This is a genomic window from Akkermansia sp. UNK.MGS-1 (genome assembly GCF_000980515.1).
Taxonomy (GTDB): Bacteria; Verrucomicrobiota; Verrucomicrobiia; order Verrucomicrobiales; family Akkermansiaceae; genus Akkermansia; species Akkermansia muciniphila.
The window spans coordinates 53,361-111,031 of sequence record NZ_LBCB01000002.1; the positions used below are offsets into that span (position 1 = coordinate 53,361).

The window sequence follows — 57,671 nt, forward strand, 5'->3', positions numbered from 1 at the left end:
TTGAAGGCCCTGCTGGATGCCGGAAGACGTGAAGAGGCCTGGGAAGGATGTCTCCAGTATGTCCTGGATAATACCGCCGCCGTGCGTTCCTGGCTGGGTTCCGACGCTTTTCCTGGCGTTGAATTCATCCTGCGGGATCATTATTTTAATTCCGGGAGCAGGAATACCGGGAAGATTTTGCAGCGCGCGCTGAACATCCACGGAGCCGGGCTTGTGGTGGACGGAATTGTTGGCCCCAAGACCCGGCAGGAACTACAGGACCAGCTGGCCGCCACGGGTGAAGCGGTGTTTTTGGTTGGGTTACAGGAGAAGCGTCAGGCGTTTTACCGTTTGTGCAAGCAGTTTCCAACCTTCGGGAAGGGCTGGCTGAACCGCTGCGACGACGCCTTCAGCGTTGCCCGTTCCTTAATTTAAGTTTGATGATAACATTTAATTATGGCTAAATTCTCCAACGTCACAATAACACGTGCGGGACGGTCTCATTTCGCTGCCGCCATGTCTGCTGGTTCCAGCATTGAATTTTCACACATTGAAATAGGTAATGGGCAGCCTCCGGCCGCGCCGGAAGATCTGACTTCATTGGTTGGGCCTCTTTCCCGGGTGAGTATTTCAAAAACTGACCATGTGGATGGCGTAGTAACGGTTCGTGGGACATTTGTCGCATCTGGCGTCACAGGAAATTTTTACTTGCGTGAAATTGGAGTTTTCGTCAAACCGTTTCAGAATGGCGGAGAGCCCGTGCTGTTTGCCTATGCCAATGCTGGTGAATTGGCTGATTATTTCCCGGATGCCGGAAGCAATACCGTTATGGAAGAGGTGTTGACCGTCTCTATTGTCATCGGCAATGCACCGGTCATATTTCAGGCTTTTGATCCTAATGCCCGTGCTACATTACAAGATATGGCGGATCTAGAAGATAAGCTTGATATTGAAACGATAAGAATAAATATCGAAGGATTGGGTAAAGAGACGGAGAATATTTCCAAGGCCATTGAAGAAGCAAAGGCAGGATTTGTCTCTAAAACAGGGGATAAGATGACCGGGAATTTGGAAGCTCCGAATTTCATCGGTCATTTAAATGGTTCAGCAGACCAGTTTTGCGGGTGGAGGTTTTTCACGGGGCTTGAAGAATTGAATAACTATGCAAAGAGCGACTTGCATGAATCATCCATGACTATTCCCAGTATCATTGAAAAGATGCCGGAACTGTCCCGTTTGATTCATGTGATGTCTCATGGGAATCAGAATTTACCTGCCGAAACTGGAATTCTGGAAATTCAGAAATTAAGGGGAACCCTTGTTCAGGCCATGTTTACCAGCTACGATGGCAGAATGTGGCGCGGCGGTATGTATTCGGGTACATGGACAGGTTGGGGCGGAACTGATGGGGTACCGACAGGCAGCCTTTCTTATTACGCTGGTCCTGTTGCTCCTGTTGGATGGATATTCTGTCAAGGTCAGGCAGTAAGTAGAGTAATTTATGGAGTACTTTTTTCGGTCATTGGTACTTCCTGTGGAGATGGAGACGGAAGCACCACATTCAATTTGCCGGATTGCCGCGGTTGTTTTATTCGTGGTCTTGATGACGGCGCGGGAATTGATTCAGGAAGACTTCTTGGTTCTCTTCAACAACAGGGGCTGCCGAACATTAAAGGTACGACGGGATCATACACTTTTGAAGCAGGAGCCCTTTCGGGCGGATACCAAGGCGCATTTAGGACTGGAAACGGAGCAAATGGCGTATGGAGTTGTCGGAAAGACAATGGATATGCTGTCCCGCTCTCTTTTGATGCTTCCAAATCTAATTCCATTTACGGCGCGGCTGATGAAGTACGGCCCACAAATATTGCCTTTCCAGTAATGATTAAATATTAGCTCCTATCGGGGCAAGAGGATTTATTTTCCAGTAGCGTTCTGCATCTTGTTTCGTGACAGCCGCGCGGTAATGTTTGAAGAGAACATCAGAGTTCTTCGTGTGTCCGAGATTTTCCTTCAGTTTGTGGACATCAGGATCTATCGCAAGAGAGTATGAGGCGAAAGAATGTCTTGCTGCATCATGGCGGTTTTGTAACCCGGCAGCCTTACGAACAATGGCAGATTTACGTTTCCAGTTTGTGGGTATGAGTTTGCCTGCCCGTTTGGCTGCTGGAATCGTAGAAAGGTAATCCTTCAAATTACCGTGTAGTTCAATGTTCCGAACTTGGTTTGTCTTTGCGATTGATGGTGGTACAGAAATGAAACCTTTATCGAGGTGGATGAGGTCCCAGGTCATCTTTTCCAGTTCTTCGGGACGGATTCCTGAGAAAAGCAAGAGGGAAAACGGAAGAAGTGTATCTCGGCAGTCCAATTTGAAAAGAGCGGGGACTGTTCCATCATCCGCAACCATAGGATGTGATGGATTTGCCGTTTTATACGATTTACAGCAGCACAAGAGGCGTTTTACTTCGTCTATGGTAAAGATATCCACTCCATCACTTTTAACTACTTTACGGCGCTCTATCAGATCAAATGGAGAACGTTTGAGCATTTCTTGTTTGACGGCCCAGGTAAATGCCGGGGCGATGACGGATAACGCGGAGTTGAAATAAGTTGCGCTTGGGAAGTTTTTTGAAAACCATTCTCGCAGTTCCGGAGCCTGAATATCGGCAATGTTCTTTTCTCCAAAATAGCTATCGAATTTTGTGGAATAGAACCGCCAGTTGGCAAGATGCTTGGCTGTCCAATGGCGCACTTCCGATACTGCTTCCTTGTACTTTGTGAGTAAATCCTTGGTGGGAATACCTATCATTCGGGCCTTACGTTGCTCTATCGCCAGACTGGCAGCTTCCACGAGGGAAATCTCTGAACCATTGTCTTTAATCAGTTCAAGGGCTTGAAAGGCATCCTTGAACTGGTCTGGATTCAGCGAAACAATAGCTCTGGCAGCATTAAGCAGTGAGGTATTCAACTTATGTTCCGCCAATAATTCCAGGGCCTGTTGGGCGTCTTTGACTTGTCCTGGTCCAAGTATGGTACCTAAAGTCAGTTCTCCATTGGCAAACTTTTCTCTGAGCAGGGCTTGTTCTTCTTCAGCCTCAGCTCTTGTTTTGTAGTACAAGTCGGTTTTTTTTCCTGATGCTGCAAATCTGGCCGGTATTCTGATCCTGTAGAGAATTTTGCCCCCACGCTGCATCTTGAAGATGGTAAATCTGAGAGGTTTGCTCATATGATTTTGTACCCTTTATACCCTTTAAGGGGGCAAATTCAATCAGTATGACACCATTTATTCACCTTAGTGAACGATATTCACATTAGTGCAGGATATCGGCAAAACGGAATTTTTAATGTAGGAAATTGATTGATATTCAATATTTAGCCGATAAAAAAGCCGCCCGGAGGCGGCTTGGAAATTGGTCGAGCTGACAGGATTCGAACCTGCGACCTCTTCGTCCCGAACGAAGCGCGCTACCAGCCTGCGCTACAGCTCGTTGTTTGTGGTGCGGCGAAGTCTAAGGTTGAAAGATGGGTTTGTCCAGTTTTTTTTATTCGCCACGGCACTTAGTTGTGATACGGTGCCGGGGTTATGATGGATATGCTGGTGCGGCTGTATGATTTGCCCGATATTGAAGAAGACCTGAGGAGGCTGGAGAGGGAAGGTTTTTTGATTCGCCGTCCGGGTGCTTACGAACGTCATTTGGTAGCTGACTGGGTTGGCCGGAATTTTTCTCCCAAGTGGGTAAGTGAGGCGAAAGTCGCGTTTGGCCGCCAGCCCATTTCCTGTTATATTGCCACACGGGAGAAGAAGATTCTTGGTTTTGCCTGTTACGATGTAACGGCTCGCGGTTTTTTGGGCCCCATGGGGGTGGCGGAAGAGGTGCGCAGAAGCGGATTGGGCACCGTGCTATTGATTTCCGCCCTGAAAGGTTTGCGGGAGCTGGGGTATGCATACGGTGTCATCGGCGGGGTTGGTCCGGCTGATTTTTATGCCCGGGCTGTGGGCGCGATGCCTATTGAAGGGAGCTCTCCCGGCATCTACATGGATATTCTGCCGGAACCATAATTCCGCCTGTTGTGGAATTCATTTCCATTTCTGATGGTTTCTTTTCCGGACTGTCCGGAGAATGTAGCCGGAAGTAGTTATTTTTTATATCCTACCGGATGACAGAGCATGGGTGTTTGGAGAGAGGTTAGTTTCAGGGCCTTTGCCAGGGCATCCTTGTTCATGCTGGCGCGCGGATAGGTAGCCAGTCCCGTCCCGGAGCAGAACAGGGAGATGTTCTGGGAGACAATGCCGGCGTCCATGGCAGCCCAGGGTTCCGCCGTATCCGTTACAAGAATGAGACATATGGGGGCATCCGCCGGGCGCACGTCCCCATCGTTTACGGGAATCATGGCGTGGGCCTTGTGGTCATAGAGGTAGGAGGCGTTTTTAGTGCATATATAAATTTTAACGTCCTGGCGGTTCATGGCGGACGGGGCTGTACGTTTGCCGGATTCCTGACGGTTGATGCCATTGGCCGCCCAGAGCAGGTCTGATAAATCTTTTTGGGATAGCGCTTTTTCAGAAAAGCTCCGAATGGATTGACGGTCGGACAGGGCTTTCATGATCGGAGCCCCCCGTTCCAGGTCCGGCTGGTCCAGTTTGACGGTATCCGCGGCGTGAAGGAAGGCTGTTCCGGACAGCCCCGCTGCGAGCAGGTAAAGGAGGTTTTTTTTCATGGTTTTGCGGCAGGAGTGGTTGATAGATGCAGGTATTCCTGCATTTTCCCATTAGCCGGAATTTAACATGGGACGGAAGTGCTACAAGGTTTTTGTGCGCTCGTTTTCTGCCGCCGTCCAGAGGGGCTCCTCAGGTTCCGTAAAAAATCGGGAGGAGTTTTTCAAGAAAAGCCTTGAGTTCTTGTGTGAAACTGATATTGAAAGCAACCGATTTTTCGCCCGGCGGGGGAAGGCGCCCCGATTGCCCGCCGGTCAATAAGGGGCCATGAGAAAGATCGTTAATACTAACTCATCAACCATTTAAATGAGCACAACTGAACTGGCGGAACTTATTGACAGCAAGTTCCGCGAATTGCGTGAAGGTTCCATTGTTACCGGAACCATCCAAGAAATCCGTCCCCAAGTCGTTTTGGTGGACATCGGCTACAAGTCCGAAGGCGCTATTTCCATTTCCGAGTTTGAAGACGAGGAAATCGAAGTGGGGGACCAAATTGAAGTCCTTTTGGAACGCCTCGAAAACGACGAAGGCATCGTCGTCCTTTCCAAGGAAAAGGCCGCCCATAAGCAGAACTGGGATAAGATCGTGGGCGTGTACCGCGATGGCGGCCTGGTTAAGGGTAAAGTGAAGAGCGTCGTCAAGGGCGGTCTTATGGTCAATGTTGGCGTGGAAGCTTTCCTGCCCGGTTCCCAGGTGGATATTATTCCTCCTCGCGACCTGAACGAGTATGTTGGAAAGGTTTACGAATTCAAGATCGTCAAGGTAAATGACGACCGTAAAAATATCGTCCTTTCCCGCCGTGAGGTGATTGAAGCCGAACGCGCCGACCAGCGCCAGCGCTTCCTTGAAACCGTCAAGGAAGGCGACAAGGTGGAAGGTATCGTGAAGAATATCACGGACTTCGGCGCTTTTGTCGACCTCCGCGGCATGGACGGCCTGCTCCATATCACGGATATGAGCTGGGGCCGCGTGAACCATCCGAGCGAAATGCTCCATATCGGTCAGTCCCTGGAAGTCGTGATTCTGGAAGTGGATCGCGAAAAGGAACGCGTTTCCCTGGGCCTGAAGCAGATGACAGACAACCCCTGGGCGGATATCGAACGCAAATACCCGATCAATTCCCATGTCAAGGGCCGCGTGACCAAGCTCCTGCCTTACGGCGCCTTTGTGGAATTGGAAAAGGGCGTGGAAGGCCTGGTGCACGTTTCCGAATTGTCCTGGGTCAAGAGAATCACCCGTCCGAGCGATGTATTGAAGCTGGACCAGGAAATCGAAGCCGTGGTTCTTTCCATTTCTGTGAAGGAACAGAAGATTTCCCTCGGTGTCCGCCAGTTGGAAGACAATCCCTGGGCGGATATCGAATCCCGTTTCCCGATTGGTACCGTCATCAAGGGCCAGGTTCGCAACCTTACTCCCTACGGCGCTTTTGTGGGACTGGAAGAAGGCATCGACGGCATGATCCACGTGTCCGATATGAGCTGGACCCGCAAGATCAATCATCCCTCCGAAGTTCTCAAGAAGGGCGACGAAGTGGAAGCCATCGTTTTGGAAATCAAGAAGGAGGATCAGCGCGTCTCCCTTGGTATCAAGCAGCTTGAGTCCGATCCGTGGGAATCCATCAATGACCGCTTCAAGGTGGGCGATATGGTGACTGGCCAGGTGGCCAAGATTGCCAGCTTCGGCGCCTTTGTGAATCTGGACGGCGATATTGATGGCCTGATTCATATCTCCCAGTTGAGCGAAGACCATGTGGAACGCGTGAAGGATGTGATCAAGGTGGGTGATGAAATCACTGCCCGCGTGATCAAAGTGGACAGCATCGAACGCCGTATCGGCCTTTCCATCAAGGCCGTCAATTACGACACCGAACAGCTCCGCCGCGAAACCGCTTCCTTTGAAGCCCTCCGCCCGAGCAGCGATATGGTGGGTCTGGAACACGCCTTCAATCTGGCTACCCGTGAAAACGAAGAGTGGAGCCCTTCTGAAGAGAAGTAAGCCCGTTTTTGTATTACGCTGATTAATTTAACCGCCGCGAATGGTCATATTCGCGGCGGTTTTTTTCTCATTCCAAAGAAGTCTGGAAAAAATCTTGAGTTAGTTTCCACTAAAGTATTAACTTTCATTTTATACCATGTTGGAGCTGACCAAGAGCAATGAGGATTATCTGGAAGCTATCGGGTTGCTGTCTGAAAAGAACGGGACGGCCCAGGTGAGGGATATTGCAGAGATGCTTAAGGTAAAGATGCCTTCCGTTACATCTGCCGTCAAGCAACTGGCGGATATGGGACTGGTGGAGTATACGCAGTATGCTCCCGTCAAGCTGACTCCCCAAGGCCGCAGAATTGCCGGGAAAATTATTGTCAGCCACGGTATTCTGTTTGATTTCCTGCGGGAGGAATTGGCTCTCCCGGAAGAACGCGCCAATGAAGTGGCTTGCCAGATAGAACACATCATGACTTTTGAGGAGATTGAAAAACTCAGGTCCTGCCGGATCCGCCCTTTTGAGGGTGGAGAGGAAAATTCCGCCAAGTAGCATGGCTCCGGGCTCTCTTATGGGAAGCCGGGGATATGGAGGGCCGAACCACATTCCGGAAAGAGGGGGAAGGGCAGAAAACGGTGATGTAAGGTAAGGGAATGAGATAAGATTTTTGTCTGCTGTTTTTCCCATGGGGCATTGAAATGGGGAAGAGGATTTGGTTTCGGAAGTATTCATTTCCTGTTAGATGTTCTTCCTGCGGAAGAGGAGCGGTTTTGTTCAGCGTGCGGAGTTTTATTATTCTTGGAAATGGCCCGGTGCAAGTCGGAGTAAAAGAGGATGACTGGGAGAAACGGCATTTTGCCCTTTTCCGTCCAGGTAATTCGTGATAGGTTCCCGCGCATGGATCCCCATATCGCTGCAGATCTCTCGGCGCTCGACACGGCTGTCCTGCATAGCCGTCTTTCCGAGCTCGGGAGCTATCTTTGACCTGGACGGCATTCAACAACGAGTAGCCGAATTGGATGAACGCATGAGCGCCCCGGATTTCTGGGATGACCAGAATGCCGCACGGGCGCTGATGGCGGAGGTGAATCCCCTGAAACACAGGATGGAGGCATTTTCCGCACTGAAGTCCCGTCTGGAGGATATTGACGCTGCTATTGAGCTGGCTCAGGAGGCGGATGACGATGACCTGGGCCGGGAGGCTGTGGAAGAGTTTGCCAGGTGGCAGAAGTCTCTGGCGGATTTTGAATTGCTGACCCTGCTGAACGGACCGCAGGACCAGGCTTCCTGTTATGTAACCATCCACGCCGGGGCCGGCGGCACGGAAGCCTGTGACTGGGCATCCATGTTATTGCGCATGTATATCCGCTGGTGTGAGCGCCGGGGATTTTCCGTGACGTATTTGGAGAGTACGGACGGGGATGACGCCGGCATTCGTTCCGTGACATTGAAGGTGGATGGAGAGTATGCCTACGGATATTTGAAGAATGAACGCGGCATCCACCGGTTGGTGCGCATTTCTCCCTTTGATTCCGCCGGGAAGAGACATACTTCTTTCGCTTCCCTGGACGCGACGCCGGAAGTTTCTGATTCCATCAATATTGAAATCCTGGACAAGGATTTGAAGGTGGATACCTACCGTTCCGGCGGCAAGGGCGGCCAGAACGTGAACAAGGTGGAAACCGCCGTGCGTATCACGCATATTCCTTCCGGTGTGATCGTGGCCTGCCAGAATGAGCGCAGCCAGCTTCGTAACAAGGAAGAGGCTATGAATATGCTGCGTGCCAAGCTATACCAGATTGAGGAAGACAAAAAGCAGGCGGAAGCCGACCGCCAGTACAGTGAGAAGGGAGACATCGGGTGGGGCAACCAGATCCGTTCCTATGTTTTCCAGCCTTATCAAATGGTGAAAGATTTGCGCACAGGCGTAGAGTCCGGCAATATTCAGGACGTGATGGACGGCAACCTGGATCCGTTCATTGAGGCCATGCTGCGCGGCCATAAGCGTGAACGCTGATGTTTTTTTCTTATGGCCGCCAAGCTGACGATTGACGTTTTGTCCCTGTTCCCGGATATGGTGGAAGCCCCTCTGGGCGGCAGCATTCTGGGAAAGGCCCGTGACAGGGGATTGTTGGAGATACGCTGCCATAATATCCGTGACTGGACGACGGACAAGCACCGCAAAACGGACGATTACCTTTGCGGAGGGGGGCAGGGCATGCTGCTGAAGCCGGAACCTATCTTTGCCGCCGTAGAGGAACTTCGCCGGCGGGAAACCCGCGTTGTGCTGATGACTCCTCAGGGCCGTACGTTCAACCAGTCATTGGCCGCGGAATTGGCTGCCTCCGGAGGCCATCTCATTATCCTCTGCGGTCATTACGAGGGGGTGGACCATCGTGTAGTAGAAGAGCTGGTGGATATGGAATTGTCCATCGGGGACTATATTCTCACGAACGGGGCCATTGCCTCTGTGGTGGTAATTGACGCCGTAGCGCGCCTGATTCCCGGCGTGCTGGGGGATGAGCGTTCTTCCGTGGAGGAATCTTTTTCCAACGGTTTGCTGGAGGCTCCCGCCTATACTAAGCCGAACGTGTTCCGGGGCCTGGCTGTTCCGGAGATTTTGCTGGGCGGCAATCACCCCGCCATTGAAAAATGGAAGCACGGGAAGTCTCTGGAGCGTACGCGCCTGAACCGTCCGGATTTGTGGAGGAAGTGGCTGGAATCGCATCCGGGGGATGCCACAGAGTGATATATTTGGCTATTGCGCCAAATTTCTCTTGCCAAGTTCGGAACCTTCCGTTATAAGATCCCGCCTGCCACTGAAAGGGTGGTGTAAAGTATTTTTCTGAACCTTTTACAAACACAAGATCATGTCCAAACATTCCAGCCTCAAAGCAACCGGTACCGTAGGCGGCAAGCGTTCCGTCCTGAAGCGTTTTGAACGTGTCAAGCTTCTGAAGGAACGCGGCGAATGGAAGAAGGGCCAAAGCCCTCTCGGCCTGCCGAAGACCAAGCATGAAGCTTAAGCTTGTCTTTATCCTCTCCGGAGAGTTTCCCGGCGGAGTTTGCACGGCAAGTCATTTTCCTAATACAGGAAGCCTCTCGGATGTCTATGAACCGAGAGGCTTTTTTCTTCCGGCAAAAGAAAGCCTCCTCTTTTTGAGGATGTGAATTGCCGTAATATAAACAATACAAAATCATCCGCTGAGATAGCGGACATTATACCAATATGAGTGAAGAACAACATGGCTCCGAAGAAAACGGAGGTATCCGCATTAATAAATTCCTGGCTTCCTGCGGCATTGACTCCCGCCGGGTGGCCGACAGGCTGATTGGGGAAGGACGTGTGGAAGTGAACGGGAAGGTTATCGATACGCCTGGGATGAGGGTGACGGAGAAGGATTTCGTGAAGGTGGACGGCCGCCATATGACCCCTATGGAAGAGGTTGTGGTGCTGTTGAACAAGCCCCGCGGGTATGTGTGCAGCCGCGAAGCGCAGGGAGCCATAGGTACTGTTTACGACCTGCTGCCGCCGCGCCTGCGCCATCTGAATTATGTGGGACGGCTGGATGCCGATTCCGAAGGTCTTCTGATTATGACGAATAAGGGGGAATTGACCCAGGTTCTTTCCCATCCTACCGGCGGCATAGAAAAGGAGTACTGGGTGACGGTAGATCAGAATTTTGATAATTCCGTACTGATGCAGTTTTTGCGCGGAGTACGCATTCCGGAGGGAAATGCCAAGGCCAAATATGTTTGCCGCGCTTCCGCGCGCCGTGCCTGCATTGTTTTGGAACAGGGGTTGAAGCGTCAGGTGCGTCAAATGTTCCAGTGCCTGGGCCTTCGTGTCCGCAAGTTGGTGCGCGTGCGCATCGGCTCCCTGTGGGGAGGGGACTTGGAACCCGGGGGCTGGAAATTCCTGGATGATGCGGACGTGGCTCTGTCACTGAAAAATCCTCCCCGCCAGCGTAAATACCTGGGTGCTTCCCAGCTTGTCGCCGGGGGGGGCGCCAAGGGTGAGCAGGGCGGAAGAGGCGTTGATTCCGATGAGGATTATGTGTTTAATCCGGAAGATTTTGAAGCTGGCGATTCTTATGAACCTACTCCGGAAATGAAGACTCGTTTTGTGGAGACGGAGGATGAACGTGAAGTCAAGGAAGATGGATATTTCCGGGGAGATTCCGGCTTCCGTTCCCGTGACCGCCGCGGAGATTTTCATCGTCGTGGAGATGGCTTCCGCGGCCGCTGCGGGGATGGGGCCCTGCGCCGCGAGGCCGGTTTCAAAGAAGAGCGACGTAAAGGAGGGTTCCAACGCCGTGAAGGCGGCTTTGGAAGAGACCGCCGCGAAGGAGGTTTCCAGCATCAGGAGGGAGGTTTCAGGGAAAACCGTCGTGAAGGAGGATTCCAACGCCGTGAAGGCGGTTTTGGGAGAGACCGCCGCGAAGGAGGTTTTCAGCATCAGGAGAGAGGTTTCAGGGAAAACCGTCGTGAAGGAGGGTTCCAACGCCGTGAAGGCGGTTTTGGGAGAGACCGCCGCGAAGGAGGTTTCCAGCATCAGGAGAGAGGTTTCAGGGAAAACCGTCGTGAAGGAGGGTTCCAACGCCGTGAAGGCGGTTTTGAGAGAGACCGCCGCGGAGGAGGTTTTCAGAGGCGTGAAGGCGGGTTTCGTAAGCCGGGCTTTGGAGGCAGGTCCTCCAGCAGTTTTTCCCGCGGAAACAGGGGCCATTAATGAATGACTTGTTCCGGTATGAAGAAACATTGCAGATGGTGGCTTTTTGCCGGATTGTGGGGACTGTCCCTCGTTCAGCATCCACTTCTTGCTTCTCAGAATATTTCCTCTCCGGAGCCTGCCGGGGAGGGAAATTTTGAGGCTTACTTGTCCGGTCTCCGCGAAAGAGCTCTGAATGGGGATCCAGCTGCCGCCCGGGAGCTGGCTGTGCATTATGACGTGGAGGGTAATGCTGCGGAAACGTCCAAATGGATGTCCGAGTATGTTTCCTTGGCAGAGAAAAGGGCCAATAACGGAGATGTGGATTCCATGCTGGATTTGGGCAAGCTGTTTTATACAGGCAGCCGCCTGTACCCAAAGAACCTGGAAAGGGCCCGGTACTGGTTTACCCGGGCTGCTGACAGCGGTAATGCCGCGGCACAGTACCAGGTGGCTGTAATGGCTTCCCAGGGAGCAGGAGGACCGAAGGATGAAGCAACGGTAGCCCTTTATTATAAAAAATCTCTCCAGACGTGGAAGAAAGAGGCGGATGACGGTGATTCCAAGGCGGCGTTATGGGCTGCCCTTGTTTATGAACGAAAGCTGGTTCCGGACAGTTCTCCGGAAAAGTCAGTCCCATATCTTCTTCAAGCAGCGGAAAGCGGCAACCTGACAGCACAAGGCCTTCTGGCATTTAAGTACCGGGATGGGCTGGGAGTGCCGCAGGATGCGGCCAAGGCCGTAGAATGGTTTGAGAAAGCGGCCTCCCGTAAAGATTTGGGAGCCGTGATGGAACTGGGCATAATGTTCCGGGACGGCAAGTATTTGCCCCCTGACCGGGAAAAGGCCTTCCATTGGTTTGAAAAAGGGGCGGAATGGAAGGATCCGTACAGCATGGCTGCCCTGGCGGATATGCTGCTGGAGGGAACTCCTTCCGCAGAACAGGCGGCCCGGGCCCTGGCTCTGTATCGTGAGGCTGCCGCCGCCGGTTATTTCCCTGCGGCACTAAAGGCCGCGGAGTTGCTCCAGAACGGGAAGGGCGGGGAACTGGATGCGGATGAGGCCTACAGGCTGCTGCGGCGTGTGGCGGATGCTACAGGGGATCCCAAGGCCATGTACATGCTGGCCCAGGTATATTATACACGGGGTGATGAGGCTCAGGGAGATTCCCTGATGAAAGCATCCGCCCAAGCTGCCTATTTGCCGGCCATGAACCGCATGGCGCGTCTCCATCTTCTGCCGGACAGTTCACTGCCCTGGAATCCGGTTTTATCCTATTATTATTGGAACCAGGCTGGAGAAATGGGGGATGAAAAGGCGGCTTCCGCCGCTTTTTGGCTGTTGTGGGGCGGCTCAGGCATCTTTTTGCTGGCAATATTTATTATTGTCTGGCGTTTTCAGCGTTTTGCCGCCAGAAGGCTTGCGGAACAGCAGAAACAGGAACGGGAGGCCTCTGATGACGCATGAAGCGTATTATGAGGTATCCGGCATGAAAAAAATCTGTTAAAAATACTGTAGTACTCCATGATGAACATGTTAGCTATTTTTGGACTGGGAACACCGGAGATTATCGCCATTCTGGTGATTGTTTTCCTTTTGTTCGGCGCAAAGAAACTTCCGGAATTTGCCCGCGGACTGGGCAAGAGCCTGGGAGAATTCAAGAAGGCCAAATCTGAATTTGAAGAAGAACTGCTGAAGACCGAGAAGGAGACCATGAGTGATGCTTCCGCCTCCAAAACGGAGGTCCGGCCTTCTTCCGAGCTTTCCCAGCCCATTGACGTGGAGGTGGAGAAGACAGCGGACTCCAAACCGGAGGACAAGTAATTTTTTGTAATTGAACGGCATTATGAACAGGGCGGGAATTTCCTGTCCTGTTCATTTTAGCTGAAAGGCTTCATTAAGATTAGGCGGGACTCTTTTTGCCGGCCGCTTTTTTCAGGAGGCGGGTTGCAATCAGAACGGAATGTTTTCAGAATAACCTGCAGGTTTTATTTTTGGCAGTGATACCGGAGGGCTCTCCTGGATGCGGGTATTCCGGCGTGCATTCGTGATGGAGCATGTGCCTTGCGAAGGGGAAGTTTTTGACGGATGCATTTTTACGGAAACCGCAACCCGGGCGGGAAAGAAGTGCAATTTCATGTTCACAGGAATACTGTACAGAAGGAGGAATGGTGCAGTTTATTGGTTTTTCTCTTTTTATGGCCTGGAAAAAAGAAAAGGCATGGATTTTGCGGCTGATGTTTCCCGTCTTTCAAAGGGTATATTGAATGAAAGGCTTCAGGTATTGATCTCTTGCGTTGCCCGCTGGCTTGTTGTACACATGTATTAATGAAAATTCATTTTTGCGGTGCAGCGGGAACGACGACGGGCTCCCAGCATTTGCTGGAGGTGAACGGGTGCCGGATTCTTCTGGATTGCGGCATGTATCAGGGGCGGCGTGAGGAGGCATGGCATATCAATAAGGATTTCCCCTATTTTTCCCCGGCGGAGGTGGATGCGGTAGTTCTGTCCCACGCTCATATTGATCATTCCGGCAATCTTCCCAATTTAGTGAAACAGGGGTTTCAGGGAAATATTTACAGTACATTTGCAACCAGAGATCTTTGCCAGCTCATGCTGGCGGACGCCGCCCGCATTCAGGAGCACGACTGCGCATTCATCAATAAGATGAACAAGCGCCGCGGTATTCATCAGCCGGATGTTTATCCTACTTATTCCGAACAGGATGCGGAGCGGTGCATGCGCCAGTTCGTGAATATCGGGTATGACCGGCCCATTCCCGTTGTTCCGGGGGTGACACTCACGTTCTATGATGCGGGCCATATTCTGGGCGCTGCGCAAGTGTGCCTGGATATTGAGGACAGGGAAGACGGGCGGAAGAAGCGTTTCCTGTTTTCCGGGGATGTGGGGCGGGGAGATAACGAATTACTGCGCGATCCCGTCCCTGTTCCGGATGTGGATATTTTGCTGATGGAGAGCACTTACGGCGGCCGTTTCCATGAGGCCCCCTCCCGTGATGACGAGACGTTCTGCCGGGCTATCAAGGAGGCTCTGGAATTAGGAGGCCGCGTTTATATTCCGGCTTTTGCGGTGGAACGCACCCAGCAGCTGCTTTATCTGCTGAACAGGGCCTACCATGAAGGCACTCTGCCCTTGTTGCCCGTATATGTGGACAGTCCCATGGCAGTGGGTGCGACGGAAATTTTCCGCATTCATCCGGAGTGTTTCAATAAGGAGGTTTATGATTTCCTGTTCCGGGAGAAGGATCCGTTTTGTTTTGAACAGCTGCGTTTGATCCGTTCCGTGGGCGAGTCCCAGGCTTTGAATAAAATGAACGGGCAGGCTATTATTATTTCCGCCTCAGGAATGTGTGAAGCAGGGCGCATTCTTCACCACCTGGCGAATAACATCGGCGATCCGAAAAATACGGTTCTTTTTGTAGGCTATTGTGCGGAACATACACTTGGCCGCAAGATTATGGATGGGTGGAAAGAGGTTCCCATCCTGGGTAAACAATATCCTGTCCGGGCCAGAATACGGGAGATGGATTCCTTTTCCGGCCATGCGGACCATGGAGAACTGCTGGAGTATTTTGACAGGACCGGGGGGCCCAAGAGGAATATCATTCTGGTGCATGGGGAGGAGAAGGCTACCCAGGCTCTAGCGGGGGCGCTCCGGGAGCGTCAGGCCAATCCCGTTTCCATCGCGCAGTTGGGAAGCGCCATGGTGCTTTAATGTTCCGGAATATAGAATTTCTGCAGTATCTGCACGCATTCCGGGCTTTCGTTCTCAGGTTTTGTGTTCAACGGCGGATACATCGGCAGCCTTCCAATCAAGTCATGACGTCGGGATGGCTGCGCTGGCCGCTTGACCCGGTGTGTTTACGGGGCTAGCGTGCGGATATGTCTTCATTATTTATTGAATATCCCAAATGCACGACCTGCCAGAAAGCAAAGAAGTGGCTTGATGAGCAGGGAATTTCTTATGAGGATCGCCATATTGTGGAACAGAATCCCACGGCAGAGGAACTGCGGAGCTGGATTGAAGGGAGCGGATTGCCGGCCAAGAAGTTTTTTAATACCAGTGGATTGCTTTACAAGAGCATGAAGTTGAAAGATCAGCTTGCCGACATGAGCCTGGATGAGCAGATAGCCCTGCTGGCTTCCAACGGCATGCTGGTTAAACGCCCCATTTTTATTACCAATGGAAAGATATGCGTCGGCTTCAAGGCTGACGAGTGGAAGGCCGCCCATCGTTCCTAATTCCCGCCATGCCCCAAATTACCCGCACCAAGCTGGGCGCTGCCAATTTCGGTCCCTGGGAGAACATTGTCAGGGTACTGATTCTGGTATGGTTCATGCTGTACACGTTGAATGCCATTCCGGATATTCATCCTCTGGTAGGCCGTATCGCGGCCAAGGTAAATTACTGGATCAGCTATTTCTTCATGTTTGAGTATATCCTGCGGGTGCTGTGCGCCAAACCGCGGAAGGCTTATATTTTCAGCGGCATGGGTATTCTGGATTTTATTGTCTGCGTGCCGTTCCTGGGCATGTTTTTCGGGACAGACTGGCAGATTCTTTATTCCCTGCGGATTGTCCGCATACTGGCTATTTTCAAGTTGGCCCGGTTTAATGAAACCGCCGCCAGTTTTAAAAAGGCTTTTTACCTGATCCGGGATGAGTTTTTTCTGTTTTTCTCCGTGATCCTGTTCATGCTGTACGTCACTTCCCTGGGAATTTATATTGCAGAGCACGATGCCCAGCCCGAGAAATTCCGTTCCTTTTTTGACGCGCTCTGGTTTGCCGTGGAAACGTTGAGTACGGTCGGGTACGGAGACCTAGTGCCTATTACGCCCATGGGGCGTATTTTTACCGGGGTGATTATGTTTATTGCCGTGTCCATCATTGCTATTTCCACAGGGCTGATCACGTCTGCTTTTTCCCGCGTATGGCAGCAGGAGAATGTTTTTGCGCACCGTCATAAGCGGGACGCAGACAAGGTGGCGGCGGAGGCCGGGGAGGAGGAAGTACCCAAGTAGGCTTGACCCGCTTCCCGTGGATTTTTGACACCGGTTTCAAAAAGAACGGCCGCCTTTCCCAAAGAAAGGCGGCCGTTGCGTAAGAGGGACAAGGCTGTATCTTAGCTGTTGTACATTTCCGTGTAGTACTGATCCGCCATGCGGTCGGAGTCGAATTCGGGATAGATGTCTGTCATCGCATTGAAAACGATGTCCATCCACTTGTCGTTGTGATCGTAGTAGAGGGGAAGAATCTTGTCGTCCAGAATGTTGTAGAAGTTATCGCGGTCGGAGCGGTCGCGGGCTTCCGGGGAGAGATGGGCGGGCGCTTCCGGAATGACGAAGCAGTTTTCTCCGTCCTTGGCGAATTCACAGATCCAGCCGTCATTGGTGGAGACGGAGATGGAGCCGTTCATGGCGGCGGACATGCCGGAGGTGCCGGATGCTTCCCGGGTTACCACGGGGTTGTTGAGCCATACGTCGGAGCCGTTTTTCAGGTAGCGGCTCAGGCCCAGTTCATAGCCGGTGAGCACGGCGGAACGGGGATATTTGGCCGTCAAGTCATTCAGGCGGTTGAAGATTTCAATAGCGCCATGATCCATCGGGTAGGGTTTGCCGGCCCAGATGAACTGCACCGGATAGTTGGTGCGCTGGAGCATGCGTTCGAACATCGTGGGATTGCCGGTGACCAGGTCCGGACGCTTGTAGGCCGCGAAACGGCGCGCCCATACGATGGTGAGGCAGTTCGGGTCAAAGACGCGGCCCGTTTGTTCACCCACCATGCGGAAGAGAGCTTTTTTCAAAGCCCGCTTGCGGCGGATGAACGCTTCCTTGTTGCGGGCCTGGAAAGCTTCCGCCAGTTCCGGATCCTGCCAGTATTTCTGATTCTGGGCATTCGTAATATGGATGATGGGGCATATACCCTCATAGTCCTTCCACATCTGGCGGGATACTTCTCCATGGAGTTTGGAAACGCCGTTGGCGATGTGGGAGAGGCGCAGGGCGGCCAGCGTGTAGTTGAACGTATTGTCCGTCATGCCTACGGCGGCGCGCACCTGTTCCATGGAGAGCCCGTCGAAGAAGGAGAACGTATTCATGGTGTTTACGTCCATCTTTTCGTTGCCGGCTTCTTCCGGGGTATGGGTAGTGAAAACGAAACGCTTGCGCACTTCTTCCACACTGCCGGTCTTGGCAAGCACGTGGAAGGCGGCAGCCAGGCCGTGGGCTTCGTTTAGATGGTAGATTTCCGGTTCAATGCCCAGTTCGTCAAAAAGGCGGGCGCCTCCTTTGCCCAGCAGTACGTACTGGGCGATGCGGGTGAAGCCGTTGGCGTCGTACAGGCGGCGGGAGATATTGCGGCTTTCCTCGTCATTTTCCTCCAGGTCCGTGGAAAGGAAGAACATGGGCGCAGTGCCGAATGTTTCCGGATTCAGGAAGTAGGCTTTTACCCAGACGGGAGCTCCGCAGACATGAATGAGGAATTTGATGTTGTGATCTTCCAGGAACGGGTAGTTTTTACGCATGTATTGCGTGGCCATGGATCCGTCCTCCGCACGGATCTGGTTGTAGTAGCCGTAGCTCCACAGAATGCCGACGCCTACGAGGTTCTGGCGCAGATCATGCGCACTGCGCATATGGGAGCCGGACAGGTAGCCCAGACCGCCGGAATAGATTTTAAATGAATTATCAATGGCGTATTCCATGGAGAAGTACGCAACGCTTTTCCCATATTTGGGGTCTATTTCATACGGGTGCTCGAAAATGGTGGGTAAAAATGATTTCGCCATGGTTCTGTAAATAGAGTAAAGTGTTCAAAAGGAGAACTCGCACGCCTTGGTATCATGATTCCTTCCTGTTGGAAAGGGCAAATTGCGTGTGTGTCTGAATTGTCGATTGAACAGGAATGTCTTTCCGGCGTTTGTCGCCCGCCGCTGCTCCGGGCGTTTCCATGGGAAGGGAAGGGGGGGCGGAAGCCTCCGTTCCCTAGGCTTTTTCGGCGCTCCGAAATGAATTTTGAGCTTGCCGACGCAGGGGAAAAAGAGCATGAATGGGGGGCATGAAAGCTCTTGTAAAAACGCAGGCTGGCCCCGGTTTGGAATTGATGGATGTTCCTATGCCGGAAGTCGGCCCGAATGACGTCCTGATCAAAATTCATAAAACAGCCATTTGCGGCACGGACCTTCATATTTGGAATTGGGATAAATGGGCCCAGCAGACCATTCCGGTAGGGATGCATGTGGGCCATGAGTTCTGCGGCGTGATTGAGTCCGTAGGTTCTTCCGTGACGGAATACAAGCCCGGGGAGATTGTTTCCGGTGAGGGGCATATTGTCTGTGGCCATTGCCGCAGCTGCCGTTCAGGGCAGAAGCACTTGTGTCCCAACACAAAGGGTGTGGGAGTCAACAGGCCCGGCTGCTTTGCGGAGTACCTTTCCATTCCGCAGGATAACGTGGTGCGCATCCACAAGAGCATTCCGATGGAAATCGCCTCCATTTTTGACCCGCTGGGCAACGCCGTCCATACGGCTTTGTCCTGGGATCTGGTAGGCGAGGACGTCCTGATTACGGGAGCCGGGGTTATCGGCTGCATGGCTGCCGCCGTCTGCAAGAAGGCCGGAGCCAAGACGGTGGTTATTACGGACATCAATGATTTCCGCCTGGGTCTTGCCAAAACGCTGGGGGCGGACCGAACCGTGAACGTGACCCGTGAAAAGCTGGAAGACGTGATGAAGGAACTGGAAATGACGGAGGGATTTGACGTGTGCCTGGAAATGAGCGGCGCTCCGTCCTGCCTGAAGGACATCATCGACAATTCCCGCAACGGAGCCAACATTTCCCTGCTGGGGATTCAGCCCGATGGTTCCAGCATCGAGTGGAATAAGTTCATATGGAAAGGGTTGAAGATGAAAGGCATTTATGGACGTGAAATTTTTGAAACTTGGCATAAAATGGATTCCATGATTCGCAGTGGCTTGAATGTGGCGCCCATCATCACGCACCGTCTGCCCTACACGGAATTCCGGGAAGGGTTTGAAGCCATGAATTCGGGAAAATCCGGCAAGGTTGTTCTGGACTGGATTGTTTGATTCTCTCTTTTTCTTTCCATGTGATTATGGATGCCCCGGTTTCCTGGAGGGAGACCGGGGCGTTTTTTAGGGAAGGGCAGTAAAAAGGGGGGATAGGTTTGTTGCCTGAACGTCAGGCTGTTTTTCCGGGAGGCTGCGGCATCCGGGCTTTCCATGCCTGGGCGCGGCGTTTTTCCTTCATGCGGCGAGCGTAGCTGTCGTCATCTTCTTCAAAAGCGTCCGGATGGGTCAATCTGAGCCTCCGTATCACCTTGTCATGGTCACCGGGGGAAACCAGATCCGTAAACAGGCCGCCGTGAAGGTGGTCTACCTCGTGCTGCAGGCAGCGCGCCAGCAGTCCGTTGCATTTCACGGTCACAGTCCGTCCGTCCATCATGGTTAAAACAGCCCTTACGCAGGAGCGGCGCATCACGTTCGCATATACTTTGGTGATGCTCAGGCACCCTTCCCGGTACGGCACTTTTTTGCCGAAGGGATGCAGGATGGGATTGATAAAATTCAAGGGCATGATTCGGGACAACGTAGTTGGGCATCCGTCCACTTCCAGCCAGGTAGTGGTTGCGTCTGTGGAAGGGATGTTGATGGTGACCAGCTGGATGGGCCTGCCCACCTGCGGCGCAGCCAGGCCTATGCCTCCCTGGGCCAGGGTTTCCTGCATATCGTCCAGGAAGGAAAGGATATCCCTGTTGATATGAACCACGGGCCCGCATTCCTCTCTCAAAAGAGGATATCCGTATTGAAGAATATCAAGAATCACGGCAGACAGGATGATATGGATAAAAGAGTGTGACATCCCGATTCAGAAGAGTGTTCATTATATTAAATGAATATTTTTTCCGTCGAAGGAACGGAAATGTTTTTCCCGGATGAAATGAAAAGGCCTTGAACTTTGATGACGCTTTTTTACGGTAGTTCCGGTGCCGCGATGCGGGCCGGAGTTTCATTCTCCCTCCTCAACGCTACGTTCTCATGAAGCTTGGCTCCTGTTTTTCTCTGTTCCCGAATTTGCCGTTGATGGGAGGCGCGCTTCTGCTGGCGCTGTGTTTGTGTTCCTGCGGAGATAAGGGAAAGGAGGCCGGGGCTGCGGAAGCAGGGAAGTCAGAAAGGCTTTCCCCGGTGGAATCTTATGAAGAGCTGCTTTCCCTGCGCCTGAAGGAAGTGGAACAGATGACGGATTTGGTCGTTTCCATCCAGGACCGTACCGCAGGAGAGGCCCTGATGAATGAACTTGGGCGCCTGACGGAGAAGTTTAAATTTTACGATATGAATTGCGGGCGCCTGATGGCTCTGAATCCGCGCGTGCATGAAGAATCGCGTAAGATGCATCCCGCCTTTCATTCCATTCTCCGGGAGCGCGTGGACAAGGCCCGCGACCGGATGATGTCGGGAATACTGAAGCTCCATGAATTCAGGTATTATGATTCCGATGTCATCAGGAATGATCTGGAAAAGTGCGGTCTCAGCCTGACGGACGAACGGGTGGCCCTGTATTTGAACAACAAGATAAAGCCGTTTCTGAAGGCTTATCTGGAACAGTATTCCACCATGGTGGACATGCTGGAGGGGATTGATAATAAAGTTGCGGCGGAAGCCTATGCCGTATCTGTAGCCCTTCAGGGACGAATGGTCAGGGAGCAGATGAACAACATTGCCAGAATGGAGAAGAAGTATGGAGACTGGATTCCCGGTTTTGAACGGCATTTCCATGATGGGCTGGAAAAGATGAGAAAGAAGGCGGAGGATGAGCGCAAACGCGCTTTCCGAGCGCTCCTGAAACTCACGACGGCCAGGATGTATGATTCCCCTTCCATGCAAAAGGCAGTGGAGGGGCTCAAAATAGAGCAACCCAGGCTAATCGATTTTCAGGAGTTCTGGGCCGATCCTGTCGCGGCCATGGAAGAGTTCTGCGCGTGCCTGGAGAGAATTGACTTTCTCCTGCGCAGCATCAAGGATGCCGGAACGGCTGACCAGTGCGCCATGGAGCTGGTGGAAGTGGTGGCCAAGTTGAAAAGGTTGCGCTATGTTGTTGATGATTTCCAAAAATCCGGACGTATGAATCTGGTGAAAACCGGGGATATGGAGCGTATCAGCCGCCGTGCGGAGGAAGCGGAAATGGCCGTTTCCGGTTCCATGGCCCGTCTTATTGTGGAAACGGACGTGGTAACCCGTTCTCCTCTCCTTTCCAGAGCCATGGGGCTTTACCGCGATGTAATGTATGCACGTTAAGTACCGTATGCCGGAAGGCGATGATTGACTTTCTTGAGTGGAATATGACAATCAGCCTATGAGGGATGTTGATTTTTCCGGCAGTACCGTGGTGGTGACGGGAGGAGCCTGCGGCATTGGCCGCGCCATTGCAGAAGCTTTCGCTGCGGCGGGCGCCCGGGTGGCGGTTTTGGATGTGAAGCATGAGGAAACGGCCTCCCTGCTGGAGGAATTGCCGGGAGAGGGGCATCTTTGCGTGACGGGCAACGCGGGTGTGGAAGAGGACGTGCGGTCTTTTGCGGAAAAGGTGTTGGAATGTTTTGGCCGTGTGGATGTGCTGGTAAATAATGCGTGCATCACGCGTCGCGGCATTCTTTCCGGCTGTTCCTTCGAGGAATTCAATGAAGTTTTGCGCGTGGGAGTTTCCGCGCCCTATCTGCTGAGCCTTTTATTTCGCGACCATTTTTCCCGCGGCGCTTCCATTGTGAATATTGCTTCCACCCGCGCTTCCATGTCCCAGAAGGATACGGAAAGCTATAGTGCGGCCAAGGGCGCCCTCACTTCTTTAACTCACGCTCTCGCCATGAGCCTTTCCCCTTTCGGCGTTCGTGTGAACAGTATCAGTCCAGGCTGGATTGACACGGGGGTGTTCGGCGTCCTGTCTCCGGAAGATGCTTTTCAGCATCCTTCCGGGCGCGTCGGTTCGCCGGAAGATATCGTGAAGGCCGTTTTCTTTCTATGCGGCTCCAGCTTTGTCAATGCGGAGAATCTGGTCATTGACGGCGGCATGTCCCGTATGATGGTGTACCACGGAGATGAGGGGTGGTCATTCCATCCGGAACGGCCGGACAGCGTTCCTTCCTGACGGGCTTGCGCTTCCGGCATGCTTTCCATTGCAGCTGTTTCAAACAGGTCCCGTGCCGTCCGGACGCCTGTTCCGCCTGGAACTGGAATAACAGCGGCAGGAGCGTCCGTTTGCCTCCATAAAAAGGGCCATCCCCGGAACGGAGTGGCCCTTGTTTATGTCCCGAAGGAGAATAACGTCAACGGATGGTAACGCGGGGATCGTTCGCCAGAACCTCGGCCAGTTCTTCCCAGCCGTCTTCCGTCTGGAGCTGGAACATCTGGAGGTAGACGGACGCTACGCCGGCAGGGTATTTTTCGAACAGTTCGTCCACAGCTTTGGCGAGTTTCTCCTTGTCCAGCGTTTCCGGCAGTTCATTGACAATGCCGTTGCCGTCATGGGGGATGCCCAGGGTATTCAGGAACGTAATCAGCATGCCCTGGTGTTTGCGCAACAGCCAGACCTGAAGCAGATGGTCACCGATTTCATTGCTGGGTTTCCATGACAGCATTTTCTTGATGAAGGAAAATTGTTCCTGAAGAGGTTTGCGCTGGATGAATTCGGGGCGCAGTTTTTTCAGGGCTCCAAGTTCACGCACGGCAGCGCGGTAAATGGCGCGTTCCTGGTTGCGCATCCAGTCCAGAATGTTGCTGATTGTTTCTTCGTCCGCCTGCTGGAAAATGTAATATGCCTTCATGATAAGTAGGGAAAGAAAAGCTCTTTGAGGACATGCACTCCACCATGTTTCCCCCGCCTATGCAAGCTCTTCTACTGTCACCTGCCGCTCTTGGCTTTTATTCCGCATTCAAGGCGTAAAAAAACGGTCTTATTGCAAAAAAGACTTGCTAAAAGGGGTTGCTTATGATTACTTGCTTGTGCGCTTCTCGCGATGCCACTGTAGCTCAGGGGTAGAGCAACGCATTCGTAATGCGTGGGTCGTCGGTTCAATTCCGACCAGTGGCTCCATCTTCATGGGTGGTGCTTGTCGCGGGGGGAATCGCCGGATACATGCCTCGTTAGCTCAGTTGGTAGAGCAGCTGACTCTTAATCAGTTTGTCCACGGTTCGAGCCCGTGACGGGGTACCATCCGGTTGTTCCTGCAAGGAACGCCATCATTCCTGTGCCTCGTTAGCTCAGTTGGTAGAGCAGCTGACTCTTAATCAGTTTGTCCACGGTTCGAGCCCGTGACGGGGTACCATTTCTTTTCTAGTCCGGCTTGCTGATGGCAAAGCCGGATTTTATTTATTGCAAAATAGGGGAATAGAGAGACGAATTGAGGAAATTCTTCTGAATTTGAAGAAGGTGACAACGTCAGCATGGGGAGGCTGGCGGGGCATTTCCTGCCTTAGCCTCCTGTCTCATCGATGCTTGAAATTCCCTTTCTGCCGGAAACGCTTTTCGATTGATTCATCATGGCCATGATTGACTTTTCATCCAGCGCTGCGCCGGAAAATAATAATAGGGGATATTTTTCAAATGTTTATCGGGCGGTTAAAGTTTTTCAATATGCGCTCATATAGGTGAATCTGTTCGAATGACCCCTTCCCGGTGGTTGATACGGTTTTGGGGCGCCGGGAATGTTCAGAAAAGGGAGTTCCGGGCATTCATGTTCTGAAGCTGGCTTTCTGGACAATTTCTCCTTTTGGTTGCGCGGCCTGTTCCAGTAGTGTACGAATGCCGCAGTGAAGGAGCGGAACGTTCAGGATTGTTTTATAGCTCAGTATTTCTCCGTGGAGAAGGGCAACGGGGGCCGTCCTGAAACCTGGGAACGATTGAAAGAGGTTTTGATGGACAACTTGCAGAAACGGCAGGCAGGCCATGAGGGCCGGCTGCCGGGGGGATTCGCTTTTTCCTTGAGGGAAGAGGATGCCTGCCGGGTTGTTACTCCTTCCGTGCTGGAAGGATTGCTGGGGCGTTTCCTGACGGACGCCCGCCGTTCCGGGACGGTGTATACCCCCGGTTTTCTTGTTCGCTGGATGGCCCGGGAAGCGGTATCTTCCTGGCTGGAATCCAGATTGCCTTCTCCCAGGAGCGGTGATGAAGAAGCCGGGTTGCTGGGAAGTATCCGTGTGCTGGATTTATCCGTAGGGGCCGGAGCATTCACCATGGGAATGCTCCGGGAGCTTGTCGCCCGCAGAAAGCTTCTGGAACCGGATTGCCCGGAGCCCGATTTAATCCGCGCCGTTTTGGAAGAGAATATTTACGGAGTGGATGTTTGCGCGGAGGCATTGGAGGTGGCCCGTTTCCGTTTTCGTTGCGCATGGTTGGCCGCCGGAGGAAAGGGGGATTTACGGGATCGCCTGTTGTGCGGGGACAGTCTGGATATGTCTGCGTCCGGCGTCTGGCGTCAGGGTCTTTCAACGGTGATGGAGGAAGGAGGCTTTGACCTGGTGATCGGCAATCCCCCTTTTGTCGGAGAAAAAGGGAACAAGGAATTATTTGACCGTTTGAAATGTTCTTCTCTTGCTTCCTACTGCTCTTCCCGCATGGATTACTGGTACGTGTTTGCCTGTGTGGGGCTGGATGCCCTGAAGCGGGGGGGCGTAATGCATCTGGTCGTTCCCAACAAGTGGATGTCTAATGCGGGAGCCGCCTCTCTCCGCCGCAAGCTGCTGGAAGATTGCGGTTTGCTGCGCCTGTCGGATTTCGGAGCCTGCCGCGTGTTTGAATCCGCCCGCGTCCATACCATGACTGTTCTGGCGGAGAAAAAGGGAGAGGGAGGCGGACGCCTGGTTCCGGAATACCGCCGTTTTGGCGGCTCCTTGAATGACGTGGAATCATTTCTGGAACATGAGCCGTACCGTCGGTTTCCCTTGCCGGAAGATGCCGGAGCGTGCGTCAGGGAAGGATTGTCCTTCTGCTCTGCAGCAGAGCGGCATCTTCTGGAAAAGATGGATGCCTGCCGGAATTTCAGGCTGGATGCCGCAAAGGAAATGACGCAGGGGATTGTGCCGAATCCTGACGTCGTTTCTTCCCGAGCTCTGGAGAATCTGGCGCCGGAAACAGTGCGGCGGTACGGAATCCGGAGGGGGGATGGGGTATTTGTCTTGCCTCAGGGGTATTTTGGCCTGTTGCCGGAACGGGAGCGGCGTTTTCTCAAACCTCTGTATGAACCTGTCCAGGCAGGGCGGCATGCACTGAAAGCTCCGGAGAAGGTGCTGTTATATCTGACTCCGTCCAACGGAGCGGAGCAGGCCGTTACGCTTTTGCGCCATTTGGAAAAATTCCGTCCCCTGATGGAGGCCCGGCGGGAAACACGCATGGGCCGCATGAAATATTACCATGTGCACTGGCCCCGGCAGGAACGTTTTTTCCGGCCCGGCCCCAAAATTCTGGCTGTCAGGAAGTGTGCCCGTCCAACCTTCTCCTATACGGAAAAGGAAGCTTATGTGATGATGGCATTCAACGTGATACGCTCGGAACGCGTGAGCATGAAATATCTGGCGGCCCTGTTCAATTCGCGCCTGATGCAGTTTTGGTTTCTCCGCCGGGGAAAAATGCAGGGGGATTTTTTCCAGATGGATACCGCCCCTGTCCTCCGGGCTCCCATCCGGGTCCCCGGTCTGTCCCTGCTGCGGGAAGTGGAAGGGCTGGCGGACGCTCTCGCGGTCCGCTATTGCCCGGAAGGGGATGAGCGGATGAATGGGCTGATGGAAGACATTTACGGCCTTTCCCCGCAGGAGCGGGAAATAATTATTCAGGCATGTTCCCCCATGCGGGCCGGGAGGGAAAGCTTGCCGGAGTGATGATTTGGTGCCGGTAACTGTTCGCGATGATGCCAGGCTGCTGCATCGTTGTTTCTTCATCGTACAGGAAGTGATTGAAATGGCCCGGTTCATCAGGCCGGAGATACAACAGGCCGATGTAGCTGTAACTCCAAGCCGTGCTGAAACCTGCGTCCCTGGCCTTCTGATGGAGACGTTCCGGATGGGCGCACTGGTGCGTCCATCATTGCCGTTCTTCGTAACAACCCTTTCAGAAAACAACAATGTCGAAAGGAGCATCCGGGCTTGATTTTCGGAGAGGGCTCCTTAAGATGTGCGCCCAATTTGTTTGTTTAGCCTATGATGAAGCTTGTTTTTCCAGGAATGTTCCTGTTGGCCGCTTGTTGGTATGCCGCCTTTCCGGCGGCGGAAGCTGGCGCGGGAGCAGTTCAGTCCCAGCCGGTTTCCGGGGGCTCTCTGCCGTCCCTGTGCCGTGTGCTGGATCGCGGTCCGGTGCTGTACCGGAATGATTCCTCATGGATCAGGAAGGTGAAGCTGACGCTGATTGGCCAGTATCAGGCAGCAGCCGTCAGCCCCAATGGGGCCAATAAATTCTGCCCGTCTTCCGGCGGCCATAACAACGGGTGGAGGCGCGCTTACCTGGGCGGCGACATCCTGATGGGGGACGGTTCCTGGCGCCTGTCCAATCTGACGAATGTGGGGGATTTGGAAGGCCGGCACCGTGAAGTGCGGGGAGAATGGATCGGCAGCCATACGGAGTGGTCCCTGTATGAACTTTATCTGGAAAAGACCATGCCCGGCGTCAAGTTCAGGGCCGGTAAGCTGACGCCTCACCTGACGTCGGAGTATTGCCTGGCTTCCTCCCGGATTAAAACAGTGGAAAGATCCGCCCTGTGCAATGAATTGATTCCCATTTCCAACTGGGGTCTGGAGGCCAATTTTCAGAAGGATGCCAAGAGCCTGTACCATTCCTACGGCATTTACCTGAATGCGAACGGTACGGATTTGAAGGATGAAATCCAGTTTCATTCTGCAGACAACCTGTTTATCCTGAACGCCATGAAGTGGAAGGTGGCTTCTCCCATGTGGGACAGCCAGTTTCTGGGGTACCAGTATGCCCATAATTTTACGGAATGGCGGGGAAGGAAAATCCCTTCCACGTCCGATTACTGCGGAACGGGCGCGCAGGACGTGATTTCCCTGAGCTGGGACGCCAGCCGCGGCGCTTTCTCCATCATGGGGAATTTGCTGGCAGGCGTGGGAATTGTAGGCCAGCCCGGTGCAAAGAATGTGTACGGCCTGGTTCTGCAGCCCGTTTACCGGATTTCCCCGCATTTTGAGGGCGTCTTTCAATACCAGTGTTCCTTTGGAAACCGTTCTGTGAAGCTGAATACCCGTTATGTGCCCAGCGTCACCCATTATCCCGCATGGGTGGACAGCATGCATTCCTTTTACCTGGGGCTGAATTGCTATCTGTGTCCGGAGGCCGTCAATGCGGTCAAGCTGATGCTGGCTGTAGAGTATGTCACCAGCCATGTGGACTCGGCAACGGCCAAAGCTTTCAATGGATGGTCTGTTTTCGGGGCTGTCCGCTTCAAGTTCTGAGGCTTTTGCCCCCTTCTATTGTAATTTCTTCAATAAGGTGGGCTGATAGGCCGGGAGAGCCGGGATAGGAACGTATCCGGGCGGGAGCTGATCCCAGACGGGATGCATGGGCTGGGCATCCGCCTCAAAAACGGTTCCGTTAAAGGATTTGATGATGGTGCGGATGGCTCCGGACGGAGCCGGCTGCACTACCAGGGGGCGCGGCGCCGATTCCGGAAGATTCATGTGCAGGTTGACTTCCTCTTCATTCCAGGCGGGCCAGGAATCGGAAGACGTGGGGATTTCACGAATTTCCGTATTGGCGGCGGAACGGGGCGTATGGAAAAAGGGGCTGTCCGGATCCCCGTCGTTCAGCCAGATTTCCTCATCCGGCGTTTCGGTTGTGATGACAATTTCTTCCTGGTTTTCCGCATGGTGAAACTCATAGCCTGACCGCTCATGGACGTCCCTTTCCGTTTTGTCGTCATTCATGTGGATGCTGATGGCCGGTTTGCTTTTGGTGGCCTCGTGGGGAGTATGGGATTGGAAGAGGGCTGCCTGCCGCTTCAGGGTTTCCGGAGAGGTTCCGCGTGCGTATTTGGGGAAGAAAACGCTCTTGGTGTCTATTTTGCCAGGGTGTACTTTTACCGGTTCATCCGACAGCTCAAAGATGTATTTTACGGGAAGTTCCGTCGCGGAACCCCGGCAGGAAAAACTTACCAGGAACGCCGGGCCCAGGCATGTCAAGAGATACAGGGGCAGAACGAATTTCATCAGAGGTAGAACTGGTTTCAGTAGAGCAAAAAGAGGGAAATATTCAATGCAAAAAGAGGAAATCCGGCTCTCCGGCTTCGCGCTTCCGTGGCGTGCGGATGCGGCGTTTCCGTCATTTCTCTTCTTGGCAGCCTGGTGAGGCTGTCTTATGGTAAGGGTCATGATGAAACAAGTTGTCTCTTTATGTGCGGCTTCCTTTGCCTTCTTTTTTTTGAGCGGATGTGACCGCGCCCCTTCTTCCGGGGAAAAGCGGGCTTCCTCTGCTGCGGAACGGGAAAAGCCGTCTGCGGTGCGGAAAGAGGCGGAAACATGGAGAGCGCGTCTGGACGCTGCTGTTGCCGGCGCCGTCCGCGAGAAGGAAAATGGCAGCGAACATGTAAAAGCCCTCAATGATGTGGCTGCCCTGTATGCGGAGGGATTGCAGAATGGCTGGGTTCATCCGCTGGACGTGCGGGCCTGGTGTGATTCCGTGGCGGAGACCGGGTCCGGGTATTCCGGGGAAACGGTCATTGGCGCCATGTTCCTGTATGGGACGGGGATCAAGCGTGATGCCGTCGCGGCCAGGGAGTGGTTTGAGTACGGGCTTGCCCGCCCGGGAACCCAGCGGGGGAACGCCTTGTACATGTTGGGAATGATGTATTTCAAGGGGGATGGCGCGGATCAGGATCTGAACAAGGCTCTGGGGCTGTGGCACAAAGCGGCGGATGAGGAACATCCGGCTGCCATGGGGCTGCTGGGCCGGGCTTACATGGAGGGGAAGATGGGTTTTGAGAAGGATGCCGCTTCCGGCCTGGCGCTGCTGGAAAAGGCCGCCAATGGAGGGAATACGCCTTCGTCCGTTTATCTGGGGAACATTTACGCAAAGGGGCAGGGAGTGGCGCGGGATATGGAGCGTGCCATGAAGTGGTATGAACAGGCGGCTTCTGCCGGAGACGCCCATTCCCAGTATATCGTGGGACTGGCTTATCTGGAAGGTTCCGGCGTGCCTGCGGATGAGGGCAAGGCGTTCAACTGGCTCCGGCTGGCCGCCGGGCAGGACCACGTCAACGCCATGCTGATGCTTTCCGTCTGCTACAGCACCGGAAAGGGGACCCCTCAGGATGCGGATATGGCGGAAGTCTGGAAAAAGAAAGCGCTTCAACTGAATGCGGAGCGCGAGGGCGGTTCAGCTCCGCAGACGCAGAAACATTAGCTTTCCCTGATTTCCCTGTTCAGGAAATCCAAAGCTTTCCTCCGTTCCAGAATAACGTTCCCCCGGGAGTCCGGAATGACCAGCAGGCCGTCCCGGTGTTCCAGTATGGCGTGCATCATGGCGAATACATGGCCCAGGGCATATTCGTCTTCCAGAATGAAGCGCAGCATTTTGGTGCGGTTCCCTATCTGCCGGAGGGCCGCGCCGTCCCTTTTGAACGCCTGGCGCGCGTCGTCCGTTTCCATGACCCAGAATACGTCCAGCTGGGATTCCCCCGCTTCATCCAGATATTCTCCTTCCAGTACATGGTCCGGAGCGTTTTCCGGCGCGCCGGAAAGGTTCAGCCGGAAACAGCCGTCCAGGCGGAACATGCTCTCCTGCAATTCCTCTGCGGCCGGCAGAGGGGCATCCTGAATGAAAAGCCAGAATTCCTGTTCGTCCGGGGCGGGGGAGGCGTGCGTCATGAGATGATTATGGCATTCCCTCCTTGTTTTCCCACCCGGATTTGTGACATTGAGGCGGCGCGTGCGGATTTTTGGATGTTCAAGAGCTTTCTTCCCGATTAAAAACAGGGCCATGAGTATTCCCGTAATGATGACGATTGCCGGTTCCGACTGCTCCGCGGGGGCCGGTCTCCAGGCTGACCTGAAAGCGGCCCATGCCATGGGGGCGTTTGCGCTTACGGCCGTTACCTGCGTCGTGTCCGAGGCGCCCGGGACAGTGCGCGGCATTCAGGAGGTGGACCCTGCGCTGGTGGCTGACCAGGTGCGCATCAATCTGGAACATTTTCCCGTGCGCGCCGTGAAGACGGGCATGCTGTATTCCCCGGCTATCGTCCGTGCGGTGCATGAGGTGCTGGCCGGGGCGGATGTTCCCGTTGTGGTGGACCCGGTTATGATCGCCACGGCGGGCGACCGCCTGATGCGGGAAGAGGCGGTGGCTGTTTATGAAGAGCTTCTGCTGCCGGGAGCGGCGTTGCTTACTCCCAATTTGGATGAGGCTGCCGTCCTGCTCCGTTCTTCTGTTAATCCGGGCAGGGATGAACTGCCGGAGGCCGCCGCGCGCCTCGCCGTCAGGTACGGATGCCCCGTCCTTCTGAAGGGCGGCCATCTGGAGGGGGACTGCCGGGACGTGCTGTCCGGCCCGGACGGCTGCCTGCTGGGGCAATGGGAGCGCCCGCGCGTACAGGATGTGAGCACTCACGGAACGGGCTGTTCCCTGTCCGCCGCCGTCGCGGCGCGGCTGGCTGCCGGGGATGGACTGGTTGCAGCGGTGGAGCGCGGCCTGGAATTCATCGCTTCCGCCATCCGGAACCATCTGCGCTGGGAACAGCCGGTCCGGGTGGATGCGCTGAAATTGTGGTAAAACCTCCTTCGCCCCGGTTGTCTTCCTCTCCCGCACGGATTGGGGAACCCGGGGACTGCCTCCGCCTTTCTGTGCCTTAATAACGCTTTGTGCTTGCGTAAGGGAGGTGGGGTTGGTAGTTGTATCCACGCCCATGTGCCACATGGAGCTCGTAAGAATTAGTAAATATCATAGCAATCATCACTATGGGACAGCAAATCCGCAAAGTCACCAAGCGCCGCAGACGTATTGAATACCTCAAGCGTAAGAAGGAACAGTCCAAGTTGAATTCCAATGCGCCTATCCGTCTGGCCGTTCCCGTTGCCAAGGATGCCAAGCCTGCCGCCAAGGAAGCTCCCGCCAAAAAGACTGCGGCCAAGGCCCCGGCCAAAAAGACTGAAACCAAGGCTGCCGCCGCCAAGAAGGCTCCCGCCAAAAAGCCGGCTGCCAAGAAGGCCGCTGAACCCGCCGCCGAATAATTGCCCGGGCGGAGGTTTCCCCTCCGTGCATCAATCAGACAGTTTTACAAGCCGCCGTGCGATTGCATGGCGGTTTTTTTTGCATGTCCGGGCTTCCTGTATTTTCCCGGAGCGGGAAGAGGTGGCGCGGCTTTCCCGGTGATGCGCGCCGTGCGTATTCTCAAGCCGGCGGTTGATCTGTGTTTCCCTGTTTCCGGGGAAGGCCTTTTCCGGGGTTTTATGGAAAAGCATTGACACTGTTTTTCTGATGCGTACAAATAAAATAGCGTCGTTTATCTTTACTTTATGCGCCACCGTACTGCAGACACTCCCAAAGGGCACCGCAATTACGTCATCATTGCGTGTGACGTGCTTCTTTTTCTGGCTATGCTCAAGTGGCTTCCCGTAGAGCCGGAGGTGGCCAGGGGGCTTGCTGTTCTTACCTTTATCGGCATCCTGTGGCTGACGGAAGCCCTGCACGTAACCGTAACCTCCCTGCTGGTGCCGGTGCTTGCCATGTTTATGGGGATTCTGCCGGGGGAGAAAGCTCTGTCCGGTTTTGCGGACCCTACCATTTTTCTGTTTTTCGGGGGCTTTGCCCTGGCCGGGGCTCTTCACGAACAGAAAATTGATGCGTGGCTGGCGGGAAAAATCCTCCGGATGGCCCGCGGGAGCCTGGGGATGGCCCTGATTCTGATTTTCCTGGCTACGGCGTTTCTTTCCATGTGGATGTCCAATACGGCCACGGCGGCGATGATGCTTCCTCTGGTGATCGGCCTTCTGGACCGCGTTCCGGCGGAAAAACTTAAGACGACGGCTCCTTTTGCCATCCTGGGGGTGGCGTACAGCGCCTCCATCGGCGGCATGGGGACGCTGGTGGGTTCTCCTCCCAACGCCATTGCGGCGCATGAACTAGGCATGGGGTTTGCGGAATGGTTCCGGATTGCCATGCCCATTGTCCTGGTGTTCGGGGTGATCGTTTTCTTCCTGATGTACCTGTTCCTCCGCCCGAATCTGGGGATGCATGTGGATATGGTGCCGGAGGAAAGGGAGGGAACGGAGGGCAGGTTGAATGCCAGGCAGGTGCGTGTCCTTATTCTCTTCGTGCTGGTGGCCGGGAGCTGGATGTGCAGCAGTTTCCTTTCCTCTGCTTTGGGCGGCATCCCGTCCATGGACACGCTCATCGCGCTGAGCGCTGCGGTGCTGCTGCCGCTGTGCGGGGTGATCAACTGGAGCGGCATCGCCAAAAATACGGACTGGGGCGTCCTGCTTTTGTTCGGGGGCGGCATCACGCTCAGCAGCATCCTCGTCCAGACGGGGGCGGCGGGATTCCTGGCAGACCAGGTATCTTCTCTCGCCATGGGGCACAGCCCCATCGTCATCCTGCTCATCATCAGCCTCTTCATCACGTCGCTGACGGAATTCTGTTCCAATACGGCCAGTGCGGCCCTGGTGGCCCCGCTGATGGTCACGGTAGCCTCCGCCATGGGCATGTCTGCTACGCCGCTGGTGCTTCTGGTAGGCATAGGCGCTTCCTGCGCCTTCATGCTCCCCGTTTCCACTCCTCCTAACGCTCTGGCCTTCGCGACGGGAAAATTCCCTCAGATGACCATGGTAAAGGTGGGGCTGCTGATTAACGTGGTGCTCGTGTTCGTGAAGGCTTTCTGGGCCTGGATATTCTGGATGTAGGAGGAATGGGAAACTGTGCGGGAGCCGTTTTCCCCTTTCGGAAGTGTCATTCGGCCTGCTTCGCGGGGGCGGGGGCTCCCTGCTCCTTTTCCTGAAGTTTCCGCGCCGCTTTTTTGTCCAGCCCGGCGAGCTTGGCAATCAGGTAGAAGAAGGAAGGAATGAAAAATACCCCGATGAAGACGGCTGTAATCATGCCGCCAATGACCCCGACGCCTACCACCTGCCGCGCCGCTGCGCCCGCTCCCGTGGCGACGGCCAGAGGAAGGCAGCCCATGATAAAGGCGATGCTGGTCATCAGGATGGGGCGCAGGCGGATTCTGGCCGCATCCAGGGTGGCCGTGAGCAGGTCCGTGCCCTGACGGAGTTCCAGCACGGCGAATTCCACGATGAGGATGGCGTTTTTGGCCGCCAGGGCAATCAGGACGATGAGGCCGATTTCCGAATAAATGTTGAGGTCCAGCCTGGTAATCCACAGGGCCAGAAATGCTCCCAGGATGGCAATGGGGGCAGTCATGAAGACGGTTACGGGCAGGGACCAGCTCTCATACAGGGAGGCCAGAATCAGAAAGACAAACACGGCTGATGCCGCGAAAATCATGCCGATGGTGATGCCTTTTTGCGCCTGTTTTTCCTGGTAGCTCATTCCGGAATAGTCGTATCCCATGCCGGACGGCATGGTTTGGGCAAAAACTTCTTCCAGGGCGTTCATGACCTGGCCGGAGGAATAGCCCGGAGCCGGGGTGACGTTGAGCTGGGAACTGTTGAACATATTCTGGCGGATCAGGAATTCCGGGGCCCAGCCATGCGTAACGTTGATTACGGAATCCAGGGGAACCGGGTCTCCTTCATTGTTGCGCACATAGAACATGGAAAGCTTGTCGATGCTGTCCCGGTACGGTGCGTCCGCCTGCATGTACACCTGCCATTCCTGTCCGTAAATATTGAAGTTGTTCAGGAAGGTGCTTCCCATGTATGCCTGGATGGTGGCGTAAATCTCATCCACGTCCATATTCTGGAGAGTGGCCTGCTCCGTGTTTACATTCAGGTTGTACTGAAGGTTGGAGGGAGACATGAAATTGCTGATGCCCGCTATTTCCGGCCTCTTTTCCGCCGCCTCGATGAATTTGGACGTGTTGGCGGCCAGGAATTTTTCCCCGATGCCCTGGCGGTCCTCCAGCAGGAATGTGACATCCCCGGACGTTCCTACGCCAGGCAGGGGCGGCGGCGGAACCACATACGCCACGCCGGAGGAAATTTCCGCGTTCAGCCTGCTTTTCAGGCGTGCGGCGATGCCGTCCGCCGTCATGCCCGGAGCAGTCCGTTCGGACCAGGGTTTCAGGGAGATGAAGAAGAAGGAGTTGGAGGAGCTTTGGACGGAGCTGATGAGGTTGAAGCCGTTGACGGTAGTCACTACGTCCACGCCCGGATCCTCCCTGATGATTTTTTCAATCCGCGCGGCGGTGTCCGCCGTGACGTTCAGGGATGTATTGTCCGGCAGTTCCACGCCGCCGAACAGGTAGCCCTGGTCTTCATTGGGAAGGAATCCGCTGGGAATAAGTTTAGCCAGGGGAAAGAGAAGGGCGGTCATGGCGGCCAGCAGCAGGATGGACAGCCACATATGCCGGATAAGTCTGGCGCAGATTTCCACGTACCAGTCGCGCGCCTTGTTGAACCCCTTGTTGAACAATTTGAAAAAGGGCCCCAGCAGGGGAATGGAGTCAGCTTTTCCCCCTTTCAGCAGCCCGGCGGACAGGGTGGGGCTGAGGGACAGGGCGCAGAAGGCGGAAATGATGATGGACATGCCGATGGTCACGGCGAACTGTTCAAACAGTTTGCCTGTGACGCCGGGCAGCAGCAGCGTGGGGATAAAGACGCAGGAAATCACCAGCGCCGTGCTGACGATGGGGCCGGATACTTCCTTCATGGCCGCAATGGTGGCCTGGAGGGGCTTTTCTCCGTTGGAAATATGGTTCTTCACCGCTTCCACCACCACAATGGCATCGTCCACGACCAGACCGATGGCCAGCACCAGCCCCATCAGGCAGATGGTATTGATGGAAAAGCCGAACAATGGAAAGGCGATGAAAGCGCCCACGATAGACACCGGAACGGCAAAGGCCGGAATCAGCGTGCCGCGCCAGCCCTGGAGGAAAATGAAAACCACCAGCACCACCAGGCCCAGGGCAATCACCAGCGTGCTGACGATGTCTTCAATCCCGGCGCGGACGGCCAGCGTGGAGTCCAGGGAAACGAGGTAATCCATGCCGGGCGGCATATCCGTATTTTTCAGCAGGGCTTTGATATTGTCCACCAGCTGGATGGCATTTCCTCCGGGCGCCTCGTAAATGCCGATGGAAGCGGCGGGCATGTCGTTTACGGAAGAACTGAGGCTGTAAGTTTCCGAGCCCAGTTCCACGCGGGCGATATCTCCCACTCTTACGATGGAACTGTCCTGCCCGCGCACCACGATATTTTCGAATTCCTTCACGCTGGTCAGGCGTCCGGGCGCTTTTACGGTGAAGGAAAGCTGCTGGTCCGGCGGGGCGGGCTGCGCGCCTATCTTGCCCGCGGGATTTACGGCATTCTGGGCCTGGACGGCCAGCATCACGTCACGGGCCGTAATATTCAGGGCGGCCATCTTTTCCGGGTTCAGCCAGATGCGCATGGCGTAGCGGCCTGCCCCGAACACCTGCACGTCTCCTACTCCGGGCACGCGCTTGATGGCGTCCACCATATTGATATAGGCGTAATTGGCCAGCCAGAGGCCGTCATAAGTCCCCTGGGGGGAATAGAGGCTGACGACCAGGGCGGGCAGCCCGCTTGTCTTGCGGAGGGAGACTCCCAGCGCGCTGACTTCCGACGGCAGCTGGGAGGTGGCCTGCCCGTAGCGCAGGTAGGAAAGCACCTGGTCCATGTTGGCTTCCGTGCCGATTTCAAAAAGGATCATCATGCTCATTTGCCCGTTGTTGGTGTTGACGGAAGTCATGTAGGACATGCCGTCCACGCCGGACATTTGCTGTTCGATGGGGGATGCGATAGACTTGACCACCGTTTCACAGTCCGCTCCGGGATAAGTGGCCGTCACCTGGATGGAGGGGGGAATGATGTCCGGGTACTCGGAGATGGGCAGGCGCAGAATGGAAAAGGCCCCCAGCAGGACAATGATGACGGAGAGGCAGATGGAAAGGATGGGGCGCTTAATGAAGAAATCAGCCATGGCGGGAGGAGCTTATTGGTTGCTGGCGGGTACCGCTTTCAGGCGGGCGGTCGGATTTCTGGAGGCTGCTTCCGCCTGGAGAAGACCGTCCACGACCACTTTGCTTTGGGGGGTGAGGGAATCCGGTTTCAGGGGAGTAACCTGCTGCCGGTCTCCAAGTTGCGTTCCGGCTTGTACGGGGATGATGGAAGGGTGGTTGCCCTCATCCAGAACAATCACGAAAAAGCGCCCCTGTGTCGAAAGAAGGGATTTTGCCGGAACGGTCAGCGCGTTTTTGACGGTGGCCAGCCGGGCCGTGGCGATGATGAACATGCCGGGGCGCAGCAGATAGTCCGCATTGGGAAGGTTGGCCTGTACGCGGATGGTGCCTGTCTGGGGATTGAACGCCCGGTCAATGGCAACTACCGTGGCTTGTTCCGGGTATTTGGTGCCGTCTTTCAGCGTAATGTCCAGCTTGCTGCCCGTCTGGACGCCTTCATTCCCGTTTTTCCCCGCCTGCTGAATCCATTCCTGCTGGGTGACGGCGAAATTGACGCGTATGGGATTGACGGAGGAGACGACGGCAAGGGGGCCGCTTTCCGGGCTGACCAGGTCGCCGATGTTTGTCCTGGAAATGCCGGCTATTCCGTCAAAAGGCGCGTACAGCACCGTATAGGAAAGATTTTTTTCAGCCAGGGCCAGGGCCGCCGCAGCCTGCTGCACCTGCGCTTCCGCGGCCAGGGCGGAGAGGCGCGTATCCTCGTATTTCTGTTTGGAAATGGCGTTCTCCGCGGCCAGGGGCCTGTAAATTTCCGCGTCGTAATTCAACTGCTGTAGCTGGGCCTGCGCCTGGGCCAGGGTGGCTTTGGCCTTGGATACCTGGTCCCTGAACGTGGAATCGTCAATGCGGAAGAGAACTTCCCCTTTCTTCACAATAGCGCCATTGGCGTAATTCTGCGTTTGAAGGTAGCCCGTAATCTGGGGGACGATGGAGGCGTTGTCCACGCCGTCCAGGTGGCCCACCCAGCTGCCCGTCACCGGAATATCCATGGTGACGGGATGTTCGTAAATAATTGTGGGCGTTTCATGCGGCACCTGTTCCGTCTTTTTACACCCGGCAAAAAAGAGGGAAAGCAGGCAGAGGAAAACGGCGGGGCCGGAGATAGAGCCCGTCAGGCGTGTCAAGTCCATGCTGGGAGTGACACGCCCGCGGGCTTCTTTGTTGAAAGAAGGTTTTCCGGGCGGCGTCGCTGTCCGCGTCATGCGCGGGGGGAGGGATTCTCCCGGACGGTTCAGGAGCGGGCGCCGGATTTATCCGGAGTGAATGCCCGCGCCAGTTCCCCGAACCACAAGACAAGGGAGGTGCCTGCGAAGATGAGGCCCCAGTCCGTCCAGCTCAGGGGCACCACGTTGAACATCTTGCCGCCGAAGGTGACGATGAGGTACTGCCCGGCCAGGATAAGCAGGGCTACCAGGCCGAAGCCGCCAATGCTGGCGCCCATGCGTGCAAAGGCGCTCTGGTGCGTGTTGAATGCCTTGGCGTTGAACATGTTCCAGAATTGGAGCAGGACGAAAATGGTGAAAAACAGGGACAGTTCATAACCAGTCAGTTCATGTTCCGGGGTGGAGAAGTCCAGGTAGCTGCGGAAGTAGCCGCTGAGGCTGAACTGCGTGAGACTGGTAATGTCCGCATGCTTGAAATATTGCAGCAGGCCGAACAGGAAAGCGACGAACAGGATGCCCACGCCCAGGATGTTCCGGCCCATGGGGCGGGTGATGATGTGGTCCGTGGTCTTGCGCGGCGGGTCCTGCATCACGCGTTCGTCCGACGGCAGGGAGGCCAGCGCCAGCGCGGCGAAGGTATCCATGATGAGGTTCACCCAGAGCATCTGCGTGACGGTGAGGGGGGATTCCGTGCCCAGGAATGCGCCGATGAGCACAATGAGGCAGGCCGCCACGTTAATGGTCATCTGGAAGACGATGAAGCGCTGGATATTCCTGTACAGGGAACGCCCCCACATGACGGCGCGGGAAATGCTCATGAAGGAATTGTCCAGGATGGTGATGGCGCTGGCTTCCTTGGCTACGGTGGTGCCGTCTCCCATGGAAAGCCCCACCTGCGCGGCGTTCAGGGCGGGGGCGTCGTTGGTGCCGTCCCCGGTGACGGCCACTACCTGGTCCTTCTTCTGGAGCAGTTTGACCAGCCGTTCCTTATCCATGGGCCTGGCGCGGCACATGATTTTCAGGTCCATCACGCGGTCCAGCAGTTCCGCGTCCGGAGTCTGCTCAAACTCCACACCCGTCATCAGACGGTCCGGCGTGTCCTCCTCCGTCCACAGACCGATCTGGCGCCCTATTTCCCGTGCGGTGCCGGGGGTATCCCCTGTGACGATCTTGATGCGGATGCCCGCGTCCATGCAGTCCTTCACGGCTTGGGGCACATCGTCCCGGACGGGGTCGGAAATGGCGGCGATGCCCAGATAAACCAGATCCTTGCGGATGATGCGGCCGTCCTCGAATACCGGGGCGTCATCCTCCAGAACGCGGTACGCGAAGCCCAGCGTGCGCATGGCCTGGTTCTGGTAGGCCAGGAGCTGTTCCTCAATGGCGGGGCGCATGTCTGCGGCGGGAACCTGGCCTTCCGGAGTCAGGACAGTGGAGCAAAGGCCCAGCACGATTTCCGGCGCGCCTTTCACGTAAAGGACTTTTTTGCCCAGCAGGGGGGATTCCGCCACGGTGGCCATGTACTTGCGTTCCGTGGAGAAAGTAAGCTGTTCCAGCACGCGGGCGTTTTCCCGCAGGTCCAGGTAATTCACGCCCAGCCCGTGCAGCCACAGGAGGAGCGCTCCTTCCGTGGGGTTGCCCAGGGCCCTGATATGTTCCGGGTCCGCGTAATCCAGAAAGGCGGTGGAGTTGACGGCGATTCCCTCCCGGATCAGGTTCCCCAGCTCGTTTTCCGCCGGGGCGGCGTCCCCCAACCCGTAAAAATCCGCCTTGTACACGTTCATCTGGTTGCGCGTCAGGGTGCCCGTCTTGTCTGTGCAGATGACGGTGGCGGCCCCCATGGTTTCGCAGGCGTGCATCTTGCGCACCAGGTTGTTGTTGGCGAGCATGCTCTTCATGCTCAGCGCCAGGCTCAGGGTGACGCTCATGGGCAGCCCCTCCGGCACCGTGACGACGATGACGGTTACGGCGATCATGACGGTATTCAGAATGTAGGTTCCCGCGCTCAGCCATTCCACGGGGCCCGGCAGATGGGAAAAATACAGGGTAAGCCGCCCGATGACGATGAAGGCGGCGATGGCGTAGCTGGCCCAGGTGATGAGGTCGCCCAGCCTGGAAAGCTGGCGGTTGAGGGGCGTCTGCACCTTGTTGTCTATCTGGGAACCTTCATAAACCTTGCCGTATTCCGTCCTGTCCCCCACGGAAGTCACTTCCATGACGCCGTGGCCGTCCGCCACGGTGGTTCCTTTCAGAACGTGGTTGGAGGGGTAGGTGGCATCCTTCTTGAATTCCTCTTCATCCGTGGTTTTGCCGATGAGGGGTTCCCCCGTCAGCGTGGATTCATTGACCTGGAGGGAAACGGCTTCCAGCAGGACGCCGTCCGCCGGTACCTCCTCCCCTGTGTTCAGGATGACGATATCGCCCACCACCACGTCCCGGCGGGGCAATTCGCAGATATTGCCGCCGCGGATGACCTGGACCATGGTGTCGTCATTGACCTGGTTCAGGATTTCAAACTTCTTGTTGGCGCTTACCTCGAAGGCGAACCCCACGCAGGTGGCCAGCAGGATGGCCGCCAGGATGCCCGCGGGCTCCAGGAAGACGCTGGCCGGTTCCGTTCCGGTGAAAAACTGGTAGAAAGCCACGCCTACGGACAGGAGCAGGGCCACCAGCAGAATTTTGATGATGGGGTCTGAAAATTTCTCCAGAAATTGCTTCCACAGGGGTTCCTTTTCCGGGGGAGTCAGGATATTGATCCCGTATCTGGTCCGGTTTTCCAGAACCTGCTGTTCCGAAAGCCCCTGATGATGTGCTGCGCTTTTCATGGTTCAGATGCTTCTTACCTGATTGGAGCCTGTGAGAAAAGCGCGGAGGAATATTTTCAGGAGTGATGACGGGAGTTTTTTATCGGGGCGCAGCCTGAGGCCCGTGCCTTGAAAGGCGGCATTGTTGTCTTGACTTTGACTATGTTCCGGAGATTCTGGAGTACCTATGTGGAATGATCTTTCTCATGGATTTTCCGTGCTGGCGGATGCCCTGGCCTTCCTTTCCCGTTCCTGGGGGTTCTGGGTTTGCGCGGGCAGTGTGGCGGGGCTGGCCGCCGTTTATGCGTGGTGGAGAAAGCGGCTGGCCCTGTGGGCGTTTGTCCTGGCGTTCCTTTCCCTGCTGGCCGTGGTGGGGCTGGCGTGCCGCCAGGCGGTGTGTCAACAAACTTTCCTGTGGATTCATGAGCCGGATGTGCAGGCCCTTTCCGGAAAGTATGAGGTGGAATCCTCCCCCAGGGAAAGGCGGTTTTTCCGCCCTCCGGAGTTGAAGCGTTTTTTTCAGGTCAGTTCTTCCACGCTCCTCCTGAATGAAGACGGGACGTGCGAGATTTCTTCCTTTCCCCGTCCGGAGGCATGGGGCAGGTGGATTGCCCGTCCGGAAGAGAGGGAGGACCTTTCCGTGCTGGAGGAAGATCTCGTTTCTTCCTGCCGCGGAACCTGGTCCCTGGTGAAAAAAGGAGGATATTACGGTGTCTCCATCGCCTATTCCCCCGGCAGGAGCCTGATGTTGTACCTGGGCGGGGAAGGTGCGGAATGCCTGGTGATGCCGGTCAACCCTGCCGATCCGCTGGAAGCGGTGACGTTTGAAAAAACATTCTGACCCGGATTCTGTCCGCACGGGAACAAGGAAGGGAGGCGGGAATCCCGCCTCCCCCAATATGTTTTTTCCAACGCCGTTCCGGCTTTGACCGGGCGTGTGGGCCGGCTGATTTATTTGACCTTTCCCCCTTCGTACACCAGCACCTCAAAGGGCTTCAACGTGAAGGAGATTTCCTTATCAATGTCTACGGAACTGCCGGAGAAGCCGTCCAGCGTCCGCTGGTCGTCATAGGAATCCTTGAAGGTGATGGAGCCCTTGACGTTCGCAGGGATATCCAGAATGCTGCGCAGGGTTCCGGTCAGGCTCTTTTCCTGGTCGGAGGAATTGCGGAGAGCCAGGGTGGCCTTGTTTTTATTCCATGCGGCCCACCCGTACACGGCCCCTTCGTTAGTTTCCTTGTTCCACGGATTGCCGCCCACCCAGTGCACGTCGTCCAAAACGTCCGCATTGCGGCGTATCCACTTGATCCCCTTGGCCAGTTCGTCCCACAGAACTCCGCCGTTGGCGCTCATCAGGTCCCGATCCACGTAGAGCTCCTGGAGGGAAGTGCCGCAAGCCGTGGCGCAGCGGAGTTCTTTCTTGACGTTTTCCGGATCGCGGGGCATGCAGGCCGGAGGACCGAATTTAGTGACCATCAGGCCGTGAGTCATCATGGAATTGATGGGCATCAGCGGGGAACCCTGCACAAAAACTTCATGCACCAGGCGGTCGCGGTAGGTGATCCATTTGTCGCGGTTGTCGCCCGCTCCGATGGTGCCGAAGTCATTCTCCTGCCTCCATACGGAATCCGCATAACGGAACCAGAAGGGGGATGCCCAGGTTCCTACAGTGCAGTTGATGTAAAGATCCCCCTTTTTCTTGCGCAGGGCGTTCAGCACGCGGATGATGCCTTCCGCATCCTCTTCGTTGCCGGGCCCCTTGGCATGGAAGTGGGTGCTGATGCCGTCGAATTTGAAGTACTTCATATTGTAGTCCTTCACCATCTGGGAACAGCGGCCCACAAAGGCATCAAAATATTCCTTGTTGGAGAGCTGGAAATTGCCGATCTTGTTGTCCGGATGCTTCACGTTCCAGTAAGCGAGACGCTTGCCCTTGGAGGCTCCGTAGCCCCCCACCGGACCCAGCCACGTGCCGATGCCGGCCTTTTGCCTGCCGGCGGCGGCGTCAATGCGCTTGAAGCCCTGCGGGAACATTTTGTGGAAATCCCACAGGCTGTTGAATTCATCCCAGCCGTCGTCCCAGACGAAGGCGTCAATGGACATGCCGCGCTTCTGGAAAAACTGTTCCTGCCAGTCTTTCAGGACGGCCAGGCATTGTTCTTCCGTCATGCGCTTGGCGGGGTCCGAATCATTGTTGCGGTTGATGTTCAGTTCATACCAGGAATTATAATGGATGAAGGGGCGGTAGGGCATCACGCGTTCCCGTTCCATATAGGCCAGGAAGGAGCGGCGTTTCTGGCCGGGGGCAAAAATTCCGAGAACGGAGGATACGTCCCATATTTCTCCGGGCTGCAAGGTGGTTTTACGGCTCCAGAGTCCCTGGGCCAGCCGGGATTCGTCCGCCTGGGGAGCCTGCTTTTCCTCCAGCGTGTGCACGGGCAGGGAAAAGGTGATTTCCCCCTTGCTGGCAATCGGTTCGCTCTTGGTCTGGGCCCAGTAGCGCAGAATGTAATTTCCCCTGGAAGGAACCTGTACCGTGTAAGTGTTGCCGGCATTGGAATCTCCGGTGCTGCCGTTGTGGAAATCGGAGTCAAGAACGGCCCCCTTGGAAGAGAGGAGCTGCACGCCGGCAAGGTTCAGCTTATTGTTGCCCTTGTCCCCTCCCTTATACTGGAAAGTGATGGTACATGCTCCTTTGCCGTCAATGGAAACCGGGCCTTCCGCACTGGAAACCTGTTCTCCGTACTGCTTTTTCAGTTCCTGGGGAACATTGAAATTTCCGGTCCATGAGGCTGTGGACCACTTGTCTGCGCTCCAGATGGCGGTTTCTCCTCCTTCCATATTTCCGGCGCCTCCCACGGTATTGATGCCCATGGGAGTTTCCAGGGCGGTGAACGCCAGGTCATTGACGATGAGTGCGCCTCTGGCGTTTCCGGAAACGGAGGGTGCCCCGGCTTTCCCTTCTGCCAGGTCATATTGCATCGCTACGATGTTTTTCATCTGGACGGGCTTCATACTTGCCAGGCGGAGTTCCTGCCTCAGGTAATGGGAATGGTCCCTGAGCACGGCGCGCCAGGAAATGCGAAGGGTTCCGTTCAGAGCCTGGAATGTTGCGCTGACGGCTTTTCCCGGGAAGCGGTCAGCCAGCCTGAATGCCTTGGGGTTGGGCTGAAGGGAGACGAATTTGACGTTTCCCGCTTTCAGCTCGGAGGATTTAAGGCTCCGTCCGTCCTGAAGATTGATGATGAATAATTCATCCCCTGCCTTGGCGACGGGGCCCAGTTTGGAAGTCATTCCTCCGAAGGAAAGACTTCCGTTCCGAAGGATAAATTTGGCCGTCAGGATGTTATTGGAAAGAGTATAGCCGGAAGCGGATTGTTCCGCGCTGGCTGTTCCGGGTGCAGGCCCCGGAAAGGCGACTTCTGCGGGGGATGTGGGCAGGCAGCCCAGCAGGGTTGTCATGGCAATGGTTGTCTTGAAAAATTTCATGGTGAAATAATATTACAGCTAGCGGGAGGATAATTTGGGGAAGGCTCTTTTTCAAGAAGAAGGTTCTGGAAATGGAAGGAAAGAAAATTAATTTTTATTGAATATGAAAACATTATGTTGATTTTTTTTGATGGCTGAGGGAAAACAACCGGATTCCCAATCCGAGGTCAATCTAACATTTCAATTATGAAACTATTATTACAATTTTTTCTATTTTGCGAAAAGGGATTGCTGTTCCTATACAGCAACTTCAGAACCTCCACAAAAAATCTATTCTGCGTTTTATTTTTTATATTCATAAGTGATAGAAGGTAATTATATTACATTTTTTAGCGGATTGAAAAAGCTTGTTCTCATCTTTCCTGTGGGGGAGAAAAAGAGCGGATTGGGAATCCGATATACAGAGGGCGGGGAATATCTCTCTGATTGCTACTCAGTCCATCATTCACAGAAAATGAAAAAAACATTAGCATTAATGGCCATTGCGGCGTGTTGTTCCGTTCCGGCGTTGGCGTCTTCCGGCTCTTTAGAACCATCGGCCGGAACGTCTTACGCTGCCGGTACGGCGACGACAACTGAAGGTATTACATTGGGAAAAGACATGACGTTTGGGAGTCTCTCACAGAGTCCCCTTCCTGGCGGTTTCATTCCTTACGGCGGTAATTTTTATGCTTCCAATTACACGATCTCCCTCTGGCTGAATACTTCTTCCTTAACGGAAGGAACCCAGACCACGCTGTTTGGGTATTATGGCACCAGTGCGGGCCAAAGTTACGGGGCAAATGCCTTGTATCTGACGGCAGATGCCAAGCTTGGCATGGGAGATGGAAATTTGAATACTTCTACCGGCTCTTTTTCCCAAAACCGTGGAGACGTTTCTGAAACTTCCGTTGTTTTGGAGGGAGGTTTTCTTAACGTGACTCTAGCCGTTACTGGCGCAAACCAAAGCCAGTCTGTGGAGGTCTATGTGAATGGTTCCTTGCTTGACACGTTGTCCTACAACGGCAACATGAACGGAAATCGCACTGATATCCAAGGATGGATTAATCCCAATCTTACATGGGGTGAAATTCAGTGGACGGATACAAAACTTTCCGCGGAACAGATTGCCGGTTTTGCCGGCCTTCAGGTTCCGGAACCGGCCTCGGCTTCTCTGGGAATCCTGGGCCTGGCCGTTCTGATGATGCGCCGCCGCCGTTCCTGACGGTTTTCCACCAGAGAACTGGTAATTCATAGGCCGCTGCCTGAAAAGGCGGCGGCCTTATGATATCAGGGGAAATCCTCAGGCATTTTTCCGGTGCGGAAAAGATGGAGGGGATGACACATAAGAATGAATCCGTTGGAGATTGGCTGGTGTCTAATCTGCATGTACAGGGTAGCCGATCAGATTGTTGAAATTTTGGAGAAGGCGGGAGTTAAGCGGATTTACGGCATTGTGGGGGATAGCCTGAACCCCGTTACGGACGCTTTGAGGAGGAGGAAGACCATTGAATGGATTCATGTGCGGCATGAGGAAGTGGCGGCTTTTGCCGCGAGCGCGGAAGCCCAGCTGAGCGGGAATCTGGCTGTATGCTGCGGCAGCAGCGGCCCCGGAAACCTCCATTTGATCAACGGCCTGTTTGACGCCCACCGGAACCATGCCCCGGTGCTGGCCATTGCCTCCCATATTCCACAGAGCCAGGTAGGCATGGAATATTTTCAGGCCACGCATCCGGAACAGCTTTTCAAGGAATGCAGCGCATATGCGGAACTGGTTTCGGAAGCTTCCCAGGCCCCGTGCATTTTGATGTCCGCCATTCAGCACGCGTGGGCCAGGCGCGACGTAGGCGTCGTCGTCTTGCCCGGAGACATTGCGGACGCCCCCGCGGAGATGAAGAATCTGGTGCATCCTCCTTCCTACACGCGGGAGAATGTTGTTCCTGAACATGAATCCGTATCCCTTCTGGCACGGATGCTTGACGACCACCGCCGCATTACTTTCTTTTGCGGCGCCGGCTGCGCAGGAGCGGAAGACAAGGTCGTCCGGCTCGCGAACCGCCTGAAAGCTCCGATTGCCTACACATGGAGGGGAAAGGATTATTTTGAACATGACAATCCCCTGGGCATCGGCATGACGGGGCTGCTGGGATGGGGAGATGCCTACAAGGCCATGCATGAAAGCGACATGCTCGTGTTGTGGGGGACGGATTTTCCCTATTTCAATTTCATTCCCACCAAACCTGAAATCGTGCAGATTGACAGGCGCGGTGAAGTGCTGGGCCGCCGCTGCCGCCTGGACCTGGGTATTTGCGGGGATGTTTCCGTCACGGCGGAGGCGTTGCTGAACATGGTGCAGGAAAAGACGGATTCCGGGCATTTGGACGCCGCCCTGAAACGCCACGCCAGGGACGTGAAAGAGATGAACGCCTATATGGAAGGAAATGACAAGGAATCTCCCATCCGGCCGGAACAGCTCACGACCGCCCTGAACAGGCATGCGGCATCCGACGCCGTATTTACGGTAGATACCGGCACCCCCTGTATCTGGAGCGCAAGGTTCCTGTGCGCTACGCTTGGCAGGAGGACGCTGGCTTCCTTCAATCATGGCTCCATGGCCAATGCAATGCCAATGGCTATTGGGGCGCAGATGGAATACCCCGGACGGCAGGTAATTGCCCTGTGCGGAGATGGCGGCCTGTCCATGCTGCTGGGGGATCTCATCACGATTGTCCAGTACAGGCTGCCGGTGAAAATCGTGGTGTATAACAATGACTGTCTGGATTTCATCCAATTGGAAATGCAGGCGGCCGGGCTGATTCCGTGGCAGATCAACCTGAACAATCCCTCTTTTGCCGCCGTGGCGGATGCCGTTGGCATCAAGGGGTTTTTATTGGACAAATCCAGTCAGGTGGACCAGATGGTGAACATGTTCCTGAATTATCCGGGCGCCGCTCTGCTGGACGCGCATGTGGACAGGGACGCCCTTGCCCTGCCTCCCTATATCAGTATGGGCCAGGCGGCGGACTTTTCCCTTGCCATGATGAAGCAGACGCTGGCCGGGGAAGTGAAGCAGGTATGGAACACCCTGGCCGGAAACAGGAAGCTGTTCAAACCGTGATGCCCTGCGGGCAAGGAGAGGACACCGGGAAGGGAAACGGCTCTTTGTTTATGGTTACTCCATGGAAAGGGCTTTTTTCAGCGCTTCCGTCACGATTTTCGGGTTGGCTTTGCCTTTGGCGGCCTTCATGACCTGGCCGGTAAGCCAGTTCAGGAGTTTTTCATTGCCCCCCTGTATTTCCGCCACCTTGTCCGGATTGGCGGAAATGACTTCCCGCACGATGCCGTCCAGAAAAGAGGAATCCGCCTTTTCAAAGCCCAGCAGCTTGGCGGCCTGCGCTGCGGCGAGGGCCGGCTCATCCCACATTTTGGCGAATACGTCCTTGGCCTGGTTGTTGGAAACGGTGCCGTCGTCAATAATGGCGATCAGCTCCCGGATGGCGCCGGGTTTCACCGGGCATTCAGACGGGCGCATGCCTTTTTCATTCAGCACGGCGGAAATGTTGTTAATCACCCAGTTGGCGATTTTTTTGCCGCTGGCGGTTCCCCGCGCCGCTTCTTCAAAAAAGTGTGCCAGTTCCAGGTCTCCCACCAGCACGTTGGCGTCGTATTCGCTCAGGCCGTATTCTTCCATGAAGCGTTTCTGCCGTTCCTGAGGCAGTTCGGGAATCTGACCGCGCACTTTCTCCACCAGCGGGGCCGTGCGTACGGGAACCAGATCCGGACAGGGGAAGTAACGGTAATCGTGCGCGTCTTCCTTGGTTCGCATGACGACGCTTTCTCCGCGTTCGTCATCCCAGCGGCGGGTGGACTGGATTTGAGGAATGCCCATGTCCAGTTCTTCCGCCTGGCGCCGGATTTCATAATGAAGGGCTCTGCGGACGGCGGACATGGAGTTGATGTTCTTCATTTCCACCTTGGCACCCAATTCCTCCTGCCCGTGGGGACGCAGGGAAATATTCACATCGCACCGCATCTGGCCCTTTTCCATGTCCGCGTCGGAGATATCCCCGTAATTCAGAATCTGCTGGAGGGACTTGAGGTAGGCGTAGGCTTCTTCCGGGGTGTCGATGTCCGGCTCGGAAACGATTTCCATCAGGGCGGATCCCGCACGGTTGTAGTCGATCAGGGAATAATTGGCATGATGGGTAATCTTCGCCGCGTCTTCTTCCAGATGGATGCGGGTCAGCTTCACGGTGCGGAAAGGAGGGACGCCGGCTTTGATCACGTCATTCGGATAGGACCAGGGGTACAGGGGCACTTCCCCTCCCAGGCACAGCGGAAGATCCAGCTGGGAGGTCTGGTAATTTTTAGCCATGTCCGGATAGAAATAATTCTTGCGGTCCCATTGGGAAATCTCCGGGCTGGAACATCCCAGCATCAGGCCGGTCAGCAGCGTGCGTTCAATGGCGAACTCATTCAGGACGGGCAGGGCGCCCGGCAGCCCCAGGCAGGTGGGGCACACGCGCGTATTGGGTTCAAAGCCAAAGCCGGTCTCGCAGGAGCAGAACATTTTGCTCTTTGTCTTGATCTGGCAGTGGACTTCCAGGCCAATGGTCACGATGTAATCTGAAATTGCCATAAATTCGGAACGCTTGAAGATCGCGGAAACTGTACGGAACCCTTTTCTCTCTGTCCAGTAAAAAGGCCTGCGGGGGAGAGCGGAGGGTTTTCAGACTAAGAATGATGATTGATTTGGAGGGGGGATTTTGTGGCGGAGGTGGGGAGGCGTTTAAGTTCTTCTCCGTCCCGGTAGATGCCGGCGTGCATTTCTTCCGTCAGGAAGGCCGTGTCCCTGGGCGAATCAAGCCAGTGAAGGGGGCCGGATATTCCTTCAAAGCGATGTAGCTTTGGAGGGGAACAAGATGAACTGCCGATTTCCGGCCTGTTGCTCTGGTGATTCCTTCCATGTCACGGAGTCCTCCACTCTGCCTCCTCCACTCTTTTTATAAGATGCCCAGTTCCTTAAGCTGCTGGATGGGACGTTCCGGCCAGAGCTTGTTGGCGATGGGGCTGGCGGGGCTTGGGTGGAGCAACGTGCCGATGGTGAAGCTTTTGCCAGGGAGCCGGGAGGCGGCGTCCCGCAGCTTCTGCGTGGCGTAGGCACCCACCCCCACCAGCGTGTGGGGATTCAGGATGGTGATGAGGGAAAGCAGGTGTTCCATACATACTGCGTCCACGGCGGCGCGCTGTTCCGTCGGCAGTTTGTCCGGCGTGATGTTGGCTCCGGTGGCTCCCATCCAGATCAGCGGGCAGTAATTGGCCACGTAATTGTGACGGAAGAAATTTTCCGCAGTGCCGAAAGCTTCCGCGAAAAGTCCCCAGAGGCGGCGGCCGCTGACTTCCGACCTGGGGCAGCCGAACCCCTCCACGGGACGTTTGGGGTGGGTATGTTCCGGCCGCCCGACTTCTCCGCGGATGTGCAGCCAGTTGACGACGGCGTCCACTTCCCCGAAGGGGACGCCTGTCTGAGCCATGCCGAAGGGGCCGGGATTCATGCCCAGGAACAGATGGCTCTTTTCCCCGTTTCCGTAGGTGCGCACATACTGTTCATGCGGCCCCCATGCATAGGTGAGAGGGTTGTAGGTAACATGGACCGGGGCTTCGAACCGGAGCTTCTCCGTGCCGTCCCGGAGGGCGGCCGTGGCTTTCAGAATGGCTGCTGCAGTGTCGTTCATGCCTCCGCATCATGAAGCGTTGCCGTTTATTGCGCCAGTAAAAACTCCGCGCTTGCATTATTTGTTCCGCCCGGTAACATTTCCCCCCGGACAAGTTAACCTTATTACTTATGAGTGGAATAGCCATTATGACGTCTGGCGGCGATGCCGCCGGAATGAACCCGGCGATCAAGGCGGCAGTGGATCATGCCCGCCAGCTTGGGATGAACCCGTACGTTGTTTATGACGGCTTGGAAGGGCTGATTGATGGAAAAATCAAGGAAGCTACCCGGGAGCTGACCAGCGACATGATCTACAGGGGCGGAACTCTCCTCCGTTCCTCACGGTCCAAGCGCTTTTTCGACTACGAATTCCGCAGGCAGGCCTACGAGCATCTGAAGGAACGCAACATCGACAAGCTCATCATCATGGGCGGGGACGGTTCCTTCCGCGCCCTGAACGACTTTTTCAATGATTTTGAAGTGCCTTTTGCCGGTATTCCGGCCACGATTGACAACGACATTGCCGGCACGGACTACTGCCTGGGCGTGGATACGGCCCAGAACGTGATTCTGGATTGCATTGATTCCGTTCGTGATACGGCCCGTTCCCATCACCGCGCTTTCGTGATTGAAACGATGGGCCGGGACTGCGGCTATCTGGCGATGACCACCGCTCTTTGCAGCGCGGCGGATATCTGCATTGTCCCTGAAATTCCGTATGACCTGGAATCCATTTACAAGCGCCTCCAGCCTGTCATCAATGAGGAAGGAAGCTGCATCATTGCCGTGGTGGCGGAAGGCACCCGCGTGGCGCAGTACCTGACCCGCTGGCTGACGGAACGCGCCGGCATGGATACCCGCCTGACCGTGCTGGGCCATGTGCAGCGCGGCGGTTCCCCCACTGCCCGTGACCGCCTGATGGGCACCCGCTTTGCCACCCGCGCCGTGGAAGCTCTGAACAACGGGGACATCAACCAGATCATGGTGTATCATGACGGCCAGTACGGCTATGCCTCCCTGGATTCCGTTGCCGGGCAGCAGTACTCCGTGAACCAGGATATCATCAACCTTTGCCGGGAGCTGAGCTGCTAGCCGTCTCAGCGGTTACGGAACCCGCTTTTTCCCGCCCATGCCGCCACGTTCCCGCGGCATGGGCGGATTTGTTTTGAAAAAAAACGCCGTTGCTGTATGATGGCGCCGCATCTTTCCCTGAAAACAGTGCTATGAAAGTTATCGTTACGGGCGGCGCCGGATTCATCGGCTCCAATCTGGTCAGGCTGCTGCTGGAGCGCGGCCATGAAGTCCTGAATATTGACGCCCTGACCTATGCCGGCAACATCCATTCCCTGGACGGTTTGGCGGATTCCCCGGCATACCGCTTTCTGCACGCCGACGTCCGGGACTCTTCCCTGATGAGCCGCACCCTGCGGGAGTACGGGCCGGACTGGGTAATGCACCTGGCGGCGGAGTCCCATGTGGACCGTTCCATTGACGATCCGGGAAACTTTATGACCACCAACGTCATGGGCACTTTTTCCTTGCTTCAGGCCGCCCTGGAATATTACCGCTCCCTGGAGGGGGAGAAAAAGGAGCGCTTCCGCTTCCATCACATTTCCACGGATGAGGTGTACGGCTCCCTGGGAAAGGAAGGCCTGTTCACGGAATCCACGCCGTATCGCCCCCATTCCCCGTATTCCGCCAGCAAGGCTTCCAGCGACCACCTGGTGCGCGCCTGGCACGATACGTACGGGCTGCCCGTGCTGATCACCAACTGTTCCAACAATTACGGCCCTTACCAGTTCCCGGAAAAGCTGATCCCCGTCGTTATCCTGAAAGCGCTGGGCGGGGCCCCCATCCCTGTATACGGCAAAGGGGAAAACGTGAGGGACTGGCTGTATGTGGGGGATCACTGCGAGGCGCTGCTGACGGTCGTTTCCTGCGGAAAACCCGGAGAGACGTACAACATCGGCGGCAATAACGAGAAGACCAATCTGGAACTGGTGGAGCTGCTGTGTTCCCATCTGGATGAACTGCGGCCCCGGCCGGACGGCCGGAGCTACCGGGAGCAAATCTCCTTTGTGCAGGACAGGCCGGGCCATGACCTGCGCTATGCGATTGACGCTTCCAAAATACGGAGGGAATTGGGGTGGATTCCGCGCCAGGACCATTCTTCCGGATTCAGAAAGACCATTCAGTGGTATCTGGACCATGAGGAATGGTGGCGGGGCATCCTGTCCGGGGAATACCGCCTGGAACGTCTTGGAACCAATGGCTAGGAATTTGATATGAAGGGTATTGTTCTGGCCGGGGGAAGCGGCACGCGGCTGCATCCCGTTACGCTTTCCGTCAGCAAGCAATTGCTGCCCGTTTACGATAAGCCGATGGTTTATTATCCCATCTCCGTGCTGATGCTGGCCGGAATACGGGAAATCCTTGTTATTTCCACGCCCCGGGATCTGCCCCTGTACCGGGATTTGCTGGGGGACGGCAGCAGGTTCGGCGTTTCCTTTGAATACAGGGAACAACCCAGGCCGGAGGGGCTGGCTCAGGCCTTTATTATTGGAGAGGAGTTCATAGGAAAGGATTCCGTAGCCCTGGTGCTGGGGGACAATATTTTTTACGGGCGCGGCCTGACGGAGAAGCTGAAGCGGGCCGCCGAACTGACGAGCGGAGCGACCATTTTCGGTTACCAGGTGCATGACCCGCAGCGTTTCGGGGTAGTGGAATTCAATGAGGAGGGGAAGGCGGTTTCCATTGAGGAAAAACCGCTCAGGCCCAAATCGGATATTGCGGTGACGGGCCTCTATTTTTACGACAACCGGGTGGTGGAGATAGCCAAACGGATTCCCAAGTCTTCCCGCGGCGAGTTGGAAATCACCTCTGTGAATCAGGAATACCTGAAGCAGGGCCTGTTGCGCGTGGAAAAACTGGCGCGCGGCTATACGTGGCTGGATACGGGCACGCACGATACCCTTCTGGAGGCTTCCATGTTCGTTCGTACTCTGGAGCACCACCAGGGGTTCAAGGTAGCCTGCCTGGAGGAGATAGCCTTTAATAACGGCTGGATTTCCCAGGAAATGCTGCGCTCCCAGGCCGGAGCCATGAATAATAACGGTTATGGCCGTTATCTGGATGAATTGGTGAAATAGGGTTGTCTGCCGCCGGCGTGGGAACGGGAGGGGTGTCCCTGCGAACCCGCGGCTTTCCGGGGTGGGGCGGTTTGCTTTCCGGCAATGCTTTCCATACGGATTCCGTTCCACCGGCGGAAATTTCCGGACGGCTTTTTGCGCGAAGCCGTAAAAGCCTTTCATGCCGGGGAATGAGGGTACATGCCGGGGAATGAGGGTACTCTTCCGGCAGGCCGGTAAAAACGGAGGGATAGGAAAGTCAGGGACGGTTGCCCGGCATGGAGGGATCAATCGGTTCCGGCATGGATGCTATGGACATGACCTCTTTAAACAGGCGCTGCGCCAGAAGAACGGAAAGGGCCGCCAGCATGATTTCCAGGCCGCAGGACAGAAGAACGGCCAGCCATGCAACAGGCGCTGCCAGGGAGGGAACTGCGGTGGACAGGAACTGACGCAACAGGACGGCAAGAAAAAACAGGGCGCTCTGCAAACCGCAGCCTGCCGCCGCGATGCCCCAGGCCAGGAATAATCTCCTGCCTGCGGCTTCGTATCCCGCCGTATAAGGGAAGGAAAAGAAAGAAGTGACGGCCGCCAGAAGGAGGACGGCCTCCCAAACCCTGTCCATTTCCGTATATTGCGATGGGACGGGCATGCCCGCAAACGGAATGAGGAGGGCGTACAGGGCGGGCAGGAAGGCCAGCATGCTCAGATTTCTTGTTATTCTGCTTCCGCGGGAGGCCAGCAGGACTCTGGCGCCCCAGAACATGAGGAAGGACAGGGAAAGGATGGAGAGCAATTCCGCCCCTGTTCCCAAAAGCAGGAAGGGTGCGGCTGTCCGGGGAGAGCGGAGGAAAAAAGGCATGAACAGATGGATGAGGACTGCCGCTGCTGCGCCCGCGCCGAAAAGAACGGCGCAGACTTTGATGAAAGCCCTGGCTGCCGGGTAAATCATCCAGTTCATGGTGAAGAGAAGGAGTAGAGGGGATGGGAAAAAGGAAAAGGACCGCTCCCTTTGCGGAAGCGGTCCTGAGGGGTTAACGTGAATTCATGGATGCCAATGCGAATGACGGCATGCGGAATTACTTATACTGGGCCCAGTCGACATTCTTCATGTCTCCGCTTCTGGCCAGTTCGGCGTGCATGCCCAAAGCGGCCCTGATGGATTGCGGTGTCTGGGCTTTGCCGTCGGACAGCTTCAGGTAATCCCGGAGGATGTTTTTGTAATCCGGGTGGACGCAGTTTTCAATAATGGTCTGGGCCCGTTCTTTCGGGCTCTTGCCGCGCAGGTCCGCGACCCCCTGCTCGGTAATAATGATATTGACGTCATGTTCCGTATGGTCATGGTGGGAAACCATGGGGACGATGGCGCTGATCTTGCCGTCCTTGGCAACGGACGGGCAGGTGAAAATGGAGATGTAGGCGTTGCGCGTGAAGTCGCCGGACCCGCCGATGCCGTTCATCATCTTCGTGCCGCCAATGTGCGTGGAGTTGACGTTCCCGTAAATGTCGGCTTCAATGGCGGTGTTGATGGAGATGACGCCGAGACGGCGGATAACTTCCGGGCTGTTGGATATTTCCGAGGGACGGAGCACCAGTTTGTCGCGGAAAAAGTCCATATCCCTGTAAATGCCTTCCAGGCAGTCGTTCGTCACGGTCAGGGAGCAGGCGCTGCCGAATTTCACGCGGCCTTCCCGAATCAGGCCGATGACGGAATTCTGGATGACTTCCGTGTACATCTCGAACGCGGGAATCGTCTTGTCGCGGCCCAGGGCGCCCAGCACCGCGTTTGCGATGTTGCCCACGCCAGACTGGAGAGGCAGGAACGTGGAGGGAATGATGCCCCGTTTCATGTCGGCAGCCAGGAAATCGGCCACGTTCTGCCCGATTTTATCGGTCAGGGGATCCGCTGCGGCGAAGGAACGGGCTTCATCCGGCCAGTTGGTTTCCACAACGCCCACAATCTTTTTCGGGTCAACCTGGATGTACGGCTTGCCGATGCGGTCGCTGGGTTTGAAGATGGAAATTTCGCGGCGGTAGGGAGGATCCAGGGGTTCGTAAACGTCGTGCAGGCCCATGGCGCTCTTGCTGTGGGCGGCGTTTAATTCCACGATAATTTTGTCTGCCAGGCGGCAGATGGTGGGAGCGATCCCGCCCGCGGCCGTCAGGTAAATTTTGCCGTCGGCCGTGACTTCACAGGCTTCAATAATGGCGATGTCCACGTTGCCCATGAACCCGTAGCGCACTTCCTGGGCCATCTGGGACAAATGGATGTCATTATAGGCGATTTCCCCGTTGTTCACCGCCTTGCGGAAATCAACGTTGGTGGTGTAGGGAGCGCGGTAGCGGATTGCCTTGGCCCGGGAAAGGATCCCGTCGCAGGAATCGCCGGTGGAAGCACCGGTGAAGACGCTCACCTGGAAAGGGTTCCCCTTCTCATGTTCCGCTTCTGCGATTTTTGCCAGCGCAGCCGTAACGGCCTTGGCCGTTCCGGCGGGCGTGAATCCGCTCAGCCCAATATGGTGGCCATGCTTGATCAGGCTTGCTGCTTCTTCTGGTGTCAGTACCTTGTAACTCATGTCAGTGATTTTTGTTGGATGAAAAAAGAAAGAAACCCCGTGTAAAAACGGAGCGGCAGGCTCATTCTTCGAGGAGCCTGTTAATCAGGTGCGCCGGAATGGTGCGGACGGCGCCGGCCGGAAGGGATAGCACAGGATTGCCCTGATCGTCAATCCCTGTAAAAATACCCCGGACGGTTTCGTCATCCGTAAGAATGGAAACCGGCCTTTCTCCGGCCCATGCCCGGGACAGACCCTCCTGAAGGGCAGAGACGCCGCCGTGGGAAAAGACGGAAAGAACCTGGTTCAAATGACTGCCCAGGGAAGCCATGACGGCGTGCAGGGAAGGGCAGTCCCGAACAAGATCCGCCAGCCTTGCCGGAGGGTCCTTGATTTCCCCGGCGATGGAGGCTACATCATTGAAAACATTGATGCCGATGCCGATGACGGCCATGTTTTCCGCCGGGCGTTCCACCAGTATTCCCGCCAGTTTGGATTTGCCCGCCAGCAGGTCGTTTGGCCAGCGCAGGCGCACGGAATCCAGCCCCATGCCGCGGAGCATGTTGAACAGGGCCAGCCCCGCAACCAGGGGCAAATGGCCCCAGTGCACGCCGGCCGCTGTATCCGCAGGAGCGGACAGGGGAACGGTGAAGGATGCCCACAGGCCGCCTTCCTCCCCTATCCATTTGCGGTTGAACCTGCCGCGGCCTCCTGTCTGAACGCGGCAGACGGCAATATGCCCCGGGGGCAGGGAGCGGGCCAGGTCATTGGTGGAAAAAGCCTCGGCCCATTCATGATAAGTCCAGTCGCCGCATGGTCCTTCCTCCTCCGGAGGGGTGGAAAATGAGGCTGCGGAATTCATGGGACGGGCCGAGGCCGGGAGTAATTTTCAATTCTGGTTATTTCGCCAGAGTGGCGATGTAGTAGCCCGCGATGACTGCGGTGCCGATCACGCCTGCAACGTTCGGGCCCATGGCGTGCATGAGCAGATAGTTGGAGGGGTCGTACTTCTGGCCCACATTGTGGGAGACGCGGGCCGCCATCGGGACGGCGGAGACGCCTGCGGACCCGATGAGGGGGTTGACCGGATTCTTGCGCCAGATGAGGTTCATGAGCTTGGCGGCGATGACGCCGCCCGCAGTGGCTACGCCGAAGGCGACAATGCCCAGCAGAATGATTAGCAGCGTTTCCGCCTGCAGGAAGCGGTCTCCCTGCATCGTGAGACCCACGGAGGTTCCCAGGAAGATGGTGACGATGTTGATGATTTCATTCTGGGAGGCCTGAACCAGGCGTTCCGTCACCTTGCATTCGCGCAGGAAGTTGCCGAGCATCAGCATGCCGATGAGCGGGGATGCGTCCGGAATCAGCAGAATGGTGACAATGGTTACCAGCACGGCGAAGAACAGTTTTTCGCTCTTGCTGACCGTCCGCAGGGATTTCATGCGGATGAGGCGCTCCTTCTTGGTCGTCAGCAACGCCATGATGGGCGGCTGTATCAGCGGAACCAGGGACATGTACGTGTATGCGGCCACGGCCACGGCGCCCAGCAGGTGCGGAGCCAGCTTCATCGTCAGGAAGATGGAAGTGGGGCCGTCAGCTCCGCCGATGATGCCGATGGAGGCGGCTTCATTCGGGTTGAAGCCCATGAACAGGGCCATGAAGAACGTGGCGGCTACGCCCACCTGGGCCGCCGCGCCCAGAAGCAGGGTGCGCGGTGCGGCGAGCAGCGGGCCGAAGTCCGTCAGGGCTCCTACGCCCAGGAAGATGATGGGCGGGAAAATTTCAGCCTTGATGCCCAGCCCGATCCAGTCATACAGGCCCCCGTGGATGGAGGTGACCAGCAGTTCCTGGGTATGTTGGCCTACGGCCACGTATTTGCCTGCGGCGGAAACCACCAGGGGTTCCAGCTTCTGCGTTTTCAGGTCCACGGGAACACGGTTGCCGCTGGTGTCAAAGTAATTGACGCCCTGCTGGCGGACGACGGTGGTTCCTTCTCCGTTCGTGAGTAGGAAGACCGGCTCATTGCCGTTGTCCTCCGTCACGTTCTGGAAGTCCTTCAGGTTGGGATCCACCGTCAGACTGTCGTCTCCCAGGCGGGCGGCGTCAGCTTTGGCTTTTTCCTGGGATTCCCGCACGGACTTGATTTTGGAAACGGTCAGCTGGCTGCCGGGATAAACCTGCATGGGCTGCTGCATGGTTTCCAGATACTGGGCGCGGGCTTCCGGCGTGGTCAGATTGGCCGGCACCTTGGCGGGCGTCTGCTGCAGAGGAGCCA

At 55.5% G+C, this 57,671-nt stretch carries 48 protein-coding genes and 4 tRNA genes (1 of these 52 only partly in view); 34 read left to right on the forward strand and 18 right to left on the reverse strand.

All coding sequences use genetic code 11. The annotated features are described in order from the left end of the window. Both WW58_RS01425 and WW58_RS12715 read left to right on the forward strand, forming a co-directional pair. On the forward strand, nt 1–414 hold a 414-nt coding region (locus WW58_RS01425), incomplete at its 5' end, for a putative peptidoglycan-binding domain-containing protein (RefSeq protein ID WP_046434766.1). Nucleotides 415–435: 21 nt separating this feature from the next. Then, nucleotides 436–1,875, forward strand: a complete 1,440-nt coding sequence (locus WW58_RS12715; RefSeq protein ID WP_288143386.1) for a tail fiber protein — start codon at nt 436–438, stop codon at nt 1,873–1,875. On the opposite strand, the gene WW58_RS01435 is transcribed toward WW58_RS12715, so the two are convergent. Together WW58_RS01435 and WW58_RS01440 are read right to left on the reverse strand one after the other, a co-directional pair. Beyond that, nucleotides 1,865–3,205 (reverse strand): tyrosine-type recombinase/integrase, encoded by a 1,341-nt coding sequence (locus tag WW58_RS01435; RefSeq protein ID WP_046434769.1) that lies wholly within the window; start codon nt 3,203–3,205, stop codon nt 1,865–1,867. The two genes, WW58_RS12715 and WW58_RS01435, sit on opposite strands and share 11 nt — an antisense overlap. Nucleotides 3,206–3,390: 185 nt before the next feature. After that, nucleotides 3,391–3,467: transfer RNA gene (locus WW58_RS01440), tRNA-Pro, on the reverse strand. 95 nt (nt 3,468–3,562) lie between these two features. On the opposite strand from WW58_RS01440, the gene WW58_RS01445 reads away from it, so the two are divergent. Further along, the gene (locus WW58_RS01445; RefSeq protein ID WP_022197849.1) at nt 3,563–4,039 is read left to right on the forward strand and encodes a GNAT family N-acetyltransferase; all 477 of its coding nucleotides are present in this window, start codon (nt 3,563–3,565) and stop codon (nt 4,037–4,039) included. A gap of 77 nt (nt 4,040–4,116) precedes the next feature. Here WW58_RS01445 and WW58_RS01450 read toward each other — a convergent pair whose 3' ends face one another. Next, nucleotides 4,117–4,698 (reverse strand): SagB/ThcOx family dehydrogenase, encoded by a 582-nt coding sequence (locus WW58_RS01450; protein WP_022197848.1) that lies wholly within the window; start codon nt 4,696–4,698, stop codon nt 4,117–4,119. Between the two features lie 304 nt (nt 4,699–5,002). Here WW58_RS01450 and WW58_RS01455 point away from each other — a divergent pair, with 304 nt between their 5' ends. The 12 genes from WW58_RS01455 to WW58_RS01505 all read left to right on the forward strand — a co-directional run bounded on the left by WW58_RS01455 (nt 5,003) and on the right by WW58_RS01505 (nt 16,426). Then, complete coding sequence (locus WW58_RS01455) at nt 5,003–6,691, forward strand: 30S ribosomal protein S1 (RefSeq protein ID WP_012419305.1); 1,689 nt, start codon at nt 5,003–5,005, stop codon at nt 6,689–6,691. A 136-nt stretch (nt 6,692–6,827) separates the two neighbouring features. After that, the gene (locus WW58_RS01460; RefSeq protein WP_012419304.1) at nt 6,828–7,229 is read left to right on the forward strand and encodes a metal-dependent transcriptional regulator; all 402 of its coding nucleotides are present in this window, start codon (nt 6,828–6,830) and stop codon (nt 7,227–7,229) included. Between the two features lie 345 nt (nt 7,230–7,574). Next, nucleotides 7,575–8,694, forward strand: a protein-coding gene (gene prfB / locus WW58_RS01465) for a peptide chain release factor 2 (protein WP_197736719.1) whose coding sequence is annotated in 2 segments (ribosomal slippage) — nt 7,575–7,658 and nt 7,660–8,694 — 1,119 coding nt in all. Because the reading frame shifts where the segments join, the coding sequence is not laid out codon by codon here. A 12-nt stretch (nt 8,695–8,706) separates the two neighbouring features. Beyond that, nucleotides 8,707–9,426 (forward strand): tRNA (guanosine(37)-N1)-methyltransferase TrmD, encoded by a 720-nt coding sequence (gene trmD, locus WW58_RS01470; protein ID WP_022197844.1) that lies wholly within the window; start codon nt 8,707–8,709, stop codon nt 9,424–9,426. A gap of 121 nt (nt 9,427–9,547) precedes the next feature. Continuing rightward, a complete protein-coding gene (locus WW58_RS12720) occupies nt 9,548–9,703 on the forward strand; it encodes a small basic protein (protein ID WP_012419301.1) in 156 nt (51 codons plus the stop codon). Between the two features lie 203 nt (nt 9,704–9,906). Continuing rightward, on the forward strand, nt 9,907–11,406 hold the full coding sequence (locus tag WW58_RS12725) for a pseudouridine synthase (RefSeq protein WP_215833599.1): 1,500 nt from the start codon (nt 9,907–9,909) through the stop codon (nt 11,404–11,406). An 18-nt stretch (nt 11,407–11,424) separates the two neighbouring features. Continuing rightward, entirely contained in the window at nt 11,425–12,852 is a 1,428-nt protein-coding gene (locus WW58_RS01480; RefSeq protein ID WP_046434774.1) for a tetratricopeptide repeat protein, read from the forward strand. A 66-nt stretch (nt 12,853–12,918) separates the two neighbouring features. Then, a complete protein-coding gene (tatA, locus tag WW58_RS01485; protein ID WP_256151044.1) occupies nt 12,919–13,209 on the forward strand; it encodes a Sec-independent protein translocase subunit TatA/TatB in 291 nt (96 codons plus the stop codon). 223 nt (nt 13,210–13,432) lie between these two features. Continuing rightward, nucleotides 13,433–13,714 (forward strand): hypothetical protein, encoded by a 282-nt coding sequence (locus WW58_RS01490; RefSeq protein WP_128153721.1) that lies wholly within the window; start codon nt 13,433–13,435, stop codon nt 13,712–13,714. Next, nucleotides 13,714–15,120: an MBL fold metallo-hydrolase RNA specificity domain-containing protein gene (locus tag WW58_RS01495; protein WP_046434779.1), complete on the forward strand. Its 1,407-nt coding sequence runs from the start codon at nt 13,714–13,716 to the stop codon at nt 15,118–15,120. The genes WW58_RS01490 and WW58_RS01495 overlap by 1 nt, the downstream gene beginning before the upstream one ends. Before the next feature lie 167 nt (nt 15,121–15,287). Further along, nucleotides 15,288–15,647, forward strand: a complete 360-nt coding sequence (locus WW58_RS01500) for an arsenate reductase family protein (protein ID WP_012419295.1) — start codon at nt 15,288–15,290, stop codon at nt 15,645–15,647. 8 nt (nt 15,648–15,655) lie between these two features. After that, nucleotides 15,656–16,426 (forward strand): ion transporter, encoded by a 771-nt coding sequence (locus WW58_RS01505; protein WP_102733023.1) that lies wholly within the window; start codon nt 15,656–15,658, stop codon nt 16,424–16,426. Between the two features lie 101 nt (nt 16,427–16,527). On the opposite strand, the gene glgP is transcribed toward WW58_RS01505, so the two are convergent. Continuing rightward, nucleotides 16,528–18,192, reverse strand: coding sequence for an alpha-glucan family phosphorylase (gene glgP, locus WW58_RS01510; protein ID WP_012419293.1), 1,665 nt, complete (start codon nt 18,190–18,192; stop codon nt 16,528–16,530). 260 nt (nt 18,193–18,452) lie between these two features. Between glgP and tdh the strand changes: the two genes are divergently transcribed. Beyond that, nucleotides 18,453–19,490, forward strand: coding sequence for an L-threonine 3-dehydrogenase (tdh, locus tag WW58_RS01515; RefSeq protein WP_012419291.1), 1,038 nt, complete (start codon nt 18,453–18,455; stop codon nt 19,488–19,490). Between the two features lie 112 nt (nt 19,491–19,602). Here tdh and def read toward each other — a convergent pair whose 3' ends face one another. Beyond that, nucleotides 19,603–20,283, reverse strand: coding sequence for a peptide deformylase (gene def / locus WW58_RS01520; RefSeq protein ID WP_237970524.1), 681 nt, complete (start codon nt 20,281–20,283; stop codon nt 19,603–19,605). Nucleotides 20,284–20,459: 176 nt separating this feature from the next. Between def and WW58_RS01525 the strand changes: the two genes are divergently transcribed. Together WW58_RS01525 and WW58_RS01530 are read left to right on the forward strand one after the other, a co-directional pair. Continuing rightward, a complete protein-coding gene (locus WW58_RS01525) occupies nt 20,460–21,716 on the forward strand; it encodes a hypothetical protein (RefSeq protein ID WP_046434783.1) in 1,257 nt (418 codons plus the stop codon). Nucleotides 21,717–21,774: 58 nt separating this feature from the next. Continuing rightward, the gene (locus tag WW58_RS01530; protein ID WP_046434785.1) at nt 21,775–22,560 is read left to right on the forward strand and encodes an SDR family oxidoreductase; all 786 of its coding nucleotides are present in this window, start codon (nt 21,775–21,777) and stop codon (nt 22,558–22,560) included. Between the two features lie 178 nt (nt 22,561–22,738). Here WW58_RS01530 and WW58_RS01535 read toward each other — a convergent pair whose 3' ends face one another. Further along, on the reverse strand, nt 22,739–23,236 hold the full coding sequence (locus WW58_RS01535) for a hypothetical protein (protein ID WP_046434787.1): 498 nt from the start codon (nt 23,234–23,236) through the stop codon (nt 22,739–22,741). Nucleotides 23,237–23,430: 194 nt separating this feature from the next. On the opposite strand from WW58_RS01535, the gene WW58_RS01540 reads away from it, so the two are divergent. From WW58_RS01540 to WW58_RS01570, 6 genes are all read left to right on the forward strand, one after another. Further along, a tRNA-Thr gene (locus WW58_RS01540) sits at nt 23,431–23,505 on the forward strand. A 44-nt stretch (nt 23,506–23,549) separates the two neighbouring features. Next, nucleotides 23,550–23,625 (forward strand) — tRNA-Lys (locus tag WW58_RS01545). 36 nt (nt 23,626–23,661) lie between these two features. After that, nucleotides 23,662–23,737, forward strand: a tRNA-Lys gene (locus WW58_RS01550). 532 nt (nt 23,738–24,269) lie between these two features. Beyond that, nucleotides 24,270–26,285, forward strand: coding sequence for an Eco57I restriction-modification methylase domain-containing protein (locus WW58_RS01560; protein WP_180975886.1), 2,016 nt, complete (start codon nt 24,270–24,272; stop codon nt 26,283–26,285). 4 nt (nt 26,286–26,289) lie between these two features. Next, nucleotides 26,290–26,553 carry a hypothetical protein gene (locus WW58_RS01565; RefSeq protein WP_042447518.1) on the forward strand — a complete coding sequence of 88 codons (264 nt, stop codon included), beginning with the start codon at nt 26,290–26,292 and terminating at the stop codon, nt 26,551–26,553. A 50-nt stretch (nt 26,554–26,603) separates the two neighbouring features. Next, a complete protein-coding gene (locus tag WW58_RS01570) occupies nt 26,604–27,869 on the forward strand; it encodes a hypothetical protein (RefSeq protein WP_102744249.1) in 1,266 nt (421 codons plus the stop codon). Nucleotides 27,870–27,884: 15 nt separating this feature from the next. On the opposite strand, the gene WW58_RS01575 is transcribed toward WW58_RS01570, so the two are convergent. Next, nucleotides 27,885–28,622 carry a hypothetical protein gene (locus tag WW58_RS01575; protein ID WP_102738214.1) on the reverse strand — a complete coding sequence of 246 codons (738 nt, stop codon included), beginning with the start codon at nt 28,620–28,622 and terminating at the stop codon, nt 27,885–27,887. A 160-nt stretch (nt 28,623–28,782) separates the two neighbouring features. Here WW58_RS01575 and WW58_RS12730 point away from each other — a divergent pair, with 160 nt between their 5' ends. Then, nucleotides 28,783–29,814, forward strand: a complete 1,032-nt coding sequence (locus tag WW58_RS12730; protein WP_164917361.1) for a tetratricopeptide repeat protein — start codon at nt 28,783–28,785, stop codon at nt 29,812–29,814. Here the strand turns inward: WW58_RS12730 and WW58_RS01585 are convergent. Further along, nucleotides 29,811–30,278: a hypothetical protein gene (locus WW58_RS01585; protein WP_146018619.1), complete on the reverse strand. Its 468-nt coding sequence runs from the start codon at nt 30,276–30,278 to the stop codon at nt 29,811–29,813. The two genes, WW58_RS12730 and WW58_RS01585, sit on opposite strands and share 4 nt — an antisense overlap. 112 nt (nt 30,279–30,390) lie before the next feature. On the opposite strand from WW58_RS01585, the gene thiD reads away from it, so the two are divergent. The 3 genes from thiD to WW58_RS01605 all read left to right on the forward strand — a co-directional run bounded on the left by thiD (nt 30,391) and on the right by WW58_RS01605 (nt 33,305). Then, nucleotides 30,391–31,179 (forward strand): bifunctional hydroxymethylpyrimidine kinase/phosphomethylpyrimidine kinase, encoded by a 789-nt coding sequence (gene thiD / locus WW58_RS01590; RefSeq protein ID WP_046434800.1) that lies wholly within the window; start codon nt 30,391–30,393, stop codon nt 31,177–31,179. 185 nt (nt 31,180–31,364) lie between these two features. Beyond that, nucleotides 31,365–31,637 carry a hypothetical protein gene (locus WW58_RS01595; protein WP_012419280.1) on the forward strand — a complete coding sequence of 91 codons (273 nt, stop codon included), beginning with the start codon at nt 31,365–31,367 and terminating at the stop codon, nt 31,635–31,637. 285 nt (nt 31,638–31,922) lie between these two features. Continuing rightward, complete coding sequence (locus WW58_RS01605) at nt 31,923–33,305, forward strand: SLC13 family permease (protein WP_046434804.1); 1,383 nt, start codon at nt 31,923–31,925, stop codon at nt 33,303–33,305. Nucleotides 33,306–33,351: 46 nt separating this feature from the next. Here WW58_RS01605 and WW58_RS01610 read toward each other — a convergent pair whose 3' ends face one another. The 3 genes from WW58_RS01610 to WW58_RS01620 all read right to left on the reverse strand — a co-directional run bounded on the left by WW58_RS01610 (nt 33,352) and on the right by WW58_RS01620 (nt 40,550). Next, entirely contained in the window at nt 33,352–36,522 is a 3,171-nt protein-coding gene (locus WW58_RS01610) for an efflux RND transporter permease subunit (protein WP_046434806.1), read from the reverse strand. Between the two features lie 12 nt (nt 36,523–36,534). Continuing rightward, complete coding sequence (locus tag WW58_RS01615; protein ID WP_180971363.1) at nt 36,535–37,692, reverse strand: efflux RND transporter periplasmic adaptor subunit; 1,158 nt, start codon at nt 37,690–37,692, stop codon at nt 36,535–36,537. A 101-nt stretch (nt 37,693–37,793) separates the two neighbouring features. Next, nucleotides 37,794–40,550, reverse strand: coding sequence for a calcium-translocating P-type ATPase, PMCA-type (locus tag WW58_RS01620; RefSeq protein ID WP_046434808.1), 2,757 nt, complete (start codon nt 40,548–40,550; stop codon nt 37,794–37,796). A 166-nt stretch (nt 40,551–40,716) separates the two neighbouring features. On the opposite strand from WW58_RS01620, the gene WW58_RS01625 reads away from it, so the two are divergent. Continuing rightward, the gene (locus tag WW58_RS01625; protein WP_046434810.1) at nt 40,717–41,370 is read left to right on the forward strand and encodes a hypothetical protein; all 654 of its coding nucleotides are present in this window, start codon (nt 40,717–40,719) and stop codon (nt 41,368–41,370) included. A gap of 110 nt (nt 41,371–41,480) precedes the next feature. Here the strand turns inward: WW58_RS01625 and WW58_RS01630 are convergent, their stop codons facing one another. After that, entirely contained in the window at nt 41,481–44,018 is a 2,538-nt protein-coding gene (locus tag WW58_RS01630; RefSeq protein ID WP_102735389.1) for a hypothetical protein, read from the reverse strand. Between the two features lie 337 nt (nt 44,019–44,355). Between WW58_RS01630 and WW58_RS01635 the strand changes: the two genes are divergently transcribed. Continuing rightward, nucleotides 44,356–45,222 carry a PEP-CTERM sorting domain-containing protein gene (locus WW58_RS01635; RefSeq protein WP_215841818.1) on the forward strand — a complete coding sequence of 289 codons (867 nt, stop codon included), beginning with the start codon at nt 44,356–44,358 and terminating at the stop codon, nt 45,220–45,222. A gap of 162 nt (nt 45,223–45,384) precedes the next feature. Beyond that, nucleotides 45,385–47,115, forward strand: coding sequence for a thiamine pyrophosphate-binding protein (locus tag WW58_RS01640; protein WP_254888286.1), 1,731 nt, complete (start codon nt 45,385–45,387; stop codon nt 47,113–47,115). A gap of 54 nt (nt 47,116–47,169) precedes the next feature. Here the strand turns inward: WW58_RS01640 and gatB are convergent, their stop codons facing one another. Both gatB and WW58_RS01650 read right to left on the reverse strand, forming a co-directional pair. Beyond that, on the reverse strand, nt 47,170–48,636 hold the full coding sequence (gene gatB / locus WW58_RS01645; protein WP_046434814.1) for an Asp-tRNA(Asn)/Glu-tRNA(Gln) amidotransferase subunit GatB: 1,467 nt from the start codon (nt 48,634–48,636) through the stop codon (nt 47,170–47,172). Between the two features lie 364 nt (nt 48,637–49,000). Further along, nucleotides 49,001–49,732, reverse strand: a complete 732-nt coding sequence (locus WW58_RS01650; RefSeq protein WP_046434816.1) for a uracil-DNA glycosylase family protein — start codon at nt 49,730–49,732, stop codon at nt 49,001–49,003. A gap of 110 nt (nt 49,733–49,842) precedes the next feature. Between WW58_RS01650 and WW58_RS01655 the strand changes: the two genes are divergently transcribed. The 3 genes from WW58_RS01655 (at nt 49,843) to rfbA (ending at nt 52,862) form a co-directional block, all read left to right on the forward strand. Then, nucleotides 49,843–50,805, forward strand: a complete 963-nt coding sequence (locus WW58_RS01655; protein ID WP_046434818.1) for a 6-phosphofructokinase — start codon at nt 49,843–49,845, stop codon at nt 50,803–50,805. A gap of 131 nt (nt 50,806–50,936) precedes the next feature. Then, nucleotides 50,937–51,989, forward strand: a complete 1,053-nt coding sequence (gene rfbB, locus WW58_RS01660; protein WP_046434819.1) for a dTDP-glucose 4,6-dehydratase — start codon at nt 50,937–50,939, stop codon at nt 51,987–51,989. Between the two features lie 9 nt (nt 51,990–51,998). Beyond that, complete coding sequence (gene rfbA / locus WW58_RS01665) at nt 51,999–52,862, forward strand: glucose-1-phosphate thymidylyltransferase RfbA (protein WP_046434821.1); 864 nt, start codon at nt 51,999–52,001, stop codon at nt 52,860–52,862. 238 nt (nt 52,863–53,100) lie between these two features. On the opposite strand, the gene WW58_RS01675 is transcribed toward rfbA, so the two are convergent. The 4 genes from WW58_RS01675 to WW58_RS12740 all read right to left on the reverse strand — a co-directional run. After that, nucleotides 53,101–53,802 (reverse strand): hypothetical protein, encoded by a 702-nt coding sequence (locus WW58_RS01675; protein WP_143246753.1) that lies wholly within the window; start codon nt 53,800–53,802, stop codon nt 53,101–53,103. Between the two features lie 118 nt (nt 53,803–53,920). Next, nucleotides 53,921–55,417, reverse strand: a complete 1,497-nt coding sequence (locus tag WW58_RS01680; protein ID WP_046434827.1) for an acetyl-CoA hydrolase/transferase family protein — start codon at nt 55,415–55,417, stop codon at nt 53,921–53,923. Between the two features lie 61 nt (nt 55,418–55,478). Further along, nucleotides 55,479–56,258, reverse strand: a complete 780-nt coding sequence (locus tag WW58_RS12735; protein WP_022197381.1) for a biotin--[acetyl-CoA-carboxylase] ligase — start codon at nt 56,256–56,258, stop codon at nt 55,479–55,481. Between the two features lie 37 nt (nt 56,259–56,295). After that, nucleotides 56,296–57,671, reverse strand: partial view of a sodium ion-translocating decarboxylase subunit beta gene (locus WW58_RS12740; protein ID WP_102738223.1) — the 3' portion only. Its footprint extends 289 nt past the window's final position; only the last 1,376 of its 1,665 coding nucleotides appear in the window; its start codon lies off the right edge, out of view — the gene reads right to left on this strand; its stop codon occupies nt 56,296–56,298.

Bases quoted from the DNA above. Each gene is read 5' to 3' on its own strand.
- trmD (WP_022197844.1), top strand. From the start codon at position 8,707: ATGGCCGCCAAGCTGACGATTGACGTTTTGTCCCTGTTCCCGGATATG.
- WW58_RS12725 (WP_215833599.1), top strand. From the start codon at position 9,907: ATGAGTGAAGAACAACATGGCTCCGAAGAAAACGGAGGTATCCGCATT.
- WW58_RS01505 (WP_102733023.1), top strand. From the start codon at position 15,656: ATGCCCCAAATTACCCGCACCAAGCTGGGCGCTGCCAATTTCGGTCCC.
- WW58_RS01620 (WP_046434808.1), bottom strand. From the start codon at position 40,550: ATGAAAAGCGCAGCACATCATCAGGGGCTTTCGGAACAGCAGGTTCTG.
- WW58_RS12730 (WP_164917361.1), top strand. From the start codon at position 28,783: ATGATGAAACAAGTTGTCTCTTTATGTGCGGCTTCCTTTGCCTTCTTT.
- WW58_RS01615 (WP_180971363.1), bottom strand. From the start codon at position 37,692: ATGGACTTGACACGCCTGACGGGCTCTATCTCCGGCCCCGCCGTTTTC.
- def (WP_237970524.1), bottom strand. From the start codon at position 20,283: ATGTCACACTCTTTTATCCATATCATCCTGTCTGCCGTGATTCTTGAT.
- WW58_RS01570 (WP_102744249.1), top strand. From the start codon at position 26,604: ATGATGAAGCTTGTTTTTCCAGGAATGTTCCTGTTGGCCGCTTGTTGG.
- tatA (WP_256151044.1), top strand. From the start codon at position 12,919: ATGTTAGCTATTTTTGGACTGGGAACACCGGAGATTATCGCCATTCTG.
- WW58_RS01525 (WP_046434783.1), top strand. From the start codon at position 20,460: ATGAAGCTTGGCTCCTGTTTTTCTCTGTTCCCGAATTTGCCGTTGATG.
- WW58_RS12735 (WP_022197381.1), bottom strand. From the start codon at position 56,258: ATGAATTCCGCAGCCTCATTTTCCACCCCTCCGGAGGAGGAAGGACCA.
- WW58_RS01610 (WP_046434806.1), bottom strand. From the start codon at position 36,522: ATGGCTGATTTCTTCATTAAGCGCCCCATCCTTTCCATCTGCCTCTCC.
- WW58_RS01435 (WP_046434769.1), bottom strand. From the start codon at position 3,205: ATGAGCAAACCTCTCAGATTTACCATCTTCAAGATGCAGCGTGGGGGC.
- WW58_RS01575 (WP_102738214.1), bottom strand. From the start codon at position 28,622: ATGAAATTCGTTCTGCCCCTGTATCTCTTGACATGCCTGGGCCCGGCG.
- WW58_RS01675 (WP_143246753.1), bottom strand. From the start codon at position 53,802: ATGAACTGGATGATTTACCCGGCAGCCAGGGCTTTCATCAAAGTCTGC.
- WW58_RS01625 (WP_046434810.1), top strand. From the start codon at position 40,717: ATGTGGAATGATCTTTCTCATGGATTTTCCGTGCTGGCGGATGCCCTG.
- gatB (WP_046434814.1), bottom strand. From the start codon at position 48,636: ATGGCAATTTCAGATTACATCGTGACCATTGGCCTGGAAGTCCACTGC.
- WW58_RS01480 (WP_046434774.1), top strand. From the start codon at position 11,425: ATGAAGAAACATTGCAGATGGTGGCTTTTTGCCGGATTGTGGGGACTG.
- WW58_RS01595 (WP_012419280.1), top strand. From the start codon at position 31,365: ATGGGACAGCAAATCCGCAAAGTCACCAAGCGCCGCAGACGTATTGAA.
- WW58_RS01445 (WP_022197849.1), top strand. From the start codon at position 3,563: ATGATGGATATGCTGGTGCGGCTGTATGATTTGCCCGATATTGAAGAA.
- WW58_RS01630 (WP_102735389.1), bottom strand. From the start codon at position 44,018: ATGAAATTTTTCAAGACAACCATTGCCATGACAACCCTGCTGGGCTGC.
- WW58_RS01585 (WP_146018619.1), bottom strand. From the start codon at position 30,278: ATGACGCACGCCTCCCCCGCCCCGGACGAACAGGAATTCTGGCTTTTC.
- rfbB (WP_046434819.1), top strand. From the start codon at position 50,937: ATGAAAGTTATCGTTACGGGCGGCGCCGGATTCATCGGCTCCAATCTG.
- WW58_RS01535 (WP_046434787.1), bottom strand. From the start codon at position 23,236: ATGAAGGCATATTACATTTTCCAGCAGGCGGACGAAGAAACAATCAGC.
- WW58_RS12720 (WP_012419301.1), top strand. From the start codon at position 9,548: ATGTCCAAACATTCCAGCCTCAAAGCAACCGGTACCGTAGGCGGCAAG.
- WW58_RS01655 (WP_046434818.1), top strand. From the start codon at position 49,843: ATGAGTGGAATAGCCATTATGACGTCTGGCGGCGATGCCGCCGGAATG.
- rfbA (WP_046434821.1), top strand. From the start codon at position 51,999: ATGAAGGGTATTGTTCTGGCCGGGGGAAGCGGCACGCGGCTGCATCCC.
- WW58_RS01530 (WP_046434785.1), top strand. From the start codon at position 21,775: ATGAGGGATGTTGATTTTTCCGGCAGTACCGTGGTGGTGACGGGAGGA.
- WW58_RS01650 (WP_046434816.1), bottom strand. From the start codon at position 49,732: ATGAACGACACTGCAGCAGCCATTCTGAAAGCCACGGCCGCCCTCCGG.
- tdh (WP_012419291.1), top strand. From the start codon at position 18,453: ATGGGGGGCATGAAAGCTCTTGTAAAAACGCAGGCTGGCCCCGGTTTG.
- WW58_RS01455 (WP_012419305.1), top strand. From the start codon at position 5,003: ATGAGCACAACTGAACTGGCGGAACTTATTGACAGCAAGTTCCGCGAA.
- WW58_RS01450 (WP_022197848.1), bottom strand. From the start codon at position 4,698: ATGAAAAAAAACCTCCTTTACCTGCTCGCAGCGGGGCTGTCCGGAACA.
- thiD (WP_046434800.1), top strand. From the start codon at position 30,391: ATGAGTATTCCCGTAATGATGACGATTGCCGGTTCCGACTGCTCCGCG.
- WW58_RS01680 (WP_046434827.1), bottom strand. From the start codon at position 55,417: ATGAGTTACAAGGTACTGACACCAGAAGAAGCAGCAAGCCTGATCAAG.
- glgP (WP_012419293.1), bottom strand. From the start codon at position 18,192: ATGGCGAAATCATTTTTACCCACCATTTTCGAGCACCCGTATGAAATA.
- WW58_RS01605 (WP_046434804.1), top strand. From the start codon at position 31,923: ATGCGCCACCGTACTGCAGACACTCCCAAAGGGCACCGCAATTACGTC.
- WW58_RS01495 (WP_046434779.1), top strand. From the start codon at position 13,714: ATGAAAATTCATTTTTGCGGTGCAGCGGGAACGACGACGGGCTCCCAG.
- WW58_RS01640 (WP_254888286.1), top strand. From the start codon at position 45,385: ATGTACAGGGTAGCCGATCAGATTGTTGAAATTTTGGAGAAGGCGGGA.
- WW58_RS12715 (WP_288143386.1), top strand. From the start codon at position 436: ATGGCTAAATTCTCCAACGTCACAATAACACGTGCGGGACGGTCTCAT.
- WW58_RS01500 (WP_012419295.1), top strand. From the start codon at position 15,288: ATGTCTTCATTATTTATTGAATATCCCAAATGCACGACCTGCCAGAAA.
- WW58_RS01460 (WP_012419304.1), top strand. From the start codon at position 6,828: ATGTTGGAGCTGACCAAGAGCAATGAGGATTATCTGGAAGCTATCGGG.